Genomic DNA, 54,097 nt, shown 5'->3' with positions numbered 1-54,097 from the left:
TGGCAATTTTGGGTTTTGACATAGAGGGGCTCTCCTTACGGGAATACTGGTATCGTTTAGATACCTGAGCTATATGAGTAACTGGCCGCTCAATGTGCAAGGAGGCACTTTTTTGTTACCAAGGCACCCGCACCGCACCGAGGACTGCCGCGCCATCTCGGAAATCCTGCAGCGCGTCGGCGACAAATGGACGGTGCTCGTCGTCGGCAAGCTTGGCAACGGGCCGCTGCGTTTCAACGAGTTGCGCAGCGCGGTCGGCGGCATTTCGCAAAAGATGCTGACCACGACCTTGCGCGGGCTCGAGCGCGACGGCTTCGTTACACGCACCGTGTTCCCGACCATCCCGCCGCGGGTCGACTACGAATTGACCGATCTTGGCTACGAACTGCTGGTGCCGGTCGATGCGCTCGGCGAATGGGCACGCAAGAACACCGAGCGCGTCAAGGCGGCGCGCGAGAAGTTCGACGCCGTGCACAGCTGAACCCTTGTGCTGCAAAGGTTTGAACCTGCCCGGGAGCCTCCGGATGAGCGCTACTGCTGTAACTGCATCTTGGTCTTCGGCAGCTTCTCGATCCGGTTCCATTTCGGGTTGGGACTGACCACCCTGCCGCCAATCGTGCAGGTCGTGGTCGTCTCCTTGCGGCAATTGCTCACCGTCGTGCCGCTGGTGTCGCATTTCGTCGCCGAGCAGATCTCGCACTTGGCCGCTTGCCCGTTGATGGTGCGGTTTTCCGACGTGCAGGTGGCGCCTGGATCGCCTTTTTTGACCTCGGCAAAAGCGCTTGCGGACGACAGGCAGAGCAAGGCTGCAAAGGCACCCGCCAGGGCAGCGTTCAGCATGTGTTGACGCATTGTCTTTCCTCCCAATATCCCGTCGGTCGCGCTGCAGGCGCGCATGCGGGAACCCGTTAGCCAAAGACCACGCGGTATCGCTGTCCGCATCCCCCGCGCGGGAGAGACGGCTGTTTAAATCCGTCTTCTGGAATCAGGCCGGGTCAGCCTTCGGCCGGAACCGCCTTCGGCTTGCCTTCGCCGTCCAGCGCCACCATGACGAAGTCGGCATGGGTGACCTTCTCCATCAGGTCGGAGAGATAGCGCTGCGCCCAGGCCTCGACCTTGAGCGTCATCGAGGTGCGGCCGACGCGTTCGACATGCGTATAGATGCACAGCGTGTCGCCGATCTTCATCGGCTTGGCGAAGGACATTTCCTTAACCGCCGCCGTCACCACGCGGCCCTTGGCGCGCTCGGCGGCGCGGATGCCGCAGGCGAGATCCATCTGCGCCATCACCCAGCCGCCAAAAATGTCGCCTGCCGCATTGGCGTCGGAAGGCATGGCCAGCGTCCTGAGCGTCAGATCGCCGATCGGCCGCCCGTCCGCGTAATGCACCATTTGGCCAATCCTCTCGAAGCCGATTGTCCCGATCCCGTATCGTCATGGCACGGGCAGGTCAACGCGCCACTGAACAGTGTCGCGGCCTGAGGTTCGGCTATCGGTCGACAGTGTTGAAAAGATGCTGTGCGGAGCGGGACGTAGGCATAGGCGTTGCCCTCGCGAATAACATGACCGATTCCTGAAGGGCAGGTGCATGCCTGCGACGAGCAGGCCATCCGCCGACACCATGTCGAGCACCTTCTTGCGTGTGGCGATTGCGGCCTCCTGGTCCACGTCGAAGGCGATTGCCCATTCCGGATGCGCAAATTGCAGCGCGGAGGCGTGAATTACGTCAGTGAAGAGCAGCAGGTGGTTGGCCCTCCGAACGGCCTCGCTGAGCCCCGGCTGGCCGCCTACTGGACAGGTTGCCGGGGTTCGAGCGCTCGGCGCAACGTCGGCGCCTCTTGCTCGATATGATCCCACAGACGGTTCGAGATCGGCCCGTGCGGCCGGTCGCGGCGGCGCGCCACCACCAACTCCTCGGTGCGGCCTGGCAGATGACGGCCGGCAACGGATTGCAGGCGTCCGTCGCGCAGCTCATCCTCGATCAGGAAGCGGGGCATGTGGCCCCACGCGAGGCCCTGCAGGATGATTTCCTTCTTCATCCCCTGGTCGGCCACCATGCATTGCGGCGCACCCTCGATCATGAAGTAGTCTTGTTGGGGTGAATGGCGGGCCGTGTCGCGCATGACACATTGGGTGAACGCGTGCATCTGATCCGGCGTGATGGGGTGCTTGATCCGCTCCGGTAGAAAGCCCGACGCCACTACTGGGACGAAGGGCACCTTGCACAGATCGATCCATTCCACCCGCGGATCGGTCTTGTCGATCCAGTGCAGGATCAAATCGGCTTCGTCATCGAAGAGGCGCTCCCACGGGCCGCCCACCGCCTCGAAGTGCAGATGCAGGCGTGTGCCCGGACACTGGGCGAAGAACCGTCCGAGCATGCCCAATGCCTGCGGACGCGGGCAAAGGTCGCCGATCACCACATGGATCTCGCTTTCTTCGCCCATTGACAGCTGAGCAGCATGAAGCCGCAAGCCCTCGAGCTCGCGCAGCAGCGATTGTGCCCTGCGATGGAACGACAGCCCTGCCTCGGTGGGGCGCACGCGATAGCCGCTGCGATCCAAAAGAACGAGGTCGAGTTGCCGCTCCAGCTTTGCAACGGCTGCGAACACAGCCGGGTGCGAGCGATGCAGCATGGCCGCCGCAGGCTGAAAGCCGCCGCAGCGGACCACGGCATCGAAGCATTGCAGGTCGTGCAGGGTGAATTCGGCCATGTCAGCTTCTATTACAGAGATGGTCCCATCTTTGTAATATCATCAAAAGCGCGCCGCAGCTAGGCTTTGCCACATTCAACGCTCCAAGAAGGAAGGTGTATTCACCCATGAATGAGCTGGATTTCGTGACCGTCGGCGATGGCACACGCATCGCCTACCGCATCGACGGCGACGCCGGGAAACCCGTGCTGATGCTGTCGAATTCCATCGCCACCACGCTGCGGATGTGGGACATGCAGGTCGGCGAGCTGTCGAACCATTTCCGTGTTCTGCGCTATGATTTTCGCGGCCACGGAGGGTCGAGCGTTCCGGCCGGCGCTTATTCGCTCGACCGGCTTGGCCGCGACGTGATCGAGTTGCTCGACACCCTGGGCATTGAACGCGTACACTTCCTCGGTCTGTCGTTGGGCGGCTTCGTCGGGCAGTGGCTCGGCATCCACGCGCCCGAGCGGATCGAGCGCTTGATCCTGAGCAACACCTCATCCTACCTCGGACCGGCAAAGCAGTTTGACGAGCGGATTGCCGCCGTGCTGCAGGCGCCGGATATGTCGGAAACCGCCGAGATGTTCCTGGGCAACTGGTTTCCTGCGCGTATGCTGGCGGCCAACGAACCCGTCATCGAAGAATTTCGCACTATGCTGCTGGCCATCGACCGGCAAGGCTTGGCTGGTCTGTTTGCGGCGGTTCGCGATGCGGACCTTCGCCGAACCATTGCGCTGATTTCCAGGCCAACGCTGGTGATCGCCGGCCGGCACGACACTGTGACAGCCGCCAGCCATAGCGAGCTGATCGCGGCGACGGTGCCGGGCGCGAAACTGGTTGTCCTGCCCGCGGTCCACTTGTCGAATGTCGAGTACCCCACCGAGTTCATGGAGGCCGTGCTTGGTTTTCTGCGCTGAGATGGAGCTGGAGCACGACAGGGACGCTGAGTGAAACCCCGGTTTGAACATCCCCGCATGGACCGCAACCTATGATGCGCTAGCGCGCAGTGCAGGCTAGACTGAGCAACATCAACAGCGGATGACGGCTGACATGGCACTTGGCTTTCGCCCATTAACGCCCGATCTGTGGCCGGCGCTCGAGGACCTGTTCGGTGACAGCGCCGTCTGCAGTCGCTGTTGGTGTATGTACGGACGGATCGGCAGTTCTTATCGAAAGCGACCCGGCGAGGAAAACAAGGCAGCGTTCCGGCAGGCCGTCCAGCATGGTCCGCCTCCGGGTTTGCTCGCTTTCGACGGCGATACAGCTGTCGGCTGGTGCCAGGTGACACCGCGAGATGCCCTGCCCTGGCTCGATCGGCTGTGGCAGCTCAAGCGCGTGGATGACAAGCCGGTCTGGTCTTTGTCCTGCCTCTACGTGCGAAAAAGATACCGCAGGCGAGGCGTAACATCCCAGCTGATTGGAGAGGCTCTGGAAATCGCAAGGCGCGCAAATGTGCCTGCGCTCGAAGCCTATCCTTTCGAGGCCGACGTATCGCCGAGTGCTTCCGGCAGCGGATATGCCTCCACCTTCGCGCGCGCCGGGTTCAGGGTCGTCGCTCGCAGAACGCCGGCCCGCCCGATCATGCGCTATGATTTCAAGCAGATTGCCGATCATCGCCTGTGATCGCAGCTTGAAGTTTCGGCTATGGGTGGAAAGTTGCCATCCAGCCGCTATTGCGCCCGCTTCGCTGTCACCGGCGAACATTACTGAACGCAAACAGATTAATCAAAGCCGTAGCGAGGCTCACCGATATTGCAACAGCAAGACTAGACTTCCGCAGCGGATCGCAGCTTGGCAAGTCTCACGTCTCCGGCCGAACGAACTGGCTGGCGACCTTAGGTTGTAGGCGCGAAAGTCACCGTCGGGCGTGATTACCAACTCTGTGATGTTCGCCCGTTGTTTTCGATGTGATAGATCAGGTTGACAAGGTAGACCCTAGAACCCGTCAAAAGTGGGTAAATGGAGCTATTAGGGACAATGCGTTCGCAGGAAGAATGGTCAAGCAATGAAGACGCTCGTGCATACAGAGAGCTCCGAACCCTAGTCGATAAATGGAAACGCCTCGGGACGAAGACATATCCGGATGGAACAGAGTGGATCGGGCATACTCCTGATCGAGCGCCTGAAGCGTATTTGCATCAACTGTATGCGCCGCTTGACGCCATCGGAATTGGGCAGATGGAGTCTGAAATTTCGCGTCGACTCCCAGATAATTTCCGTTGCTTTCTCATGCTCCACAACGGGATAGGTCTGTTTGCGAATTATATAAACGTCTATGGGCTGCGACGCAGCTGGTCACGCACAAATTTAGTGGAGGCGGGTCAACAACCCTTCTCCATACTGGAACCGAATGTACAGAGACGGCCAGGCAATGCACCAGACGATGTTCTCTTTATTGGTTCACTCGGGGATAATAGGAATTTAATTGCCATGAATCCGGACGGGAGGGTCTTTCGCTGGGAGAGTGATGATCCTCTGTTGGGTTCGATCAACTCCTACTCAAGCGTGTTCACCTTCCTGCTGGAAGAAGCCAATGAGGCGGCGGCCTTGTTCGACCCGGATGGGCGCAGATGCGATTCTGATAGCTGAGCTTCCAAACCAGCTCCGGCAACACGCCGAAATCCAAACCGGGTATCGCCAGTCGCTTTTTTCACAAGCGATGCCGGAAGCTCCGGTGATGACGGCGGCTTGCGGCGTCTAGGCTGCAGCCTGAAATTCGGAGCCAGCCGCATCCATCATGCAGACCTATGATTTCATCATCGTCGGCTCCGGTTCGGCCGGCTCGGTCCTGGCCGAGAGACTGTCGGCTTCCGGCCGCTTCTCGGTGCTGGTGCTCGAGGCCGGCGGCAGCGACCGTCGCTTCTACGTGCAGATGCCGCTCGGCTACGGCAAGACCTTCTTCGACCCGGCGGTCAACTGGAACTACAAGGCCGAGCCGGATCCCGGCCTGGCCGGCAATGCCGACCACTGGCCGCGCGGCAAGCTGCTCGGCGGCTCGAGTTCGATCAACGCCATGGTCTGGATCAGGGGCGCGCGTGAGGATTTCGACGCTTGGGCAGCGGCCGGCAATCCCGGCTGGGGCTTCGACGACCTGCTGCCTGCGTTCAAGGCGCTGGAGGATAACCAGGCCGGCGCCGACCAATGGCGCGGCGTCGGCGGGCCGCTGCATGTCACCGACTGCTCGACCTCCGTCCATCCGCTCACCAAGCGCTATCTCGCCGCCGCCAACCAGGCCGGCCTGCCGCTCAACCCGGATTTCAACGGCGCCTCGCAGGAAGGCGTCGGCGCCTACCAGATCACCACCAGGAACGGCCGCCGCATGTCGGCGGCGCGCGCCTTCCTGCGCCCGGCGATGAAGCGCAAAAACGTCCGCGTCGAGATCAACGCCCTAGCGACAAAAATCCTGTTCGAGGGCAAACGCGCCGTCGGCATCGAATATCTCCAGAATGGCGCGACGAAAACCGCCCGCGCCGGCCGCGAGATCATCCTGTCGGGCGGTTCGGTCAATTCGCCTCAACTTCTCCAGCTTTCCGGTGTCGGCCCGTCGGCGCTTCTTGGCGCGCTCGGCATTCCCGTCGTTCACGCCAACGAGAATGTCGGGGCAAACCTGCAGGACCATGTCGGCATCAACTACACGTTCAAGGGCAGGCTGCCGACGCTCAACCAGATCCTGCGCCCGTGGTGGGGCAAGCTGCTGGTCGGCATGCAATACGTGTTTTTGCGCTCAGGCCCGCTGTCGCTGTCGATGAACAATGCCGGCGGCTTCTTTCGCACCGATCCGGCCACGGCACGGCCCAACATGCAGCTCTATTTCCAGGCGTTTTCAACCGTCATTCCGAAGAGCGGCGAACGCCCGATCCTGACGCCCGATCCATGGCCGGGCTTTTCCATCGGGCTGTCCAATTGCCGTCCGTCGAGCCGCGGCGAAATCATGATCCGTTCCGCCAATCCGCGCGATTATCCCAAAATCGTCGCCAATGCCTTTTCGACCGAGGCGGACGTCGCTGAAATGCTGGCGGCGGTGAAATTCGTCAGGAAGATCGCCTCGATGCCGGCGATGGCCGAGATCATCGAGGAAGAGGTTTTGCCCGGTCCCTCGATCACCTCCGACGCGGATCTCATTCAGGATTTCAGGAAGCGCTCGGGCACCGTCTATCACCCGGTCTCGACCTGCCGCATGGGGCCGGACGCGGCGCACGCCGTCGTCGATCCGCGCCTCAAGGTACACGGCATCCAGGCGTTGCGCGTCATCGACGCCTCGATCTTTCCGGACAACATAACCGGCAACACCAACGCCGCCGCGATCATGACCGGATGGAAGGGCGCCGAACTGGTTCTGGAGGATCAAAAATGAAAATCACCGACGTCAAGACCTGGGTGGTCGGCAATCCGCCGCCCGGCATCGGCGGCAAGTATTTCATCTTCGTCAAGCTCACCACCGATGGCGGCGTCGTCGGCTATGGCGAGGCCTACAACGCCACCTTCTCGGCCCATGTCACGGCGAAAATGGTCGAGGACATGGCCGAGCGTTATCTGATCGGCCGCGACCCGCACGATATCGAGACCTTCTTCCGCCGCGCCTATTCGTCCGGCTTCACCCAGAGGCCCGACGTGTCGGGCATGGGCTGTTTCTCGGCGCTGGAAATCGCCTGCTGGGACATTATCGGCAAGGAGGCCGGCAAGCCGGTCTACAAGCTGCTTGGCGGCCAGGTACACGAAACGCTGCGTTCCTATACCTACCTCTACCCGCACAGCGGCAGCGTCCATTCGGAGGACGCCCGCGGCAAGAACGTCTACAATGATCCTGACCTGGCCGCCGCCTGCGCGCTCGAATATGTCGAGCAGGGTTTTAACGCGGTCAAGCTCGACCCAGCCGGCCCCTACACCGCCTTCGACGGCCACCAGCCGCGCCTCGTCGACATCGACCTCTCCGCCCGTATGGTCAAGGCGATCCGCGAGGCGGTCGGCACCAGGGCCGACATCCTGTTCGGCACGCACGGCCAGTTCACCGCATCGGGTGCGCTGCGCCTCGCCCGCGCCATCGAGCCCTATGATCCGCTGTGGTTCGAGGAGCCAGTGCCGCCCGACATGCCCGAGGTGATGGCGCAGGTCGCCCGCGCGACCTCGATCCCGATTGCCACCGGCGAGCGGCTAACAACCAAATTTGAGTTCGCCCGCGTCATCGAGAACCGTGCGGCGACCATTCTTCAGCCCGACCTTGGCCGCTCCGGCGGCATTCTCGAAACCAAAAAGATCGCCGCCATGGCCGAAGCCTACCACATCCAGGTCGCGCCGCACTGCTACTGCGGACCGATCGTCGGCGCCGCCAACATCCAGCTTGCGGTGACGCTGCCCAATTTCCTCATTCTGGAATCGCTGAAGCAGTGGGACGGTTTTCACGCGAAGCTGCTCAAGAAGAAGATCGAATGGCGGGACGGCAACGTCATCCCGTCGAAGGAGCCAGGCCTCGGTGTCGAACTCGACGAAGCCGTCTGCGAGGCGCATCCCTGGACCGGCAAGGACCTGCATTTGCAGATGCTGCAGGCGCCGTTGATGCCGTGAGCGCGCGTCAGAGCTATGCCTTCGTCGGTCTTGGCCATCTCGGCGGCCAGCTCGCCGCCAACCTGATCCACAACGGCTTTGCCGTCACCGTATTCGACCGCGACCAGGCGGCCGTCGAGCGGCTGGTGATGCTTGGTGCCGATGCCGCCAACAGCCCGGCTGATGCCGCTGGCCGCGCCGGCAATGCCATCACCTGCCTGCCCTCGCCAAAAGTCAGCGAGGCGGTGCTGGCCGGCCCCGGCGGATTGCTCGAAGGCCTGCCCGCAGGCGGCAGTTGGATCGAGATGTCGACCAATGGCCAAGACGAGATCTTGCGCCTTGCATCCCTCGCCTCGGCAAGAGGCGTCGAGACGCTCGAATGCCCGGTCACCGGCGGCGTGCATCTGGCAGCCGTCGGACAGATCACCGCGCTGGTCGGCGGCGACGCAGCGCTTTATGCGCGCCACCGCCCTGCCGTCGAGGCGATGTGCGCGCGCTCGTTCCTGATGGGTCCGGTCGGCTCGGCGGCGGTGATCAAGGTCATCACCAACATGCTGGCCTTCATCCATCTGGTCGCCGCCGGCGAAGCGCTGATGCTGGCCAAAAAGGGCGGGCTCGACCTTGCCCAGTCCTATCACGCCATCGTCGCCTCCTCCGGCAACAGCTTCGTCCATGAGACCGAAAGCCAGCTGGTGCTGAACGGCTCCTACGACATCGGCTTCACCATGGACCTGGCGTTGAAGGATCTCGGCTTCGCCCTCGGCATGGGTGAAAAATTCGGCGTTCCGCTCGAGCTTGCCTCGCGCGTCGACGCAATCTTCAGGCAAGGCAAGCAGGCCTATGGCGGCAGCGCCTGGTCGACGATGATCGTGAAACTGCTCGAGGATGCCGTCGGCACCGACCTGCGCGCACCCGGTTTCCCGGCTAAACTCGCAAGTTGATATTGGCCGGATTATCAATCGATTTCAGTCGATTGGAGAGATCGCCGGAACCAGAGCCGCAGTCAACTGAATCAAAGTCTCAACACCTTGATTCAATATCTCAGCGTCAATGCGCCGGGCAGGATCTCGAAAGTCGCTGGTATGCGACCCGGCGATTCGCCGTCTACGTCGATCAGCGCGGCGTTCTTTTGCACACCGCCGAGCGGCTCGACAACCACTTTCTTGCCGCGCAGGATGGTGATCGCAGGATGGTTGCGGTGCCGCCCGCCATAGAGCAGGCGGATGTCCCAGATCAGCTTCAGCTTGCCGGCGGCGCGCAGGATGACGATGTCGAACTCGCCGTCGTTAAGCTCGGCGTCGGGCGCGATCATCATGCCGCCGCCGAAGAATTTGCCGTTGGCCACCGCCACCAATGCCATGCGCGCCTCAACCGGGGCACCGTCGTCGATGGTGATCGCAACCTCCTGGAACCGATAGCGGAGGAATTCCCAGACCGTGCGCCAGTAGAACAGTGCCTTGGCCGAAACCTTGCCCTTGCGCCTGTCGGCGTTGACGGCACGGTCGGTAGCGCCGGAAAGCCCGAGGCTGGCGATGTTGATGAAATGGCGGCTGGCCAGTGCGCCATGGTCGTCGACATAGCTGATGCAGCCGGCATCGACCTTGCGCGGCTTTGCCTCGGCAATCCGCTTCAGCGTCAGATCGACATTGTTCGACAGGCCGAGCCCGCGGGCAAAGTCGATGCCGGTGCCGCAAGGCAGCAGCCCGAGTTCGGCCGTCCGGCCGCTTTCCCGGAAAGCCTTCAGCAGCCCGTCGGCGACTTCGCTGGCGGTGCCGTCGCCGCCGGCCGCGATCACCAGCTCGAAGCCGATGGCGGCAAGGTCGAGCGCCAGCCGTTCGGCATCCCCCTCGGCCTGCGTTTCACGCAGCTCGAAATCACCGAAATGTCTTTTCAGCGAAGCCGCAACCTCGGGCCAATGCCGCTTGAGTCTGCCGCCGCCGGCGATCGGATTGAGAACCACCGCGACCTTCAAGCCTGCCTCCCCAAGGCCATCGAACACGCCTTCCAATCATTTGCCGGCATTGAAGCCCGCGCCGGCCTGCGGGGCAAGGGTCGATTACCCGACAATGCGGCTTCGGCATCGAGGCGGCAAATCCCGACCGGCGGCGGCAGAGATCGGAAAGTCGCTATTTTGGCAGGGTCAGTCCCCGATAATCCCGCTATCCACAGGCATGCGGCAGTTCCGCCAAACGCTTATCCGACGTACGTTAAAACCCATCTCAGGCGGCTACCGATCGCCACGCCGAAAGGCAAAGCGGAACGGCGGATTTCCTGAGGCCCGTACGGCCCTGAACGAGAACAGGCTCGCTTGTTGGAGGGATGGACGCCGAGACCTACGGGGCCGCGGAAAGCGTGCGAACGCCGACGGCGGACCGATGCTGCCATGAAGGACGGCAAAAACCTTCGGTGGCGCGCTGGGCAAAGCTCGCAAGAGTGGAGACCGGCGTGGTCCGGAACGGACGCTGCCTTCGGGCGGCGACTGGCAGGACCGTCAAAATCAAGGCCGGCATGGTGCGACATCTTTCGGGAGTTGCTGCCGCGACCGTGTCCTGATCTGACAGGGAGGCGCTGGGAGAAATCCCGGCGCCGACTGTCTTTGTGGCCCCGCCTGACGATTTTGCCGGCGACGCTTCACGCTGCGCCAAAATCAGCTACTATCCATTTGTCGTCGGGGGCCGTTTAAAGGGGCTGACGGCAGGGGGACATTTCATGACGCTCATCCAGAAGCTTGCTGTTGCCTATGCTTTCCTGTTCTTCGGCGTTGTTGCCATCGGCTATGTGCCGGCTTTCAACGACGCCGGCGGCAATCTGTTCGGCCTGTTCTCGCTGCAATGGTACGACGATTTGCTGCACGCCTTCTCCGGCGTCTGGGCGCTGGCCGCCGCCTTCATCTCGCACCGCCAGGCGGTGTTCTATTTCAAGCTGTTCGGCTCGGTCTATCTGTTCGACGGCGTGCTCGGCCTGGTCACCGGTTCCGGCTGCCTCGATGGCGGCATCTTCATCAACGGCTTCCGCTCCCTGAACGACATCGAATTCCCGGCCCGCTTCTTCGCCAACCTGCCGCACATCTTCATCGGCGGCTTCGCCGTCTACGTCGGGTTCTGGCTGTCGAAACGTGTGTACGACCATTTCGCCACGGCCTGACCGGCCATGTTCCTGTTCCGCTGGCTGAAGCGCATCATCAAGGCGATCCTCTGGCTCGTCGTCATTGTCGTGTTGATCCCGATCGCCGGGCTGGCCTACGGCTTTCTCACGACGCCGTCGCTGGACACAACGCCATTGCCGGGCGTCGCCGAGGGTGCCCCGCCAAAGGCGCTGGCCGACAAGATCCGTGCCGAGATCCCCGGCTACCAGCGGCCGGAGGAATCGACCTTTCTTACCTATCCGGAATGGGCCATCGTCTACGCCGCCCGCGAATATGCCGGCTTCGTCGACAAGAACCAGCCGAGCGGTTTTCCCTATCTCTCCTATATCGGCCGCTTCTGGCAGGACTATGCGATGGTCATCCGCGCCAGCTCCATCTACAAGTTCAACCTCGACAACCACCAGATGCTGGTGGTCATCGGCACCAGCCACACGATCGAGCACGCCATCCAGTGGGCCTATGAAAATACGATCGGCCGCGTCACCGAAGCGACAGCCGGCAAGCGCACCGCCGTCGACATCTACCAGGCCAAGGTGGCGGCCGATTATGCCGGTTTTCTCGACCAGGTGCCGTGGTACCAGTTTCCCTATGCCGAAAAGCGTGCCGGCCTGTTTGCCGTCCAGCCGGCAGCGGACGACAGCGCCGTCCGCACCAGCGAACGCAAGCTCGCTTTCGGCCTCGCCGACACGATCAAGCAGGGCTATGCCGATCTGATCAAGTCGGCGCTCGCCGCCACCACCGATCCCGCCTTGCTCGATATTCATGTCTGGGCCAAGGGTCCGGTCGGCGAGGTGACGCGCAACGAACCCGACACCTTGCTGGAGCGCGATCTCGGCGCCGACGGCGCGATCTTCGTCACCAGACGCTATCAGGTGTTCACCGACATGATCCCGCGCCTGATCGGCAAGGGCGTCTCCTTCGTCGAGATCGGCGGCAATGACGAGATCATGGTCACCATGCTTTCCAATGACGAGATCAATGTTCCCGAAGGTGCACGCACCTTGTTCAGCTACCCGCTTCCGGCGCAACCTTCGACGCGCCGCACCGGCCTGACCGTCGCCGTGCGCAAGCTGCACATCGTGCTGCCGGCGCTGATGACGGCGGGCGCCAGGCTCGAGCATGTCTACGATTACTGAGGCCTTTCGGTCACAGTCGGCCTCGGCAGGACGTTGCGTGATGCTCCGTCACGCTCATTCCACAATCGCGGCCAAATCCCGCCTTGTTCCGCAACGATTGATGATGCCGTAGACACGTTGTCTTGCGCACATGTGCCAGGCAACTCGGAGGGACACGACCGTGATCAAGACCGCCCTTGTCACCATGACCATCGTCGGCTGCGACTGCGACGCCAGGCTTTGCGAATATATCGGCGAGACGCCCGCCAAATGGTCGACCATCGCCGAATGCGAAGCGGCGATGAAAAGCCAGATGCTGCACGAGCGCAATTTCGACTATCCGCTGGTCTCCGGCATCTGCCGGATACAGAACTCGTCTTCGTCATCGCAGCTCGCTGCGACCGCTTCCGAGCCTGAATTGACGACGGCCAGTACGGCCGCGACAGACCCGCTGCCACCGGAACTGAGCCATCGGCCCAGTGCTGCGGTCGGAACGCAGGCCACGGCGACGGAAACGGAAGCCGTCCGGCCGGTCGCCTATGAAGCGGCGGTCGATGGCGGCCGCGCCGTGCTCTACCGCACGAAGGCCGGCTACGCCGTGGTCAAGACCGATCTCGGCCGCGCCGCATCGGCAACGATCGGCATCGCCAGGCGTTCGGCGAACTGGCTGGCGGCGAAGCTGCCTGACGGTTTGTAGCCGCCGCTTCAGGCCGTGCCGATCAGTGCCTTGACGGCGCGATAAAAAATCGACGAAAACAGCTCGCCCGGATCGTATTGCAGCTTCTTCGCCAGGAAGGACGGCAGTTCCGGATAGGAGGCAAGCAGCTCCTTGCCTGTGTAGTGGAGCTGGTAGGGCAGGAAAAAACGACCGCCATGCTTGATCGTCACGTCGATCAGCGCCCTTGTCAGCGCCCGCATCCTGGCATTGCCGTCAGCGTTTGTCGGCTGATTGATGTAGAGCACCAGCGAATAGGCCGGCCCCGGCGCATAATTCAGCGCCACATCCTCCTTGTGGACGATGCGTACCGACGCGTTGAGCACCGGCAGGGTCTGGTTGCGCAGGATCTCGCGCGCTTCCGCGATGAACGGGTTATAGGCCGCCCGCGGGATGAAATACTCTGCAGGATGTCGGTCTCATCGAGCAGATCGTTGAACAGATAGGGCACTGAATCGTGCATCGGATGGTTGCGCGTGACGAGGCAGGCCTCGCCCTCGCCCATTGCCGTCGTCCGCGCCACCGTGCAGCTCTCGAATTGCGGCTCCAGCGTCTTTTCGGTGAACCATTTCAGCTCCTGGAACAGGCTGCCCCATTTCGCCAGGTTAATGATCACCCGCTTGAGCCCGACCGAACCCGGTTCACCGATTGCCGGCTGGTCGGCCGGCGGCTGGTCGGCGACCTTGTCATAGCGGTAGACGATCATATCCTCGAGGAAATTGCCCGGCGCAGTCGACAGATGCCCATAAAACAGACCGATCGCCCTGTTTGGCTCCAGAACCTCGGCGAAGAACGTCGGGAAATCGTCCGATTTTATGATCTCGCGCGAGGTCCGGTAGACGGCGTTGTCGACGATGTCGAGTGTCGCCTCCAGCACCACGCCGAACAGGCCGTAGCCGCCGACGACGTGGCGGAACAGCTCGGTATTTTCGGCCGGTGAGCAGGTCGTCACCGAACCGTCCGCCAGCATCACCCGCATCGATCGGATCGAACCGGCGACCGAGCCGGCCTGGTGGTCCATGCCATGCGCGTTGACCGACAGCGAGCCGCCGACCGAAAAGATGTCGGTCGACTGCATCGCCTTCACCGCGAAGCGCGGGTGCAAAAGGTTCTGGATGTCGTGCCAGCGCGCGCCCGGCTGCAAGGTCATCGTCTTTGCAGCCGGGTCGATACTGACCTTGTTGAATTTACGCATGTCGAGGACCAGCGCGTTGTCGTCGAAGGCGTGGCCGCCCATCGAATGGCGCACCGCCGCGACCGAGACCTTCAGGCCATTGGCGCGGGCAAAGGCCAGCGCGCTCGCGATGTGGTCTTCCTTGCTGACTTCGATAACGCCGTAGACCGGTGTCATCGACAGGCCGCTGGCATCGTTGATGTTGCCGCCCTTGGTCAGCCATGGCAGCGCCGGATCGTAGGCTGGCGGGCCCTCCAGCGGCTTCTGCGCCAGGTCGATTCCGTCAATGTCGGCGATGCGCCCGGAATTCTTCTGCCCCGACGGACCGCGCGCCAGCCGCGCCACGGTCGTGCCGCCCCAGAGCATCGCGCCGCCGACCACGGTCGTACCCAGCAGCAGCCGCCGCGACAGGCGAAACCCCTTGCGTTCTTCGACCATAGCCCCACCCCACTGCCCCAGGAATAGCGCCTGATGGAGACAAAAACCAGTTGCCAATCAGACGTTCGGCGAACGATGATCCGGTTTGTCTGGCGAAAATGTCGAAAGCAGTCGCATCATGAAGCTTGCAGCCCGTATCGCGCTTGCCCTGTTGCTTGCGTTTGCTCCGGCATCAGCCGACGCGCAGACTCCTGGTCAAGGCGACGACAAGGTCGTCAGCGTAGCTGGCGACGATCCGGAGATGGCGGCCGCTATCGAGCAGGCGCGTGCCAGCCTCGACGACTTCCTGGTATTGGCCGACGCACCGCCATCCGGAACGGCCGACTTCCAATTGAAAGTCGTGGTCAGGGACGGGGACGCCACTGAACATTTCTGGGTCTTTCCCTTCCACCGGACGGCGGCCGGATTTGCAGGAACCTTGGACAACGAGCCGCAGACCGTGCACAACGTCGTGGCAGGCCAGGAGATCGAATTCAGCCGGGACGATATTTCCGACTGGGGCTACATGAAGAACGGCCGCCGGGTGGGAAGTTTCACTGTCTGCGTTCTCTTCAAAAAAATGTCGAAGGAAGACGCCGACTATTATCGCCAGAACTATGGCTTCGATTGCTGACGGCTGAATTCTAGTTCAACCGGCTTCTACATCCTTCACGCCGATCTTGCGGACCAGTGCCGCGGTCGCCAGGATCGTGGCCATGTCGGCGATCATCGGCGCAACATGCTTGGCATAGTCGAGCGGCACAGAGATGTCCGGCAGTTCGAAGAAGTTCTTCGTCTGCGGAAGCAGCAGAAAGCCGTCGCTGCCGTTGAGCGCGACGCGTGCCGGTTCCTTCGGCCATGTTTCGCCAAGCCATTCGAGCGCCTGCGCCAGCCGGCCGGTCACCAGCGGCCGCGCCGCTTCGATGTTGTCGGTGTGGAACTCGTAGGCGGCGTCGAGTTCGGGTACGCCGCATGACAGTTGTTCCGTCTTGCTGCCGAACATGCCTCGGAAGAAACCGACCACCATATTGGCACGGCGCGCCGCCACCAAGATTCCCGGGAACGGCGCAATGGTGTCGAACGCGATAATGACGCCCTTGAACGCCTGAGATGTGGTCTTGCCGTTCCTCTCCAGCAGCGTCACCTCATAGAGCTCGAAGGCAAAGCCTTCATACCGACCGGAGACGACGTCCTCGAAATACGAACGGTTGAACACGCCAATCGTCTCGCGCGGCAGCCGATCGAAGGAGTTCGGCGTTACGCCATGCTGATAGCGCACGTCCTGGATGAAGCCGAAGACGATCGGCAGCAAACTGTTGCGGAACGTCTGCTGCAATTTGCGCGCCGGCCTGATCGCCTGGAGATAGAGCAGGATCGCCGCCAGGAACCCGCCGATATAGAGGAACACATGCGGGGTCGAGAACCACTGCTCGTTGGGGTCGGCAACCGCGTTGAAGAGCCAGGCCACCAGCGCCACGAAGACAACCACCGATCCGATGAAAAGTGGCACCCGCCAGTGCGTCCGGCGATAGGCCGAAGCCCTTTGCGCCTCGTAGGCCTCGATGTCCTTCCTGAGGCCGGCGATCACCGCTTCGCTCGGCAAGAAATCCGCAGTTTCCATCACCCACCCGCCCCACAAGCCCGCCCGCGTTGGGCATGATAGCCGGTTTGGTGGACCGCGTCAGCGCAGCTGTCAGCGCCCGGCACCGAAGATTGCATCGAGGCGGGCCAGAACCCTTTGCCTGGATTTTCCCGCCAGCGTTTCAACCGGCATCAGCCGCTCGTGATCGCCGGCGCGCAGCCGCATGAAGGCATGCAGCCGGTAGGCGGCAATGGCCCCGCGCGTGCCGGGATCGTCGCCGATGTCGACGACGAGAATGGCGCCGATGCGGCCGGGCCATGGCTGGCGCGCGAAGGCGGTGCCGATGAAATCGCCGAGCCCATAGGCGACGAGCGTCTTGCCGATCCGCTCGATCGGCTGCACGACATGGGCATGATGCCCGGCGACCAGGCCGACGCCATGTTCGGCCAGAAGTCGCGCCATTGCCCGCGTCTTCGCACGTGGAAAATGCCGGAATTCCCAATCCCAATGCGGCACCGCGCAGAGGAGGTCGACACCCGAAGCGGCAGCGTGCGGCCATTGCGTCGGATCGGCTTGCATCGAGACTCGGCCCGCCAACTGAGCCTCGTCGGTATTGCGCCACAAGGTAAAGGCGGCAAGGCCTATGGTCAGCGAACCAACCGCAAACCGCTCGACCGGAGCCGCACTGCCGATCGTGCGGATGCCTAATTGCTCCAGCGCGGCGACGGTCTCGTCGAAGCCGGCAATACCCTGGTCGAGCACATGGTTGTTGGCCAGCGACAGCACCAGTTTTTCACGCGAAATGCCGGCGGCGGCCAGCGCCTCGGCAAGGAACCGCTCGCTCATCGCGTGGTGCGTGCCGAGCCTGGTGCCCCAAACAGCGCTCGGCCGCTCCACCACCGGGCTTTCGCAATTGCCGACCACCAGATCGGCCGAGGCAAGCAGTGCCGCAATCGCCGGATCGCAGTCTGGCGCGCGGCGATTGGCCACCGCCGAGATATCGCCGACGAAAGCCAGCCGCACCGTCCGCGCCGGCAGTGGTTCGAGCAGGGCTGCGGCCGCCGGAGCAAAGCCGCGCGCGTCGCCATTGAGCGAAGGCCGGAGAAAACGCGGCAGCCACGACAGTTTATAGGAAAGCGGATAGTTCGACACGCGACGCCCAATCGTTTGCCTTGTGTAGACCGTCCGCCGGATTGATTGAAGCGTCGACTGTTGTGGGTGAACCGCAGGCCACAGGCGCAGCGAACCAAATGCGTGTATGATCCACTGCGGAGCGACAAAAGGGGCGATCACGATGAAGCGTTTTTCCAGGCTGGTGGCGTGCGCCATCATTCTTCTCCTGCGGCTGGCGTTACCCAGCGCCGCGGCTCCCGAACCGGCGGCCCTGTTCGAGGCAAAAACCGTGACTGAGCGCGACAGCGCTCTTGCCGCTCTGGAAGCCGCCGCGCCGGGCGATCCGGCAGCCGCCTATGCCGCCGGCGCCGGCGAATTCTTCACCGCGCTGGAGATACTGGCCGGCGGCCTGCACCGCCACGGTTTCGACAGCCCGCAATCCTTCATGCTGCCGCTGATGCGGCTGCCGGTGCCGGACAATGCCAATCCCGAGCCGCTGACCTACGAACAATTCCGCGCCATTCTCGTCGCCTTCCGCGACCGGCTGGAGAAATCCGCAGCCACGCTGGGTTCGGTACCCGCCGACGCTGACATCGGCATGGTCATCGACCTCACCCGCCTCGGCATCGACCTCAACGAGGACGGCACGATCGCGCCGGACGAAAGCGCCGCGGCGATCATGGCGTCTCTGTCACGCGGCGGCGGTGCGCCAGACGCGGCCGCACCAGCCCTCACCTTCCGCTTCGACCGGGCCGACGGCTACTGGCTGCAGGGCTATGCCGAGTTCCTGATGGCGCAGGCCGACTTCTGGCTGGCGCATGATTTCAGAAACACGTTCGACGGCTCCTTCCACATGCTGTTCCCGCGCGCAAAACTGCCACTGCAGGACACGCTCGTTCCGCTGGACGGTGGCATGGGCGGCAGCATTCTGTCGTCCGAATGGCGTCTCGCCGATTTCATCTCCCTGGTGCATCTCATTAACTGGCAAGTGGTCGAGCCTGAGCGCCGGCAAGCGGCACGCCGCCATCTCATGGAAATGATCCGGCTGTCGCGCGAGGATTGGAAAGCCATCCGCGCCGAAACCGACAATGACCGCGAATGGCTGCCGGGGCCGCAGCAGAAAGGCACCAGCCCGCTGACCGGTCTCGAAGTTGGTGAGCAGCAGGTACAGGCCTGGCTCGCCGCCCTTGATATGGCCGAGGATCTTCTGGAAGGCCGCACCTTGCTGCCGCATTTCCGCAGCGCCGACAAAGGCATCAACATGAAGCGCTTCTTTGATGAGCCAAAAACCTTCGACCTGGTGCTGTCGATCACCGGCCCGGCCATCGCGCCCTATCTAGAACGCGGGAAGATTCTCACCAGCGAGGAGTTCGATCAGATCCAGCGCCAATTCGGCGGCGCCGGGTTTCTGACATTTGCGCTGTGGTTTAATTGAGCGGCGCACTTCGACGTTGCTCCTGACAGCCTGCTGTCAGCAGCCAAATTGCGCGCGGCACCCTTCACCACTCCGCTCTTTCCATTTTGGCCGATACCTCCCATATTCGGGGCCATGGCCAGACTCTCCGACAAGAAAACGCCGCCGCCGGCGAATGACGAGCGCGCTTCGCCGCACAAGCGGCGCAGTCCGCTGACCGATTTCCTCGATGCCTCGGAGCCGCTGCATGGCTTTGCCGAAGCGCCGCAGGCCGAATTCACCGGCGCGCCGCTGACCGGCTCGATTGCCGACTGGGCCGAGCAGATCGAGCAGGAAGCCGAGAAGGAAGGGCGTCAAATCTCCCCCCTCGAGGGGGAGATGTCGCCGAAGGCGACAGAGGGGGTCGGCAAAGGAAGCGCTCGGCATCAAGGGTCGCCGAGCACTGCCGCACCGACCCCACCCGGCGGCTCCGCCGCCACCCTCCCCTCGAGGGGGAGGGAAGGCGCCAAGTCTGCCAAGAAAATCCCCGAACGCTCCTCTTCCCCCGGCCGTACGGCACGCGGCACCTCGATGGGCGGCGCGGCTTCGGCGCGGGAGCGTACCGCGGCCGGTCTCAATCCCGTCGCCGGCCTCGATGTCTCCCTGGAAGAGGCCGAGACCATGGCCTCGGGCGGCGTCACCGCGACCGTCGCGGCGCTGTCGGCGCTGATCGAATCCGGCAATCCGCTGCACAAGGACGGCGTGCTGTGGACGCCGCACCGCCCTGCCCGGCCTGAGAAATCCGAAGGCGGCATCGCCATCAGGATGGTCTCGGATTTCGAGCCGGCCGGCGACCAGCCGACGGCGATCAAGGATCTCGTCGAGGGGGTCACCAGCAACGACCGTACCCAGGTGCTGCTCGGCGTCACCGGCTCGGGCAAGACCTTCACCATGGCCAAGGTGATCGAGGAGACGCAGCGCCCCGCTCTGATCCTGGCGCCCAACAAGACGTTGGCCGCGCAGCTCTACTCCGAGTTCAAGAAATTCTTCCCGGAAAACGCCGTCGAGTATTTCGTCAGCTACTACGACTACTACCAGCCTGAGGCCTATGTGCCCCGGACCGACACCTACATCGAGAAGGAATCCTCGATCAACGAGCAGATCGACCGCATGCGCCATTCGGCGACGCGCTCACTGCTCGAGCGCGACGACGTCATCATCGTCGCCTCGGTGTCCTGCATCTACGGTATCGGCTCGGTCGAGACCTATACGGCGATGACCTTCCAGATGCAGATCGGCGACCGGCTCGACCAGCGCGCGTTGCTCGCCGACCTCGTCGCCCAGCAATACAAGCGCCAGGACATCAACTTCGTCCGCGGCTCGTTCCGGGTGCGCGGCGACACGATCGAGATCTTCCCGGCCCACCTCGAGGACCGCGCCTGGCGCATCTCGCTGTTCGGCGACGAGATCGAGGCGATCACCGAGTTCGATCCGCTGACCGGCCAGAAGACCGGCGAGCTGAAGAGCGTCAAGATCTACGCCAATTCGCACTATGTCACACCGCGCCCGACCTTGAATCAAGCCATCAAGTCGATCAAGGAAGAACTGAAGTATCGCCTGCAAGAGCTTGAAAAGGCTGGCCGCCTGCTTGAGGCGCAGCGGCTTGAGCAGCGCACCCGCTTCGACCTGGAGATGCTTGAGGCGACCGGGTCCTGCGCCGGCATCGAGAATTACTCGCGCTATCTGACCGGCCGCAAGCCGGGCGATCCGCCGCCGACCTTGTTCGAATACATCCCCGACGATGCGCTGGTCTTCATCGACGAAAGCCATGTCACCATACCGCAGATCGGCGGCATGTATCGCGGCGACTTTCGTCGCAAGGCAACGCTGGCCGAGTATGGTTTCCGCCTGCCGTCCTGCATGGACAACCGGCCGCTGCGCTTCGAGGAATGGGACGCCATGCGCCCGCTCTCCGTCGCGGTTTCGGCGACGCCCGGCGCCTGGGAGATGGAACAGTCCGGCGGCGTCTTCGCCGAACAGGTTATCCGCCCGACCGGCCTCATCGACCCGCCGGTCGAAGTGCGCCCGGCCAAGACGCAGGTCGACGACGTCGTCGGCGAAATCCGCGAGACCACCAAGGCGGGCTACCGCACGCTGGTCACCGTGCTGACCAAACGCATGGCCGAGGACCTGACCGAGTACCTGCACGAGCAGGGCATTCGCGTGCGCTACATGCACTCCGACATCGACACGCTGGAGCGTATCGAGATCCTGCGCGACCTGCGCCTCGGCGCCTTCGACGTGCTGGTCGGCATCAACCTGCTGCGCGAAGGCCTCGACATTCCCGAATGCGGCTTCGTCGCCATTCTCGACGCCGACAAGGAAGGCTTCCTGCGCTCCGAGACATCGCTGATCCAGACGATCGGCCGCGCCGCCAGAAACGTCGACGGCAAGGTCATCCTCTATGCCGACCAGATCACCGGCTCGATGGAGCGGGCAATGGCCGAGACCAACCGCCGTCGCGAAAAGCAGATGGAGTGGAACGCGGCCAACGGCATCACCCCGGAATCGGTCAAGTCGCGCATTTCGGACATCCTGGACTCGGTCTACGAAAAAGATCATGTCCGCGCCGATATCTCGCAGTTCACCGACAGCGCCGGCGCCATGATGGGCAACAATCTGAAAGCGCATCTCGACGCCCTGGACAAGCAGATGCGCGATGCCGCCGCCAATCTCGATTTCGAGAAGGCAGCCCGTATCCGCGACGAGATCAAGCGGCTGCGCGAGATGGAGCTGTCCATCTCCGACGATCCGCTGGCCAAATATGCCGACATGGAAAGCCCGGTCTCGGGCCGCGAAAAGGGCAAGCACAACAAGGGCGTGGCCAAACACCGTACATCGGAGGAACAGGAGCGTTTCCGCAAGCTCGACGAGGCACGTTCGGCCGAAGAGGCGGCCCGGCCCAACCTCTTCCGCAAGCCGGCACTCGACGAGATGGGCGCCGACGGCGCCGTGCCGGTGAAGAAGCCGCTGTTTTCGAAGCCCTCGCTCGACGCCATGGGGCCGGGCACGGATATGCCGACCCCGGCCGGCGCAGTGTCGCGTTCGCTGTTCAAGAAGCAGTCGGCCGAAGAGGCGCACGGCTCCGACTTCGGCATCCCGGGCGAACCGACCAAGCCGCTATTCAAGAAGAACTCGCTCGACGAGATGACCGTGCGGCGGACGGAAAAGCCGGTCGAAGGAAAGGTGCCAGCGAAACCACAGCCGATCTCCCCCCGTGTGGGGGAGATGCGCGGCAGGGCAGAGGGGGGCGCAAAGGAACGCAACGATTCCGCCAAACCCATTGTCCGCCAGCGCAGTGGTATCGGCTCCTACGAAGACCCGGCCGACGCCCGCCGTGAAAAGCGCCGCCCCGGCAAGACGGGGCGCCCGGGACGCTAGCGAGCTTCCCTTCTCCCCTTGGGGGAGAAGGTGGATCGGCGCGCAGCGCCGAGACGGTTGAGGGGTGCTGGACGGATCGCCGTCGGTGCCAAGCTGGAGCACCCCTCATCCGACCGCTTCGCGGCCACCTTCTCCCACAAGTGGAGAAGGGGGAGCCTAGCCACTTGCCATCGGCCCTAGCCTTGGTGTAGCCAGTTTCTACAACTCGAACGTCTTGAAAGGAGGGCTGCGTGTTATTTTCTCACCACCGTCAGCGCGGCCCTGTCTTTGCCCTGCGAGCTAGCTTGCAGGGCTGACCAGGGACGGTCCGGGTTTTTCCCCGCTTCGATTTTTTGGTCTGCCCTTCGTGGTGCGCAATGCCGAGCCTAATGGCTGGCACGTGCACCGTCAAAGTGCATTGAGCCGGGCTCCGGCAAGACCAGAGAAATCAAAATGGCCCTGATCAGCCTCAAATCCCTCGGCGTCACCCTGAATGCGCCGCTGTTTTCCAACCTCGACCTCACCATCGGCACCGGCGACCGGCTCGGCATCGTCGCCGCCAATGGGCGCGGCAAATCCACTTTGCTGAAGTGCCTGACCGGCGAGATGGAGCCGACATCAGGCGACATCACCCGTACGCGCGGCCTGCGCGTCGGCTATGTCGAGCAAGTCGTCCCGGCAGCGCTGGCCGGGCGCAGCTTCCAGCAGGTGGTCGCTGATGCCTTGCCGGCCGGACAGGTCGAAAGCGAACAATGGCGCGTCGATGTGGTTCTTGACTCGCTTGACGTGCCAGAACCGATGCGCGGGCGGCCAATGCAGGCGCTGAGCGGCGGCTGGCAAAGGCTGGCGTTGATCGCCCGCGTCTGGGTCACCGATCCCGACGTCCTGCTTCTCGACGAGCCGACCAACCATCTCGACCTCGGCAAGATCAGCCAGCTCGAGACCTGGCTGAACGCGCTGCCGCGCGAGGTGCCGGTGGTGATCGCCAGCCATGACAGGGCGTTCCTCGATGCCACGACCAACCGCACGCTGTTCCTGCGTCCCGAACAATCACCGGTGTTTTCGCTGCCCTATTCGCGGGCGAGGCTTGCGCTGGACGAGGTCGACGCCTCGACCGAACGCAAGTTCCAGCGCGACATGAAAGTGGCGCAGCAGCTGCGCCGGCAAGCGGCCAAGCTCAACAATATCGGCATCAATTCCGGCAGCGACCTTTTGACGGTCAAGACCAAGCAGCTCAACCAGCGGGCAGAGCGCCTGGAAGAAGCGGCAGCGCCGGCACACCGCGAAAAGTCGGCGGGCGCGATCAAGCTTGCCAACCGCGGCAGCCATGCCAAGGTGCTGATCACGCTCGACGAGTTGGTGGTCGGAACACCTGACGGCACGGTTCTGTTCAGCACCGGCAAGCGCCACATCTGCCAAGGCGACCGCATCGTCCTGCTCGGCCGTAACGGCGTCGGCAAATCACGGCTGATCGGCCTGATCCGGAACGCCATCGTCGAGCCGGAAACGGCGGCGCAAAGCCTGAAGGTGACACCGTCGACCGTGCTCGGTCATAGCGACCAGGCGCTGTCCGGCATCGACGGCGATGACACGCCGCTGGCGATGCTCTCGCGCAAATTCGACGTCGGCGAGCAGCGCGCCCGCTCGCTGCTCGCGGGCGCCGGCGTCAGCATCGACATGCAGGAGCGAAGGATCGGCGTGCTGTCCGGTGGGCAAAAGGCGCGGCTGATGATGCTGGCGCTGAGGCTCGCCAATCCCAACTTCTATTTGCTCGACGAGCCGACCAACCACCTCGATATTGATGGCCAGGAGGCGCTGGAAGCGGAATTGCTGGAACATCAGGCGAGCTGCCTGCTTGCCTCGCACGACCGCTCCTTCATCCGCGCGGTTGGCAACCGCTTCTGGCTGATCGAGAAACGGCGGCTGACCGAGGTCGACGACCCGGAAGCTTTCTTCCGGGAGGTAGCCGAAGCCGGCGGTTAAAAAATTGCGGAAAAAATCCGGCGCTCTGTCGGATGATGATCGCATGCCACGTCCTTAGGTTGCCGACACGGTGATGCCGGCGCCAATCGAGGAGAAAGCATCATGTCCATTCTGTCATCCATAGGTCACGCCGTAACGCGTTACTCGGCGGCTCGCGCCCGTTATCGCAGCGAACGCGCCATCCTGTCATTGCCGATCGAGCTGCGCAAAGATATTGGCTGGCCGGAAATCGTCGTCGACGCGCAAAACAGCCCGCGGATTCGCATCGAAGGTTGAAGGTGGCAGTTGGCCGTCGCGGCAGGCGCCATTTCAAATCCAAAAAACCATCGGCCGTGTAGGATCGTCGCCGTTCCGTTCGTCCTGTGGTTCGCAAAGGCAAACCAGACGCAAAGAGGAGCATGACATGAATGACCAGCCGCAGACCCAGCCCGCCGCCAAAGTGCTTGGCGGATTGACGCCCTACCTTCAGTTGGATGGCGCTTTCAAAGCCGCCGAATTTTACCGAAAGGCCTTCGGTGCCGAGCAGGTCTTTGCCTATCCGCCGGACGAACAGGGCCGTACCATGCATATCCATCTCCACATCAACGGTTCGACCCTGATGCTTTCCGACTTCTATCCCGAGCATGGAATGGCCGCTGTGAAGCCGCAGGGCTACACCATGCAGCTCCATCTCGGCAGCGACGACATCGACGCCTGGTGGCAGCGGGCCATCGAGGCGGGCTGCGAGGAAGTCGTGCCGTTGCAAGTGATGTTCTGGGGTGATCGCTGGGGCAATATGCGTGATCCGTTCGGCGTCGAATGGGCAATGAACGCACCGGTGAAAGCAGCTTAGCATTCCACACAGGCTGTGTCTGAAATCACCTCTCCCGCTCCAGAGGGAGAGGAAAACGATCGCATGGAGGAAATCAGATGTCCTATGTCGACGGTTTCGTACTTGCCGTACCGAAGGCAAAGCTCGATGCTTACAAGAAGCTGGCGGAAACCGGCGGCGCCGTCTGGAAGGAGCACGGTGCTCTTGCCTACGTCGAATGCGTCGGCGACGACATCCCTTATGGCGAGCTCACCTCGTTCCCGCGCGCCGTACAGGCCAAGGACGACGAGGTCGTCATCTTCTCGTGGGTGGTCTACGAATCGCGCCAGAGCCGCGACGCGGTGATGGCCAAGGTGATGGCCGACCCGCGCCTCAAGTCGGACTGGGAGACCATGCCATTCGACGGCAAGCGCATGATCTTTGGCGGTTTTCAGCCCTTCATCGAGCTGTAGGCGCCCCTCGATCAAGTTTGTCGTGCAGCGGCTTCAGCCGGTCGCCATAGCGCTTCCACAGGTCGACCGAGCCCTGATACATCGGCTGGCGCACTTGCGCAGCCGACGCCGTTCGCACCGGCCGGTCGGTCTCGTGGAACGACAGCACGGCGTCGTCCCACGGCAGGCCGAGATGGGCGATCAGCGCCCGCGACCGGCCTTCCTGGTCGGCGACGAAATCCTCGTAGCGAACGTCGTGCACGACATCAGGCAGCACGGCATGCCAGTGCGCCATGATGTCGGTGTACAGATTGTGGAAATCGGCGAGCTCGTCGAGATCGTAGCCGTAGCGATGGCTGTCGCCGCGGAAGTGCACCTTGTAGATCGACAGGCAGGTCGCCGCCGCATCGCGCGCGCAATGGATGATCTTGGCCCGCGGCAGCATCATGTGGATGAAACCGACCAACAGGAAATTGCCGGGCATCTTGTCGGTGACGTGTCGAGAACCCGGATAGCGGGCGTGCAGCATGTCGAGATAGGCCTGGCCGGCCTCGGCATAGGCCTTGTCGGGCATGTCGGCGATGCCCCAGGGAAAGCCGCCCTTCATGCTGAGCGGAAACTGCTTGCCGACCGCCGTCTTCAATATGCTGAGCTCGCCGGCGCCATAGACCTGCGGATGGCTGGCGATGATCTGCTCGACCAGCGTGGTGCCGGAACGCGGCATGCCGACGACGAAGATCGGAGTGTCCTCGGCTATCTCGCTCGGCTTGTGCCTTTCAAAAAAGGCCTTGTCGAACACCGCCTTCATCGCCTCGAACTCGCCGCGCGTCTTGCCGGCGTCGTAGTCGATGCCCTGGCGGCGGATCGCGTTGCCTTCGGCGAAATAGTCGAAGGCGCGGCCATACTCCCTGAGGTCGTCATTGGCCTTGCCGAGACCGAAGGAAAGCTGCATGCGCGCCAGGCTGCCTCGCGGCGCCTTGGCGTGCTCCGCCTCCATGCGGGCAAGCTCGGCGTCGCGCTCCTTTTGGCGCTTGACCTGGGTAAGCATCAGCCAGGCCCTCGCCATGCCGGGGTCCACAGCCAGCGCCTGCCTGAAAAGATCCGCAGCCTCGTCGAGATTGCCCTTTTCCATCAGCCCGACACCCAGGCCGTGCAAAAGATCGGCATCCTTCGGCCGGATCGTCAGCGCCTCGCGAAAAACAGCCAGTGCCTCATCCAGCCGGCCCGCTTCCTGCAGCGTTTCGGCAAGCCCGACGCGGGCGCGGACATGGAACGGGTTACGGCCCATCGTGCCGCGATAAATATCCTCGGCGCCTTCGAATTGGCCGAGCTGCCTCAGCGACGAGCCGAGATTGTCACGCGCCGCCAACTGGTCCGGCCGAATCGCCACCACCTTGCGGAAGAGATCGGCGGCGGCCGCGACCCGGCCGAGGTCGCGCAGCACGGTGCCGAGATTGTTGAGGAAATCCGGATTGTTCGGTTGCAGACGCACCGATTGTTCGATCAGCGCCAGCCCCTCAGCGCTGCGCCCGGTCTGGTGCAGCAGAAGCCCGAGGAAATGCGCAGCAGCCGGGTGGTTGGCCTTTTGCGCCAGCACCTGTCGGTAAAGCGCCTCGGCTTCCTGCCGGCGCCCCGCCTGGTGCAACTGCAGCGCTTGCTGCACGTACTGGTCGAGCCCCAGTGGTGGCTGCCCGCCTGAGCCGTAACGTGCGCCTGCCGGTTGTCTCGGATCTCTGTTGATGGGAAACCTGCCGTGTTGTCCGCCTGCCGCGATCTAGGCCATCGCTGCGGCGCGTGCAAGAGCAGAGGCGGTCGCAAGGGAGCGAACCTCGGAACCCACCGAGCTAGCGGAAGTCGGCCGGCGTCAGCACATACATGTTCCTGCGGCCGTGCGAGTAGGCTTGGCGCGCAATCTCGTGGATCGACGAACGCTTGGCGTCGAAGGCGCTGAGAAATTCGGCCTCGGCTCCGCTTACAGCCGGGTTTGCCGCCGAAAGTGCCGCGACCTCGACAAAGAACGGGACTTCGAGCATGCCGTCATGGCCGACGAAACGAATGCGCTTGGCCGCCGCGTCATAGGAGCGGCTGGGATTGGGAAAATTGAGCGTCATGGCTTGCGCGTCAAATCAGGCGGTTGCTTTCGGCAAGCTGGCGCGCCCGCCGCGCCGTGCCGTCGGTGTCGGCAATCCTTCGCCTTGCCGCCTCGTCGCTTCTTATCGTGAGACGCGGCGACAAGACCTTTATCGGCTTTGCGACAGGACTGACTGCAACTGTCGGGACATCCGGTGTTCTTGCGGAGTTCATGACTCTCTTCCTTCCATTGCTAGATAAATACAAATGCCGGAGGAATTTTTTCGGAAGTTCTTCAAATAATTTTCGAGGTGCTCCGGGACCGTATCATCGTTCTGCGGATAACTATAGAAAAGTAATTTGACGTTGGTAGGGGTAAGAGGCCGAAAACTTCTTGAATAAGTCGTATTTTCAGACTAGAGGTATGAAACCGTTTGGGTCATGCTTGGCCCCGCGGTGTCAGGGATTCTCGGCCCGCCAAACTTATCCAAATCGCCGACACCTGGTACCGCAATGCAGGCTCCGCTTCCGGGGCAGGCCGGAAAGAAACTTCAAGGCACGAGAACTTCAAGGCACAAGCGAGAACTTCGAGGCGCACAAGAATGTCTGCTCGCACCACCCATTCCATAGCGCATTTCGCGGCACCGTTCGTGCTTGGCGGGCTGGATGGCATGCAGCCGGCCGGCGACTATGACATCGACCACGACGAAGAACTGATCGACGGCATGTCCTGGCCTGCCTGGCGCCGCGTCGCCACTTTCATCCATCTGCCGGCAAGGACAGTGAAAAGCGCGACCAGCCAGCTTGTCGCCATTGACCATGCCGAGCTCGACGCAGCGCTTCGGCACGACCAGGAGAATGTCACATGATCCGCTTCCAGCAGAATGCGCGGCGCACGGACACGTCGGCGCATATCTTCACCGTCGGCCAGACCGTCCGCATGAAGAGCCGCACCGGCCTTGCCCAAAAGACCGCGGAGCTGTTCCAGATCAAGAGCCGGCTGCCGGTCAAGGACGGCTCGCCGCAATATCGCATCCGCAGCGATCAGGAGACCTATGAGCGGGTCACCACGGAAGACAATCTCGAACCGGTCGACAACCCCGCCAACTGAGCCGACGCGCCGCAACGCTGCTTCACATGCTGATGATGCCGCAGATCCGCGTCGCCTGCGCATCTCCAACGGGAACGGCGCTGAGCTCTACGCCGGGGCCCAGATGGTGCTTATCCGGCCAGGCTGAGGTCGGTGCGCTAGCAGGGCCCGTCATCGACGACGCGATAGTCCGCCGCGCGGGCTTCGCATTCGTTGGGGAATGTGCGCAGTTCGCCATGGCGACGGGCACAGACCGGGCGGTATTCGCGGGTGCAGAATGTCTGCTCGCCGCCGCCACCACCGCCGCGGCACTCGCCCTCGCGAATGATGCGGTATCCGGCCCGTTCGGCAAGGCAGGCATTGGCGAAGGTCTGGCGGTCGCCGCCGCGCCGGGCACAGACCGGGTCATATTGCCTAGTGCAGAATTGCGGCCCCGGCCGTGGCGGGCGCGGCCCCGGCCCCTCATCATCCACCACGACGGTGCAAGCTGCGAGAATTGCCGACAGGAACAGGATGGAAAAAACCTGCCGCGGAAAGATTGCCGCAAGAAACCGCATGAATGTTCCCTCCCTCGAAACTCCTGCCCGCACAAATGGTGCCTGGGTCAGGCCGATCCTCGTCATTCCGCTGCCAGATGCAACCCCTGTTTGCAACTGGCGAGCCAGGGCGGTATGCCGGCGCAAGCCAAGACAGCACCTGCCCCGCTTGCTGGACCATGCCTGGGTGAAGTCTGGCCGATGACCGCGCAGAGAACCGGGACTATCGGTGCGATGCGTCGGGATGCGCCTGTTGGGGCCGCCCGCGGCTGTGTCTTGCAAGCATCACGTTTCCGTGCGATAAATTTTGTGTTCGGGCATTTGCGACCCGGAGAGCGGAACGTTTTGGACGACCTTTCCCCGATACTGTGAATCTCTGACAGCCCCGTTTTTCGGCGGGGGGTTTTACCCATGCGCCAATGCATGACTGCCGAAGCAACCACCGGGACTTGCCCACGGCGCCAGGCGGCGGGCGGAACCACCAAGACTGACACGGGTGAAGGAGTTTCCCCAATGGCCCAGACCGGCACCGTTAAATTCTTCAACGCTACCAAAGGCTTCGGCTTCATCACGCCCGATGGCGGCGCCAAGGATGTGTTCGTCCACATCTCGGCGATCGAGGCTTCCGGGCTGCGCACGCTCGTCGACGGTCAGAAGGTCACCTTCGATGTCGAGCCCGACCGTATGGGCAAGGGTCCGAAAGCGGTCAATCTCCGCGCTGCCTGAAACCACAGCGTGCCGCGCGTCCTTTCGGGGTGTGAGGATGCTGCAAGGCTTTTGGAGTGAACTTGAATTCTGTAAAGGCGCGGCGGTTTTCGTCGCGCCTTTCGTGTTCCGGGATGCTTGCCCGCACCCGCAAAACTTTCTCTTGCCGATGGCACTAAAATAAAGGACAAATTTCCGTCCGGGCATTTGCCGGCCCGAGACTGGACTTGTGGGATCAAAGGAGCTTCCCATGCCGCAGACCGGCACCGTCAAATTCTTCAATCACGCCAAGGGCTTCGGCTTCATCACGCCGGACGACGGGGCAAAGGATGTCTTCGTCCATATTTCGGCCGTGCAGGCGTCGGGTCTTCCCGGTCTTGAGGATGGGCAGAAAGTGACATTCGACACCGAGCCGGACAAGCGCGGCAAGGGTCCGAAAGCCGTCAACCTGTCGATCGGCTGAACCACCCCCGGACAGAATGGACGTGGGCCGGTCTGGCCTGCGGTGTTTGCCGCACGCTTGAACCGCCCAGTTAGATGAACCGCCTGGTCAAATTTCGTTCAGCCCCCGTTCAGCCACGGTCGCATATTAATCTTCGTTAAAGCCGGACCGCATCCCCGAAAACGACCCGGGCCGGCACGAAGGAGACCGACATGAACCGAATTTTCAAGACTGCCATCCTGTCCGCCGCGGTCGTTGCGACCACGCTTGCGACCTTGCCCGCGGCCAATGCCGACGAATGGCGCCATCACCGCCGCCACCACGGCCACGGCGACGCCGTTGCGGCCGGCGTGCTCGGCCTTGCGGCCGGTGCCCTGATCGGCGGTGCGCTCGCCAGCCCGCAGCCCCGCTATTACGACCCGGCCTATGATGATGAATACTACAGGCCTGCCCCGGTGCGCCGTTATTACGTGCAGCCGCGCGTGGCCTATGCCGAAAGCTATGCGGAGCCGTGGACCCGCGGCTGGTACGAATACTGCTCGGACCGCTACCGGAGCTTCAACGCCCGTACCGGCACGTTCACCGGCTATGACGGCGAACAGCATTTCTGCACCGCCAATTAGCGGAGGCAGTTTCCCGTCGGAAAAAAGCGCGGTCGCACAGGCCGCGCTTTTTGTTTCCGGCAAGCGGTTTCAGACCAGAAAAGGATTGCTCCGCCGCTCCTCACCAAAACGGCCGCCGGGACCATGGCCGCAGATAAAGCCGATGTCGTCGCCCAACGGCAAAAGCTTCTCCTTGATCGAGGCGATCAGCGCGGCGTGGTTGCCGCCTGGCAGATCGGTGCGGCCGACCGAACCGCGGAACAGCACGTCGCCGACATGGGCGAACTTCGCCGCCCGGTTATAGTAGACGACGTGGCCGGGTGCGTGGCCCGGACAATGGAGCACCTCAAACACGTGCGAGCCGAACGAAACGGTCTCGCCTTCGGCAAGGAACCGGTCGGGGACACAGTTGCGCACGGGATCGGTGATGCCGTAGCGCTTCGCCTGGTTCTCGAGATTGGCGAGCAGCGGCCGGTCGGCGGCATGCGGGCCGATGATCTCGATACCGAGCGCCTCCTTCAACTCCATGGCCCCGCCGGCATGATCGATATGGCCATGCGTGATCCAGATCGCGCCGGCAGTGATCGCATTGTCCTCGAGCGCCGCCAGCACCTTGTCGATGTCGCCGCCCGGATCGACGACAACGCCTTGCCTGTCGTCCATGTCGAAGAGGATGGTGCAGTTCTGCTGGAACGGCGTGACCGGCACGATGCCGGCGTTGAGCTGACCCATATTCGTCCTTTCACGCTGTCGGAGCGCTGCGCGTCCCCTCGAACGCGTCAGGAGTGCTCCAACCTTGAACCAGGCCCTGATGTAGAGACACACGCGAACGGCGTCCACCGCTCCCACAAACGGCAAACGAAATGGGCGGCCGAAGCCGCCCATTTGAAAACCTGAAACGTCAAAGCTTATTTCTTCATCGCGTTTATGACCGCACCGATGATGCCGGTCAGGATGGCGCCGCCGCCGGCACCGCCAACGATATTTGAAATGTTCAACGCGCTGCCGGCCCCTGCCGCCGTGGCGGCGGCTGCCGGATCGACCGAGCCACCCAGCAGACTGTTGAGGATGGCCGCACCGCCGACGCCGCCGACAGCGCCGCCCAGGATTTTGGTAAGCTGCCCCATCGCCGCAGTCTTGATAGCCGCGCCAACCGCCTGACCACCGATGATACCCGTAATCACCTGAATAATGATCGGAAGAAGCGTGTTCATATCCATATTTCCAGTCCCTCCATAGCTGCCAGCCTCCCGGGCCGACCCCATCATGAGACGCCGAATTGTGTGAAAGTCAAATGCAGAAGCGCTTAAATAAAAGGGGCGGCCCGAAAACCGCCCTTACTAGTTAAAAAAGCTGTGACTTTCGTTATTCTGCAGCGATTGCGTGCTTGGGCTGAACGGCCGCAGAATAGTCATTCATCAGCGTCTTGGCGATTTCGCCGACCTCGAATCGGTATGGACCGATCTCCGAAACCGGCGTCACCTCGGCTGCCGTCCCGGTGAGGAAGCACTGCTGGAAGCCTTCAAGCTCATCCGGCATGATGGCGCGCTCGATCACCTCCAAACCGCGGTCCTTGGCAAGGCCGATAACCGTGCGGCGGGTGATGCCGTCGAGGAAGCAATCAGGCTTGGGCGTATGGATCTTGCCGTCCTTGACGAAGAAGATGTTGGCGCCTGTCGCTTCCGCCACCTGGCCACGCCAGTCGAGCATCATGGCGTCGGCATAGCCCTTTGCCTCGGCGGCATGCTTGGACATGGTGCAGATCATGTAGAGGCCGGCCGCCTTCGATTTCGACGGTGCGGTGCGCGGGTCGGGGCGGCGCCATTCGGCCATGTCGAGGCGGATCCCCTTGAGCTTCTGCGCCGGGTCGAAATAGCTTGGCCACTGCCAGATGGCGATGGCGCAGTTGATCCGACTGTTCTGTGCGGAAACGCCCATCTGTTCGCTGCCGCGCCACGCGATCGGCCGGACATAGGCGTCCTGGAAACCTTGCTTCTTCAACAGCGTGCGGCAGGCGTCGTCGATCTCGGCGACCGAGTAGGGTATCTTGAAGCCAAGCAGGCGCGCCGATTCATGCAGGCGTTCGGTGTGGTCGGTCAGCTTGAAAATTTCGCCCCCATAAGCGCGCTCGCCCTCGAATACCGCGCTGGCGTAGTGCAGCCCGTGGGTCAAGACGTGGATCTTGGCGTCGGCCCATTTGACGAATTCGCCGTTCATCCAGATAAAGCCGTCCAGTTGGTCGAAGGGAACGGATGCCATGGTAACCTCCCGCGGGCGGCAGCCCGCACATCATTGTGTCGTTGCGTGTTTCGCCTCGGCCGCTGCGGGCGGCCATTGTCTCAAAGCGTAGGCGGATATTTAAGGTCTGGCAAACTCAGGAAGTTCCGGAAAAAACGGCTTCGCTTGCCTTTTCGTTCGCAATCCGCCGAAAAGCTTGCCAAAAATTACCATCGCGCGGAAAATACGTCAATAGTGCTGACATAATTTCCTGCTTCACACGGAGAAAAGATGACGAGCCACGCAGCCGCAGAGCCGATCAGGACAGCGATCACCGACGAGGACGGCATCGATTTCGCCATCATCGAGTTGTTCTTCTTCGCCTATCGCGACTTTACCTCCGATCCGGACCAGATCCTGGCCGATTACGGTTTTGGCCGCGCCCATCATCGGGTGTTGCATTTTGTCAATCGCCGGCCCGGCCTGACGGTCGCCGAGCTCCTCGATGTGCTCAAGATCACCAAGCAGAGCCTGGCGCGCGTGCTCAAGCAACTGATCGACACCGACCATATCGTGCAATTGCAGGGCCCCCGCGACCGCCGCCAGCGCGAGCTTTATCCGACGGCCAAGGGCCGTGCTCTGGCGCTGGCACTGGCGCGGCCACAGTCGCGCCGCATCCATGCTGCATTGGAAGATTCCGGAGCCACCGAACGCGCCGTTATCGAACGGTTCCTTGAAGCGATGGTAAATCCGGAACTAAGGGCGCAGATCGACATTGTGCCCGCAAAGATGTCAGGGAAAAACCATGGAGACCATTGAGAGGGTTGATCATCCGACAGCACCGGAAGACGACGCGCCGCATCTGCTGGTGGTCGACGACGACACCCGTATCCGCAATCTTCTGAAACAGTATCTGACCGAAAACGGTTTTCGCGTCACCGTCGCCGGAAATTCCGGCGAGGCGAGGCGCAAGCTCGCCGGCCTCGACTTCGATCTGATCGTGCTCGACGTCATGATGCCGGGTGAAAGCGGCGTCGATCTCACCAAGGCGCTGCGGGCCGAGAAAAACGTGCCGATCCTGATGCTCACCGCACTGTCCGAAACCGACAGCCGGATCACCGGGCTCGAGGCCGGTGCCGACGACTATCTGCCTAAACCGTTCGACCCGCGCGAGCTGATCCTGCGCATCAACAATATCCTGCGCCGCGGCGGCCCCGCGACGACGCCCAAGGTCGAACAGCTGGTCTTTGGCCCCTATACGTTCCAGATCGCCAGGCGTGAGCTGAAGCGCGGCGGCGAGGCGCTCAAGCTGACCGACCGCGAGCAGGAAATCCTGGCGATCTTCGCTGCGCGTGCCGGCGAAACGATACCGCGGCATGAGCTTGTCGGCGATGAATCCGAGGTCGGCGAGCGCACGATCGACGTCCAGATCAACCGGCTGCGCCGCAAGATCGAACGCGATCCGTCCAATCCGGTCTGGCTGCAGACCGTGCGCGGTATTGGGTATCGGCTCAGTATAGAATAGCCGTTTCTCAACCAAGCGCTTTCAATGACTTACGGGTAAAACTGTCAAACCGAATTGTTTGGTTTGACAGTTTTTGTTCCTGCTCCGTGCTCGACAATAGCGTTCATCGCCTGGTGCGCCAAGCGCATCTGATCGACCGCCTCGGTGTAGCGAACGATCTCATCGAGCTTTTTGTGGCCGGTGATCGCCTTGATCTGATGAGGTGAGCAGCCGGCTTGGGCGAGGCGTCGGCTGCATGCCTTACGCAGACCGTGCGGAGAAAGCCCCATGGCGCCGCTTGCCAGATCCTCGCGCAGACCCGCTTCGCGGACGCAGACCCTGAACCAGTTCGTGAACGATTCCGGCTGGAACGGTTTTTCGTATTGCGTCAGGAGATAGGTGAGGTTGTCATAAGGTCGGGCATCGAGGATGCCTTTGAGATATGGATGAAGCGGTATCGAGACAGCCGTGCCTGTCTTTTTGCTGCCGAATTGACAGGACGTCGTTCCGGACGTGCTGCCGACCCATGCCGATCACATCCGAGCGTCGCTGACCCGTGAACAGCAAAACGTCGAGGGCTAGTCGGGCACGAGTGCCTTCTTGATGCGCCTCATAGAACGCAGTGATGTCCTCCTCCTCCCAGGTGATGAATCCACCTGACTTGATTTTCACGCGCCGTATCCGCAGCGTCGGATCCTCCTTGCGCATCCCCATATCGATGGCGCGCCCCATCAGGAGCTTCATCATCTTCAGCAGCTCGTTGGCGGCGCCCGGGTGCTCACCCTTCTTGTCCATCATCTTGAGGACGTGCTTGCGCTCGAGCTTGACGACCGAGCCAGTGCCATAGTCAACACGGAGGCGCTCTAGTGCGTTGCGATATGTCTTCTGGCTCGCCTTTGCTAGATTTCTGAAATCTGCGCTGCCGTAGTAGGAGAGGATCAATGCCGCAATTGTGCCCGGCTGTATCCGATTGGCACCGATCATGGTCGTTGGCGCCGCCCTTCCCGCTTCCCACGCCTTCAATGCCGCGCTGTAAGCGTCCATAAACTCTGTCGAGTATGGAAGACCTGGCAACATGGTGTTCGTATGTCTGAAGTAGTGCCGCGGCCGGCCGGTTCGATCAATGAAGGCTTTGACGTGCTTCGGCAGCTTACGCTTCATTGGACCAGCCGATCCCACTCGTTGTCGGAAACTTCAGACTCGGAAATCCCGCTTAAGCCGTCAAGCGCTTTGTCGAGCGCGCGGACATCCCAACGCTTGACGCCAGGAAGCGGCAACGGCTGCGGCATGATGCCGGCACGGACCAGCTTGTCGAAATAGCCGACGCTGGCACCCACGTAGCTGGCGGCTTCGAGACGACCAAAAACGCGGCGGTCCGATGGCGGCAGGGCGTGTATAAGCTCGCAAGTAATGATCGTCATGACAGATTGCTCCTTCTGCTGACGTTATAGCGCTTTCGTCTCCGGTAACTGAGGTTTGAGAAAAAAAGCTCGACCCGCAGAAGACGGCGCCCTGCCACGTGGGAGGCCTCAGGCAGGATCTTGCATAGAATCGCAGATCAGGGCTCTCGCGAGATGGTTCGTAATACAGTGCCCTCGTAACCAGCATTTCAAGGGCTATACGGCGCTGTGAGAGAGGATTGAACTCTGACTGACTATAATAAAATCAACAACTTACAAGACGTTTTGTAACATTGTGACGGACCGTAAAGTGACCAGCCAAGCACCTTGCCGGGCATTGCGCCATAGACCTATTTGGCCTTTTCCTTATGAAGCGTTCGATTCTGTTTATTCGCTCCCAAGGCGTTCCCGATCAAGCCTCCAATAGCCACGACGCCTCCAGCCACCCAGCCCCAAATTGCGACCGCAGTGCCAGCTACTGCCAAACCCATGGCCGGGATGAAAAACACAGCCACGAACCCGACGAGCAACCCACCTGTGGTCCAGCGCCGTGTCGTGGTGCTCAGTGCCTGTTTCTTTGCGATGGAACTGAGCCGATGCAGGATCGCCGAGTTACGCTCTTTCATTTTGATACCCCACCAGGACTGACTCGGCACGTAGACGACAGTTAGCAGGGTATCGAGACCTAGCTAAGTGCCCTAAGCGATCTACTTCTTGCCAGAGTTTCACTGGGAGCATCGCGTGCCATGTGGTCTCACCGACCCATTGCGGACGCTTTCCGACTTGTATACCTTCCCTTCGCAATCATCCTAATCACAAAAGTAACTTGCACCGGTGGAGTTCGGATGACGCGAGGTTTGATTCTTCTTTCATGGATTGTCGTCGGAGCGTGGACTAGTTCGGCATTAGCTCAAGATGCCACCGAGAAAACCTTTCCCCACGACATCACGCTTAGCGATGTAGCTCCCTTGAAGCTTGCAATCCGGAAGCACCTTGCCATCTCGACGGAACCAACAGTGTGGATCGCGATGGCTCGCATAGGAGAAAGTGGGAGTGTCTACCTTTGTGGGCTTACGGATGGTGGCAGCGTGTCGACCTCCATTCTCTTCTTTGCGCATAAGACAGATGGGGCTGTCGAAGTCGAAGAAATTGATAATGACTCCAAAGTCGATGGCAGGGCCAAAAAGCTTTGCGACACTCACGGCTTCCGCACCCCTATCCCCGGCTGAACCTCCGCAACCTTTAAGGACAGCTTCCCATTTCACCCATCTTGGTCATTCCGCATTTATGAGTTTACGACCTAGCCTCCTTTGGAGCGCGGCCTCGAGCGCCAGCAAGCCCACACCTCGCGATCAGCTCAATTCAATATTTACCCACCATTTTCTTCGGCGATGCCTTGCGCAGAACTAGAATTTGTTTGGTCAAATTGGCGAGAGACCAATAACCCGCAATTGTGATCGGAAACCTGCTGATATGATGCTTGAAAGGCGGCCAATCGAACGTTCAGTTCAAGCGGGACAACGGGTGCTCGTCGGTCTTGTTGTGCTGCTTGCGCTCGCCGCCCCGACCTTGGCTGAGGATACTGACGATTGCGGAGGCGCCGCTGCAGGCTCACAGCGGATCGCCGCCTGCACGCGGATCATCGAGGACGGGGCGCGAAGCCCGGAGAGTCGCGCCAACGCTTACCACAGCCGGGCGATCGCCTGGGCTGAGAGCGGCGACAATGACCTGGCCATGGCGGACTACGACAACGCCATCGCCCTCGATCCGAACGACACCGATGCCTACAACGAGCGCGGACTGCTTTGGCTCGATAAGGGCGAGAACGACAGCGCCATCAGCGACTTCGACCGGGCGATCGAGCTCGATCCGGAAAAAGCCATGGCCATCTATAATCGCGGTCTCGCTTGGGCTCACAAGGGCTACGACACTCGCGCCATCGCCGACTACAGCCACGCCATCGAGCTCGATCCGAAATATCTGGAGGCCTACAACAACCGCGGCTTCGTTTTCAACAGGATGGGCGAATTCGACCGCGCCATCGCCGATTTCGACGAGACGATCAGCCTCAATCCCCAACACCCCTACGCTTACAATAACCGGGCCATTTCATGGGGCGCAAAGGGTGATGCAGAGCGCGCCGTCGCCGATTATAGCCATGCGATCACACTCGATCCGACCTATGTCAACCCTTATGGAAGCAGGGGAATCTACTACTTCTACGATCGCAAACCGGCCAAGGCGCAAGCGGATCTTGCCACAGCGGCAGCACTTGCACCTGGCAATGCCTATTATGCCATCTGGGCGGATCTGGCCGAGCGGCGTGGCGGGGGTGCCAGCCATTTGCGCCAGATGGCCAGCAAGTTGGACATGACCAGATGGCCTGCCCCGCTGGTTCGTATGTTCCTTGGCGAGGAGACGCCCGAAGAAGCACTGGCCGCGGCCGACGATCCCGTCCCGAGCAGGAAACGCGGAAATCTATGTGAGGCCAATTTCTACGCCGCGGAGTTCCACCAGTTCAAGGGCCATACCGACAGGGCCTTGCGACTTTACCGGCTAACCGTGCGCGACTGCCCCCGCGATTTCATCGAATACGTCGCGGCAAGCAAGGCACTGCGCGCCCTGGGCGTAACCCCATAGGGCGTCCTGCTTTGCGCGCCGATCCCAATAAGTGTCGGCTAACAAACATGCACGCAAGCTAATGTAAGCGCAATATCATCTAAGAATTAGTTTGGGAACGGGCCGTCGGCGCTTGCTTGCATTGTTGCACTAGTCTAGGCGATGTTGCCGCTGGGCAAGCAATAAATGGGGAATGGAAACGTGAAGCGATTTGTTTTGTTGGCGTCAATGTTCGCTGGCGTGGCAGGGTGTGCCACGCCCCCTGACAAGATCGCAGGTGTTCCGAATGCCGGCCCTTGCACACAGGCGGACCGAGAGCGTTTGGCCATCGTATCAAATCAGCAAAACAAGGCTGTGAGCGGCGACGCCTTGGGCGTATTTCTAATAGGCGTGCCCGTCTCCTCTATGTCAGGAGGCGACCACGAAACCGAGATCGCTATTCTCAAAGGGCGCTGTGGCGCGCCTAAAACCTAGTCCGGCCCATCACCGCCTTGCGCACGACAAATGCCATGCCGGTGCCGACGTAATTTTCTCGCTGCCAATCCCAGTGGATATCATTAGGTGACCGAAGGGGCAGGATGCGAGCAGATGCGAGCGGTGTTATCGCGGGCGTTGCAAAGTGTCTTCGCAGCGGCAAGAGCTACTAAGCGAAGCCGCCCATGGCGAAGAGCACCACCCGCACCGTTCTTGCCCTGGCCCCAAGCGTGATCGCCATACTCATATGAAAAAAGCGTTCGCTTCGAGCAATGCCCGGCAACCATACCATCGCGACACCGACGAGAAAGCCAACGGAACGCATTGAACGACTCCAAATTCGTTGGTTCACATTCCTGAGCGCAGTAACATCAGCACACCGACTCACACGGGATCCCGTCGCTGTCCCGATCGAGCTTGCCGCCCCAAGGGCAATTCTCAAGATACCACCGTGCCTCATCGCAAGAGCTGATTTGCGAACACGTGAACCGCGGCTGGCAAGACCAACTCTGCGCGAGCACCGTCGGCCAGGTCGTCATTCGCGAGAATTGAGTCCCCGTGCTCGGAACAACGTTCCGCGGTTCGTTCGTGTGTTCCCCGCGTAACGGCGAGCTACTCACGGACAACACTGACAGCGCCGTCACCAGGGTAATCACTGATTGCTTCATAGTTCCCCACGCCTCACGCCCTTCGCATATCGCTCAAACGACCATGGACTTACGCAAACCGGCCTCCCCTGCCTCAGATTGCCATCGCTTCGATCGTCGCCACCCCGCCGAACGGGCATCTGCTTCTGAGCAAAACCACCGTTCGCCTTTTGATTCCGAAATCCGGGTCGCGTCGTAGAATTTCTGCCCTGGCCGGCGATAGATGCGCTCGCCTTCGGCTGGATGTTGTCTTTAATCTTGCACCCGCTGTTCCCCGTGGCGAAGAGCAGAGGCCAACGCGCCGCCCACAGCTGCAGCTCTGCTTGCGCCGTTATATAAGATAAGCCTAATGTAGTTAATGATCCGGCTATTGAGAAGGGACGGCAGCGCCCTCGGGTTGGGCACTATCTTAGCCGCCGCCTGCACTTTCGGGATGCCGCCGGCATCGGCCCATGACATCTGGTATGAAAAGCAGTGCTGCCAAGATGAGCATTGTGAGCCGATCCCAGATGGAGCGGTGCGCGAAACAAGGAAGGGCTTCAAAATGCCCTCCGGTGAGTTGCTGCCTTACGCGGACAACAGGGTGCGTCGATCACACGACATGCGTTTCCATTGGTGCCATACCCAAAAAGCAACGGCAAACCGGCATCGTGAAGTGCAACCTGGCCCCGACAGCACAATCTGCCTATACGTGCCGCCTAGGTCATTCTAACTCTCTGTCCATCATACCACTCTGGCTTCGTCACCGAAGATTTCTCCGGATGCGTTCAACTTAGAAAGTCCATTTCGACCGAGGTCGAAGGCCTGACCAGCCCGTTCTTCACCACCGGGCCAGACCGCCGGGCTTGTAGACACACCGGCCTTTCTTGATTTGACCTTTCAGGACGGTAGGCACATGCTTCCGGTAAAGGGCTTCGACTATTGAAAAGTTAGGCGGATCGCATGGTCCTCTCCAGCCCTCTCCAGAGCCGCGTTAGATCTTCCCGTTCGCATCGACCGCCCGGGCCGAAAGGCTTGCCTTTCCTCGGAAGTCTGGTCGCTTTCGGCAGAGACGAACTCGGTTTCATCACTGAAACCGCACGTCGATATGGCGATCTCGTTTGGCTCAATCTTGCCGGATGGCCCGCTCTTCTGGTCAGCGATGTGGAAGCTATCGAGACAATCCTCGTCAAAGATCATGACAATTATATCAAACATCGGCTCGCGTTGCGCCATATAAAGGCGCTGTTTGGGAATGGCCTGCTGACCAACGAAGGTGAATCATGGCGACGCCAGCGCCGGTTGGCGGCCCCGGCTTTTGCCGGCCAACAGCTCCTTGCCTATGACACGGCGATAGTGTCGCTGACTCACCAGATGCTCGATCGCTGGACCAATGATCAGGTCCTGAACATCCATCCCGAGATGATGGAGTTAACGTTGCGGATCGCCGCGAAAACGCTGTTCGATTCCGAAGCTGAGTGGGACATTGCCGACATTGATCATGCGGCAAACGATCTCGTTATCGAGATGGAATCGCGCTTCAAACGGCCGATCCTTATTCCTGACGCAGTGCCGTTGCCCGGCCATCTCAGGTATAGGCGAGCGATCCGAACGCTCGAAAGGTTCGTTTCATCAATCATAGCCGAGCGTCGTTTGAGCGGTTTGGAAGGGCGATATGACGTTCTGTCCCGTCTTATGGAAGCGCGTGACGAGATGGGGAAACCGATGTCAGATGCCCTGCTTCGAGACGAGGCGATTACGCTCCTTCTTGCAGGGCACGACACCACGGCGCTCGCACTTTCATGGACCTGGTTTCTGCTCGGCCAGCGGCCGGAGATTCAAGCTCGAATGGGGGCTGAAATCGCTGACGTGCTCGGCGACCGGCTGCCGACGACCCACGATATCCCACGCCTGAAATACACGGAAAGCGTCGCGTTGGAATCGATGCGTATCTACCCGCCTGCTTGGATCATAGGCCGCGAATCGATCGGGACCTTCAAACTTGGTGGCTACGCCTTCCCCGCCGGAGTAACCATCTTCATCAGCCCGTGGGTATTGCATCGCGACCCCCGCTATTTCGCGCAGCCAGAAACGTTCCGGCCAGAGCGTTGGATGGGCAATCTCGCACACGAGTTGCCGCGCTTCGCCTATATGCCTTTCGGCGGCGGACCGCGTATCTGCATTGGGCAGCGTTTCGCTATGATGGAAGCAGTTCTGATCTTGGCGACGATGGCGCAACGCTTCTCGGCTGAGTGGCAGTCGGGTCATAAGGTGACGCCGTTCCCGTCGATTAATTTACGCCCCAGGGGCGGTGTCTGGCTCAAAATCAAAGATCGCGAGACCCGGCACTGAGTTCACGGATTCATCTCGCCGTTACCTGTGCGTTGACGCGCGATTGCGGAGGCGGCACATTCGTGGGGTGGGTGGATAAGCCCAAGCAGAAATCAGGAAATTGGCTGGATGAGAGCCCCGGATTGAGGGCTATAACAGCGCGATCGTTCTAAGACCGTGTCTCTCCGGAGATGGAACTTACTTCTCGAATTAGCTTGTTTATTATGGCCCATTGAAATCAGCCGAGCTGTCGGCTGGAATGATAAACGAGCCTGCTCCCCCGATAACGTGCCGCTCATAATATTCCGCGGTTGTCTCGCCATTTTCCACTTCCGCGCCTATCGGGAGACCGTTGATTACGATGGCCTTCTGAAGCGCTCTCAGGCGGCTTTCTTCAAGTGAAGATCCGTCATTGTTTGTTCCGTCGCCTGAGATATCGATGACCCTGCGCAACGTCGGGACAGGAAGTTTGTCAAAGGCATCAACAGACACATCAATGGCGTATGAGATCGATGTTTTCGCACCGTGGGGGTCACGGTGTTGGCCTTCCGACCTTTTCCGAATTGCTTCCGCGAAAACCGACGCATCATTCGCCTCAGAGAGAACGGTCCAATCCACCCGCGTTTTTAAGGAGCCGCGGCTCGACCATTCGACAAAAGTGACAGCGATCTTGCCGTGCATACCCTCTTTGATCACTTCAACACGGTCGGTGATTCCAAAGCAGCCGCATAGCTCTCGCGTTGTAGCGTGGCCTCTATCTGGTTGATGGAGCCCGACATATCGGCCGCAAGGACGATCGCGACGTCGACTTCGGCCGTTGGGTCCTCGAGAAGAAGCTTCTCACGAATTTCACAAGGGCAAAGATCGTTCGGGATAAGAATTGCCGTAAACAGGCTGGTCAGGGAGCGGCCGGCGCGTCATTGATCCGCAAGACGCCGCCGTCCAATGAAAGTTGCGGCCTCCCGCGCGAGAACATTCTACAACTGCTGCCCGACGCCTTGGTGCCGTCGAAAGAGGCTCTGATGAGCTATTGGACGAAGGTGGCGAAAAAGGCGCTTGTCCACCTCGGCCGGCGCCCGCTCAAGCTGGTTCGCCACTCGCACGGGGTCACCTTTTATCACAAGGGCAGATTGCCCGACATTCCGGATACCGTGCAACAACTGCGTGTTCAGAAGCGCGAGGGTGGAGAAGGCGTGAGGCTGTGGGTCGATGATCTTGATGGCCTGCTTGGCTTGGTGGAATAGGCGCTGTCGAGTTGCATCCCTGGAACACCACCGTCGATGATATCGAGCATGCCGACCGGGTTGTCATCGACCTGGATCCTGGCGAGGGGGTCAAATGGGAGATGATCGTCGAGACGGCTCTGAAGGTCCGGGACATGCTGCGTTCGGAAGGACTCGATAGCTGGCCGAAGGTGACCGGCGGCAAGGGCCTGCATGTGATGGCGCCGCTGAAAGCTGTGATCACCCACGACGCCGCTCGGCAGTATGCCCGCAGGCTGACGCAGCAACTGGTCAGCAAGCACCCCGATCGCTACCTCATCTCGGCCGCGCCTTCCGCCCGCTCTGGGCGCATCTTCCTCGATTATCTCCGCAATGGGCGCGGGAACACGGCAGTCGGTGCCTATTCGCCACGGGCTCGTCCAGGCTTTCCGATAGCTGCTCCGGTCACCTGGAAACAGATCGAAGAGGGAATTCTGCCGGACGCATTCACGTTGCAAAGCCCATTTCGACCGCTAAAGGTTGACGAACCAGTCCACTCGCAGCCCTAAACCTTAGCGCCTCCGAGGAAAGCTCGCTTCTTTCGGGTCGGGCGCTCTTCCTCCACTTATGAAGGAGCCACCATTCCCCGGCAGCTGGGCAGCGCTGGGCAGAACGGGTCTGGGCCGGCGAACTAAGGGTATTTGCTGCCTGCAAGCTGCCTGGCACGGCCTTCGGCAGTGGTTGCTTTAAGAGTTAGCGGGCCACACAATATACTTTCCGCACCTGTATACCGATTGTAATAGAGCATGCATGATTTATTTGGAGTGTCAGGGATGCAAACTTCTCTTTTGTAACCTGTCCATCCATTAGCAACCATTCTACAGGTCTTTTTACTCGTATCATACGGAACGTTCGACTGATTGACGCATGCCGCTGCGCTGATGGCAATCGCAATGACAATGGCAATGCGGATCATGTGTGCTCCCCCAAGGCCACGCCAACGAATCATGATTTGTCGCAGCTGCCAAGGCGGGTCGGTGAAATGCATAATCGCCCTTCCTTCCCCGGAACAAATCGTGATCAGTCTCATTGTGCTAGTCATCAAGGGAGATGCACTGTGAGTGACCGCAACAAGCCAAAAACCGAGGCATGGGCAAACGTCGAAAAAGACCCGGAAGATTGGGTCAGCGGAGATGATCCAACGACCCCCGCCCAAGCTTCGTATTTGAAAACTCTGGCCGAACAGGCCGATGACCCTGATGCCTACGCTGACGGCCTCAGCAAGGCGGAAGCTTCTAAACGCATTGATGCACTCCGGGAGAAGTTGGGCCTGTAATGCCCGTTGGCGGCTTTTCACCTCCAGGAGCTCGCTTCGGCTTCGGGCAGTCTTCCCGCTGGCTGCAGCCGGCGGAGCTTTCGCTTTAGCGCTCTAGCAGCGCATCGGAAATGAGCGAAACCAACCTGTCGCGCGCTCGCTTGTGGAGCGCACCTCTCGGTCGCCATGCAAGGAAGTCATCAACGCTCGACCAATCGAGTGGATCTGAATCGGCCTCGGGCGGACTGAATTCCACATACAAATGCAGATCTTCAGGCACGCAGACGACCCTCCAAGATCCCTTGACGCCGGCGGCAAGGCTATAGGCAAGGACTGTCATCGCGATTACTCCTGGCCAAGAGCTTGCCCATCTTGCGGTGAAATTCCATCCCAAGAACTTGGTATTGACGGTCGCGCATTTTCCGAGACTCGATCACAGCGGCCGCTCGGCGTCTGCCCAATGTCGCCGTTGTGCCACAGGTGTGGCGGGCTTTTGCGTCCGCCACGCACTCGGGTTATAAAATGGCATGCGCCCACCTCTCCGTGATCCGGATATCGCCGACGAGGCCCCGACTTCTTCGGTCCTGACGGGATACGACGAAGAGCGTCTGGTTACTTACATCCGCCTGCTCGACGCGGCGGCTGAAGATGCAGACTGGCGCGAAGTTGCTAGGATCGTCCTGCACATCGATCCTGAGAAGGAACCGCAGCGCGCATTCCGGGCTTGGGAGACGCATCTGACGCGTGCCCGCTGGATCGCGACGAATGGCTATCGGCACCTCCTTGCCGGTGGCGCGCCGCACTGAGTCTTTGAGAAGCGCGACCGTCTAATCGCGTTGATTGGCTCTCAGCACGACGAGCGGCCGGCCTGGAACACTCGTTGAAGTTCATCCGCTTAAGCTTCCCTACGGCTCGCGCGCACCTAGCCAAGCCCGCCCACCCGAGTCCCCCGCTAGCTGCAACAGCGCTTGACCGGCCCGCCGCATCACATGTGCGGCGGGCTTTTTATATGCGCAGCGGAACAGCGGCGCACAGGGAAGGTTCGGCGCACGCAGCAAGTCCATCGGGGCTCCGATCCGGCCGCGTCTGCCGTTCCGTCGGAAGACGCGGGCTCGCCGTCCTCCCTACCGGCTGAGTAGCCACAGAACAAACGAGAGAACAATGCTGAGCAGAATCCCGCTGCCGATCGGAGCATAAAACGTGAAGTTCTCACGTTCGATCACGAAATCACCAGGCAGTCTGCCGAGACCGGTCCGCGACAACCAAGGCCACAGTAAGCCCACGGCAATTATGATGAGACCAACGACAATCAGGGCTCGCGACATGGGGACATGCTGCCGGGAATAGAGTGGCTCTCAGTGAAGACTTGCCTCAATCTCATTCCCGTTTCGCTCCCGTTGCGCCTCAATTTCCTCCGGTTCTTTCTTGTCGATTTTCGCCGTCTCGTTGTCAGCATCGCCGACTGCGCGAAGCAGTTCGTCCGTCTTGGCGTGCAGAGCCTGAGTATCGCGATGCTCGGCCGCGCTGGATGAACAGCGTCATGGCCCAAGTCCCCAGAGTGGCAACGCCATGTCATTCTAAACTCGAGCGGTCGAAGATCATCCAAAGCGCCGCATAGGCCAGCAACACGAGAAAAGCCGCCGGCCGGGATGTCAGGGTCCCGATAGAAGTCAGGATCGTTGCCACGCGGTGCTTTGGCATTCTCCAGAACTGACGAGTTTGGCGCAGGTTCCAGACGGCCGACAGGACGCGCGAGCCAGCAAAGCGGCCGGCAACGCTGTGGGTCAAGGCGCGGGAATCAACGTCCCACTGAAGCATCTTCTCAGGGGCGGGGAAGACGTCCGCCATGCCTCTCTGCAGGATTTCTGAGATGACGAGCAACCCGCCGCTTCGATCTGACGAGTTCAAGCAGCTCAGGCTCATCCGCGTCAGCCTCCTGCAAGGCTACCAAAATTTCCAGGGCTAGGTGCTCGGCGTCCAAGGATGAGCGGGCGATATGCTCGTCGCTGCATATCTGGTCGAATATCCGTTGGCAAAGATCGAGATCGGAAGGGTATAGACCGGCTCGTTTGAACGGCATTTTGAAAACCCCCAAGCTTTTGAAAGCCGCTATTGTGGCAGTCAATGGATCAATATTAACGGCCGTTAGGCTGGGTGAGTCAACGGCATGTAAAAAGCGAACATTCGCGATTATCGTCACGCCTCAACCGGCTACGGAAACTCGTCCCAACTGGCGGTAGGTGGGCGCAAACTGGCACTGCGCGTATCGTTTCTCACGATCCGCGGCACCGGGCACAGTCCGACCATAGCCCACGCCCCCGTGCTTGGTGCAACGCTCGATCGACCCGTCGCGCTTCGGAGCGCGGCGGGTTTTGTCTTGAGCACTTGTTTTCAGTCGCGAGACTTTTGCTGCCGGAGTGTCCACCCTGGACCTTGCAATAGCGCCCAACTATTTCGATTGTGCTCGACGGAGCCTGCAGCGAAGGGGTGTCATGCCGATTCGTCGAAAAGCTGAGCAATCCGGTGCCTTCAATTCCCTCGGATCTGGCGCTGCTGGGCCGCGTCTTCGATCAGTTGAAAGTTGACGGCCAATCTGCGCATCAGCGTGAAGTGCTCGCGTCCCGTATCATTGCAAATTACATGGCCGGAGTGGTGGACGAAGCAGAACTTGTTTCGACTTCCAAACAGCCGCTGGGACGATAGACGGCCGGCACCGCACCCTCGATCTCCCTCCGCGCCGGCTCTCATGAATCGAACTCCAGTCGAGTGTGACCAGGTTGCTCGTGCCAAATGACCTGTCGAAGATCGCGCCGATCGACTGCCTGGCCGCAGGTCGGGCAGGAATAGAAATGTCCCCCTCATGATTCACGGGCTCACCGTGTCGCGTGCCGGCGATCGGCGGCCCCAGGTCTGAGAGTTTTGTCATCATTGTGCCGGCAATGCCTCCGCCGCCTCGGTCAGGGTTGCCCGATCGTTGCCGTGCCTGTGGACAGCTCGCGCACCTGCTCCGGCGTGATGTTGTTATGCAGAGCGAAAAAGTTCACCTCATAATCATCGTCCGCCGATCCTTGTTGCGGTCGCGGAAGTCGCGTTTGCTTTTGTCGTCTGCCATATCGCATGTCCTTTAGAGCTCGTTACGTTCACTATGGCTAATATGCACCTGTGACCTAGACTAGGTTCCATGCGTAGGCGGGCAGGTGCTGGCACAGACCGGCTGGAGTTCATTGATCCGTTGCTGCCGACCTTGGTGGAGAAGCCGCCCGAGGGGGACAACTTTTCACGAGGTCAAGTTCGATGGGTATCGCTCGCAGATTGTCATCGATGCCGGCGGCGTGCGCATCTTTACCCGCAACGGGCTCGACTGGACGAAGAAATACCGTGACCTGGTTGAGGCCGCCAATGCCTTGAATATCGAAAGCGCGATCATCGACGGCGAGATCATTGTCCTTAACGAGGCTGGCCTGTCGGATTTTTCAGAACTGCGGAAGGCGATCACCCGCCGACAGCACGACCTCTATTTCGTCGCCTTCGATCTCCTCCATTTGAACGGCCATGATCTTCGTGACATGGCGCTAGAGGACCGGCGTGAGATCCTGGCCAGTCTGATCGAACCCGGTAGCCGTATTCAATTCAGCGAAGCGCTGCCGGGAACGGCGAAGGCAGTTTTCCACCTCATTGAGCAAGCGGGGCTCGAGGGCATGGTGTCTAAGCGCCGCGACAGCAAATATCGTAGCGGCCGATCGACGAACTGGCTCAAGGTTAAGGCTCTGACGGAAAGCGAGTTCGAACTGCTTGGCTCGAGCGCGAGAGAGGCAAGCCCGCATTTGCGCTCATGGGCGAGCCGGGCACCCGGAAGTATGTCGGCAGTGCCTTCGTCAGCGTCAATCGCGAGATGCGGGAGCGGCTTTGGAAGCGAGTGCAGGAACACGCCGGGCCGGCGCCCAAGGGCATGAAGAGGCCGGCAAAGCAGTGGGTGAAACAGGGGATCAAAGTCCGCGTGAAGCATCTAAAGGGCGAGGAAGATCTTCGGCACGCCACGCTGCAGGATTTCTGGGACAAAGACTAGAACGCCGTTTGTATCTTAGGCTGCTGACGGCGGCTTTCGCGGGCGCCCCGGCCCGGGTTGACGACCTAATCGTGCTTAGCGAGAACGCGGCCGACCGTGGAGGGATGGACCTCGAACAGGCGGGTTTGTCTTCGTATTGCGCTCAGCTGAGTTCTTGGGCGAGTCCGATGAGAAGCCCTTCAGGCCCACGAATGTAGCAGAGCCGACACGCGTCTTTATACTGGACTACTTCGCCTACGAGCTGCGCGCCGCGCGTGCGGAGCCTTTCAAGCGTCTCGTCGATGTCGTCCACGGCGAACATGACGCGGAGGTAGCCTAGGGCGTTGACCGGGGCGTTCCGGTGATCTGCGACGACAGGCGGCGTGAGGAAGCGGGAGAGCTCGAGCCGGCTGTGGCCGTCCGGTGTGCGCATCATGGCAATCTCGACACGCTGATCGCCCAGTCCAGTGACACGTCCGGCCCATTCTCCTTCGATCGTGGCCCGCCCTTCGAGCTCTAGGCCGAGTTCGCGAAAGAAATCAATCGTCCCTCCGAGGTCTTCGACGACGATTCCTACGTTGTCCATCCGCTTGAGCGCCATGTTTCCAATCTCCAAGGCGTCGTTCCAATCTACAAGGTGTCGCCTAGTCTAACAACGGACGCTTGAGGTGTCCCCAACACCGATAGATGATGACATGTGGACGTGCGGTCGTGTCGAGATGTCTATAATTCTGCGAGCCGTGATAGCCACCGGCCGGACAGCATCGTGACCTTGGGCGGTAGGGTTTCTGATTGAGGCATGTCTACATGTGGGTATGACCGCGTTACTACTCTTCTTCTCGATGGCGGCCACCCGGGCCCGAGTCGCTGCTGTCCACATCAGAAGCTTGAAGCATGGACCGCCTCAAACCGCCACCCCGTTTTCAAACGGTCTCTCAGAGGTGCGACAACCAAGGTCACCGGCCAGCCAAGCGTGGACTATTTGACAAGCGCGCAAATGGCATATGCTGTCAGCGTCCAAGTTGTTGGCCGCGTAGCGGCTACATGCGCTTGTGCTACCCACCCTTGAGATGGGGAAGTAACCGGCAAGCTCCTAGAAATTAGAGCATTTGAATTTGACGCGCTGGCACCGCCACCTATGACGACTTTTGGCTTGGGACACCAAGCCTGTGCCGACTTATCTGGGCTTGTATCACTCGCACTTGCATATTGGGTGATTTCCCAACCGCTTATGCCGTCCTTCCCCGCTGGACCCGCAGCCCCCATTGCACCTTTTGGTCCCTGCTTACCGGGCAGACCTTGTGGACCGACCGGCCCTTGGGGGCCTGGGGGGCCTGCCGTTGCGCAACCTGTAAGCAAGGCGACACATGCTAGAGTGATAATAATTCTCATGACCACCTCCCCGGTTTCCCGGTGAGTTTGACGACAAAAACTTTCGCCAAATCAAGCGACTATACTACCACGCGATTGTCGTGGATAGGAACGCGATCGGCGGCTAACGAACGTCGCATATGCGCCGTGACGACGGGCAGCCGGCAATCGTGGTGTAGAGTGTTGACGCGGCTTCCTTGCGCTAGAGAGGCCGGCCCGCCCTCATCATTGCCCTTGCAATCGCCAGATCGGTGTCGACCTTGGCGTTTTCCTTCTGGGTCATGTTGTCGGCAGCGATCAGCCACCTCAGCGAGCGCATAATCTCGCCGCGCGTCCAATCGGCTCGATCATGCGCTCGACGATCGCCTGAAAGTCCATTTGCCAACTGGCACTCGATATCGCCACCGGGTGGGCCAAACAGAAAAATAACCGAACTCCTACGTTAAAAGACCAACCCAAACAGCAATAGTGAAATAAAAGCGGTTACTATGTGATGGACTATCGGATTGTCGCGGCCGAATTCCATCCTTCGCGGTAAAAGAAAAGGATAAATCTCACAACACACCGGTAGCATAGAATAATCAGCACCGTAAACCAAACGAGAATGTAAAACTATCTAAGCAAAGTAAATTCCCATCAGGTTTACTTTACGACTTTTATGATTATGGTGACGTAGGCGAACCCGCCGCCGATCAATGAAGAGCGTATCTTTACCCTGTCCACCCCAACAAACCCCGGGTTAGGAAGGTAGTGTCCAAGAACGTGCGGTATCTTTAGATTATAACATTTGCTGTCTTTTGAAACATTTGGCAACGCAGGTGCTTTAGTGAACGTAAAAGTCCCTTGTTTGGGTGGGATGGACAGCAAGACTTTTGGGTATCCGAAGAATTTGCAAGCCGCATTCATGTGCGTTGTCTGATAAGTATCGAGGACGTTCCCTGTGTGGACGGTGCTGGTCCAGCTAACGCTATCGCCGTTCTTCGGACGCTCGATACCCGGCGTTATGCCATCGGGTGACTTCATTTTGGCATTCGAAGGAGAGGCCGGCAGCAGAGCAGCTACAGAACAAGCTATTGCAGTTGTCATTCTCCAATCGCGGGTCATGCGTCCTCAAAAAAGCATTTGTGGGTTCATATTTCCAGGCAGGTTGCGCGACGCCGTTCCAGCCCCAGGACGTTCACTTTGCATGTTCGGAGCCGCTGGGTCGAGCCGCCCAGGGGGGTCCGGCCAGGCGCGTTCACTTGGACAGCCCATTCTGACCCACGCACGACGACCTCTCCTAAAGAGCGGCAGCAATCGCGAGGTGTTTGTCCCAGACGCGAAGATTACATAGCCGCATCGGGCGATCACTCCGGTCGTGTCACTGGCAGCTTGATGTCGGTCCGGTAGAACCAGCGGACTTTTATCTCGACAGCCTCGGAGAAATAAACGCTGGAGCAGTCCATCTTCTCGTTCCTGTATTCCGGGATTCGGAGCCAGATATTGCAACGATACCATCGCGGATCAAAATCGGGGTTGTGCTTCCAATAGGAGATGACCACGGTGTTGACACCATCCAGCACCTCTTCGCGCAACCGGTGACAACCCGAATGCCGTGGGTTGACAAGATCATCCGGCTTGCCGTGCCAAGACGCGTAAGGCGCCGTCCGCTGGTATAGGGTGCCGTCTGAGTAGATAGAGTCTATATGCATGACCACGCGTTTATCACTCTTGCTCACGAGGTCCCACGTCGTCTGAAAAATGGGTATCTTGGCGAGCGCTTCATTAGCCGTAGTGATGGGCTGACATGTCGGCTCTTCAATCCTCACACTATTGAGCAGCTCCGCGTAAGCCGCCGAAGGCAGACACGCCGCGCCGGCGGCAAGGAGGATGAATCGCGTAAAAAGGGTCATGACCGTTGTAAAGCACGTCCCATCGACCATCGCGAGAGGGAAAAATACCCGGACGCGTGACGGGTTGTATGGCGCTGGGAACGCGAATGACCTGTTGTCGGTTATCGGCAAGCCGTTAGAGCAGCCACCCTTGTGCCGGCCCCTGCTGCGGGATTTTGATCTGGGTGGCGGGTTTTTCGACGATGGCGAGAGCGTCGTCGGCCGCCGGCCGCTGCAGCCGTTCCGACCATGGCGCTGTCAGCCAAGTCTCGGCTTCCTCTCGCGAGGTCAGGATCACCGGCATTGCCTTCTCGTGGATCGGCTCGATTAACGCGTTTGGCTTCGTGGTCATGAAGGCATAAAGCTCATGATCGCCGGGGCCTTCCTTGACCTTGCGGACCCCTTGCCAGCGCGTCCACAGCGGCCGGTCCTCGTTGAGGGCGAACCAGAAGTTCCGCTGAATGCCCGTCTCGGGATCCTTGTCGCCAGCCGTGGGGCTGGGCTCGGCAAAGCTCGTCACCGGCACCACGCAGCGGTGCTCGATGCCGACATACTGCTGCCAGTGGCCATATTGCGGGTTGCGAATGTTCGTCGTGCCGGAATCGGCGTTGCCTCTTATGCGCTCCGGCGGCGTCGGCATTCCCCAGCGCAGCTTGGCAAGCTCGCGCGTCCCGTCCTGCGCATTGCGAACGACCGGGCCGAACTGGTTGGGATAGATGTCGATAGACGGCGCAAGATTGCCCAGGATGTCCCTCAACGCCCCGGTCCATTGGCGGATCGCCTCTTGGCTGGTGGTGACGTTATAAAGATTGCACATGTCGTTGCCTTAATTGCGCAGGGCCTTGGGAACGCTCAGCGGGCCGAGATCGAGAATTCTCTTTTATTCGCCCGTCCGGCGCCAGACGCCGCGTGCGTTGCCGTTTTCCCGATCGCGCTTGGGATCGAAGATCATGCCTCCGAAGTGGTCAAGGACAGCTGTGCGGACGCCTGATCGGCGAAGCAGTAGAGCCGCCAGTTCTCGTATTTATGATCCGGCCATATCGCCTGCACCTGCCTTGTCATCAGGACCAGCGCGCGCGCTTCGCAAAATTCGTGGACCAGCGTGAGGCTGTATCCCGTGCACAGGTCATCGGGCAGCGCGATAAGGCCACCCCCGGTCGATCCTAGCCGGCGAGGGCCCTCGGCTGCGCATGCATCAGTGCGGTGCTGCGGGCTTCTTTTTGCTTTCCCGCAGATAGATATCGGTCTGTTCGCGCATCGCGTCTGAAAGCGATAATGCCAGCTCCAAGCTGTCCGGGGTAGATCGCTAGAATCCAAGTGGCCGTAAGTTCAGCGATCGCCTGTTTCTGACTGACATCAGATAGGCCGCGCATTTGCTTTGCCATCTTGATGACGGAGCGATGTATGGCAGGCCGTTCACGCCTCATCATTGCGTAGATTTCGGGCTGCTCGGCCGCAGTGACAGTGATCGATTTCATTGCATGTCTCCATTTTGCCCTTGGTGAACAAAAAGAGAACGACAGAGTCAATGGCCTCTTGACCCGAGAGGAATATGTTCCTCATCTCTAGGGATGCCAGAACAACCCGAAAAATGGCCGAGAGGCGCGCCATGGACGTTGATGCATGCCCACAACGCGGGGCAGGTTGCGCGCCTTAGCTGTGGCCTCTGCAACATCAAGCGTTTCTATAAGCCGCTGGAATTGCGGGAGGTGATTGGCAACGTCACAATCGACCAAGTGCGGGCAAAGGTCCGTTGCGAAAGATGCGGCCGCAAGGAATCGATGCGAGCGGAGCTGTTCCACCCCGTCGGGCAGGAACTGGAGACCATCCGTTTCCGACGCCTGGTCGAGATCAGATGGGAGCGGCGTGTGGTTTGGAGGGACGAATAGGCCAAGCGCCCCAGGCAGCGATCCCTTCGCAACCTCTGACGTCAGTGATGCGCTGGCGAAGGCGGTTTTGAATGGAGGACCGTGCGCGGTGTTGACCACGAGCTAGCGCCCACCTGCCGCTCCTTCTTTTCAGGTGACCCTAAGTCCAAGACCGTAAGCGCGAATTTCCCCGCACCTTTTGCTGTTGAGTGCTCTGATGCATGAGGTGTCCACCAAAATAGGTGGACACCTTGTGATGGAAGAAGATGAGCAG

General features: G+C 60.8%; 62 protein-coding genes and 3 pseudogenes (1 of these 65 cut by a window edge). 32 read left to right on the top strand and 33 right to left on the bottom strand.

The genetic code is table 11. The features are described 5' to 3' along the window. A protein-coding gene (locus NKI08_RS28705; RefSeq protein ID WP_352469781.1) for an NADPH-dependent FMN reductase crosses the window boundary here: on the bottom strand, positions 1-22 show its 5' portion. 584 nt of this gene lie to the left of the window's left edge; 22 of the gene's 606 nt are visible here — the first part of the coding sequence; the start codon lies at positions 20-22; the stop codon falls past the left edge of the window. Between the two features lie 90 nt (positions 23-112). Here NKI08_RS28705 and NKI08_RS28700 point away from each other — a divergent pair, with 90 nt between their 5' ends. Further along, positions 113-481: a winged helix-turn-helix transcriptional regulator gene (locus NKI08_RS28700; protein ID WP_352774308.1), complete on the top strand. Its 369-nt coding sequence runs from the start codon at positions 113-115 to the stop codon at positions 479-481. Between the two features lie 50 nt (positions 482-531). On the opposite strand, the gene NKI08_RS28695 is transcribed toward NKI08_RS28700, so the two are convergent. The 3 genes from NKI08_RS28695 to NKI08_RS28685 form a co-directional block, all read right to left on the bottom strand. Further along, the gene (locus tag NKI08_RS28695) at positions 532-852 is read right to left on the bottom strand and encodes a hypothetical protein (RefSeq protein ID WP_352541039.1); all 321 of its coding nucleotides are present in this window, start codon (positions 850-852) and stop codon (positions 532-534) included. A gap of 143 nt (positions 853-995) precedes the next feature. Further along, on the bottom strand, positions 996-1,391 hold the full coding sequence (locus NKI08_RS28690; RefSeq protein WP_023678380.1) for an acyl-CoA thioesterase: 396 nt from the start codon (positions 1,389-1,391) through the stop codon (positions 996-998). A gap of 395 nt (positions 1,392-1,786) precedes the next feature. Continuing rightward, positions 1,787-2,713 (bottom strand): LysR family transcriptional regulator, encoded by a 927-nt coding sequence (locus NKI08_RS28685; RefSeq protein WP_352774306.1) that lies wholly within the window; start codon positions 2,711-2,713, stop codon positions 1,787-1,789. 107 nt (positions 2,714-2,820) lie between these two features. Here NKI08_RS28685 and NKI08_RS28680 point away from each other — a divergent pair, with 107 nt between their 5' ends. From NKI08_RS28680 to NKI08_RS28655, 6 genes are all read left to right on the top strand, one after another. Further along, positions 2,821-3,612: an alpha/beta fold hydrolase gene (locus NKI08_RS28680; protein ID WP_352774304.1), complete on the top strand. Its 792-nt coding sequence runs from the start codon at positions 2,821-2,823 to the stop codon at positions 3,610-3,612. Positions 3,613-3,733: 121 nt separating this feature from the next. Next, positions 3,734-4,318, top strand: coding sequence for a GNAT family N-acetyltransferase (locus NKI08_RS28675; RefSeq protein WP_352774302.1), 585 nt, complete (start codon positions 3,734-3,736; stop codon positions 4,316-4,318). Positions 4,319-4,672: 354 nt separating this feature from the next. Next, positions 4,673-5,284 (top strand): SMI1/KNR4 family protein, encoded by a 612-nt coding sequence (locus NKI08_RS28670; protein ID WP_352774301.1) that lies wholly within the window; start codon positions 4,673-4,675, stop codon positions 5,282-5,284. Positions 5,285-5,432: 148 nt separating this feature from the next. After that, complete coding sequence (locus NKI08_RS28665; protein ID WP_352774299.1) at positions 5,433-7,049, top strand: GMC family oxidoreductase; 1,617 nt, start codon at positions 5,433-5,435, stop codon at positions 7,047-7,049. Further along, on the top strand, positions 7,046-8,257 hold the full coding sequence (locus NKI08_RS28660; protein WP_352774297.1) for a mandelate racemase/muconate lactonizing enzyme family protein: 1,212 nt from the start codon (positions 7,046-7,048) through the stop codon (positions 8,255-8,257). The genes NKI08_RS28665 and NKI08_RS28660 overlap by 4 nt, the downstream gene beginning before the upstream one ends. Then, a complete protein-coding gene (locus tag NKI08_RS28655; protein ID WP_352774295.1) occupies positions 8,254-9,177 on the top strand; it encodes an NAD(P)-dependent oxidoreductase in 924 nt (307 codons plus the stop codon). Before NKI08_RS28660 ends, NKI08_RS28655 begins: the two co-directional genes overlap by 4 nt. Before the next feature lie 92 nt (positions 9,178-9,269). Here the strand turns inward: NKI08_RS28655 and NKI08_RS28650 are convergent, their stop codons facing one another. Next, the gene (locus NKI08_RS28650; protein ID WP_352774293.1) at positions 9,270-10,208 is read right to left on the bottom strand and encodes a diacylglycerol/lipid kinase family protein; all 939 of its coding nucleotides are present in this window, start codon (positions 10,206-10,208) and stop codon (positions 9,270-9,272) included. 737 nt (positions 10,209-10,945) lie between these two features. Here NKI08_RS28650 and NKI08_RS28645 point away from each other — a divergent pair. The 3 genes from NKI08_RS28645 (at position 10,946) to NKI08_RS28635 (ending at position 13,193) form a co-directional block, all read left to right on the top strand. Then, positions 10,946-11,380 carry a hypothetical protein gene (locus NKI08_RS28645; protein WP_352690658.1) on the top strand — a complete coding sequence of 145 codons (435 nt, stop codon included), beginning with the start codon at positions 10,946-10,948 and terminating at the stop codon, positions 11,378-11,380. Between the two features lie 6 nt (positions 11,381-11,386). Continuing rightward, complete coding sequence (locus NKI08_RS28640; RefSeq protein ID WP_352774291.1) at positions 11,387-12,517, top strand: hypothetical protein; 1,131 nt, start codon at positions 11,387-11,389, stop codon at positions 12,515-12,517. A gap of 160 nt (positions 12,518-12,677) precedes the next feature. Next, on the top strand, positions 12,678-13,193 hold the full coding sequence (locus tag NKI08_RS28635) for a hypothetical protein (protein ID WP_352774289.1): 516 nt from the start codon (positions 12,678-12,680) through the stop codon (positions 13,191-13,193). A gap of 8 nt (positions 13,194-13,201) precedes the next feature. Here the strand turns inward: NKI08_RS28635 and NKI08_RS28630 are convergent, their stop codons facing one another. Continuing rightward, positions 13,202-13,498, bottom strand: coding sequence for a hypothetical protein (locus tag NKI08_RS28630; RefSeq protein WP_352774287.1), 297 nt, complete (start codon positions 13,496-13,498; stop codon positions 13,202-13,204). After that, positions 13,489-14,823 carry an FAD-binding oxidoreductase gene (locus NKI08_RS28625; protein WP_352774285.1) on the bottom strand — a complete coding sequence of 445 codons (1,335 nt, stop codon included), beginning with the start codon at positions 14,821-14,823 and terminating at the stop codon, positions 13,489-13,491. Before NKI08_RS28625 ends, NKI08_RS28630 begins: the two co-directional genes overlap by 10 nt. Before the next feature lie 118 nt (positions 14,824-14,941). On the opposite strand from NKI08_RS28625, the gene NKI08_RS28620 reads away from it, so the two are divergent. Next, positions 14,942-15,436 (top strand): YegJ family protein, encoded by a 495-nt coding sequence (locus NKI08_RS28620; RefSeq protein WP_352469768.1) that lies wholly within the window; start codon positions 14,942-14,944, stop codon positions 15,434-15,436. Between the two features lie 15 nt (positions 15,437-15,451). Here the strand turns inward: NKI08_RS28620 and NKI08_RS28615 are convergent, their stop codons facing one another. Further along, positions 15,452-16,423, bottom strand: a complete 972-nt coding sequence (locus tag NKI08_RS28615; protein ID WP_352774283.1) for a DUF3137 domain-containing protein — start codon at positions 16,421-16,423, stop codon at positions 15,452-15,454. 72 nt (positions 16,424-16,495) lie between these two features. Continuing rightward, positions 16,496-17,536 (bottom strand): CapA family protein, encoded by a 1,041-nt coding sequence (locus NKI08_RS28610; RefSeq protein WP_352774313.1) that lies wholly within the window; start codon positions 17,534-17,536, stop codon positions 16,496-16,498. Between the two features lie 142 nt (positions 17,537-17,678). On the opposite strand from NKI08_RS28610, the gene NKI08_RS28605 reads away from it, so the two are divergent. The 6 genes from NKI08_RS28605 to NKI08_RS28580 all read left to right on the top strand — a co-directional run bounded on the left by NKI08_RS28605 (position 17,679) and on the right by NKI08_RS28580 (position 25,556). Further along, positions 17,679-18,932 carry a hypothetical protein gene (locus tag NKI08_RS28605; protein ID WP_352774281.1) on the top strand — a complete coding sequence of 418 codons (1,254 nt, stop codon included), beginning with the start codon at positions 17,679-17,681 and terminating at the stop codon, positions 18,930-18,932. Positions 18,933-19,046: 114 nt separating this feature from the next. After that, entirely contained in the window at positions 19,047-22,331 is a 3,285-nt protein-coding gene (gene uvrB / locus NKI08_RS28600) for an excinuclease ABC subunit UvrB (RefSeq protein ID WP_352774279.1), read from the top strand. 432 nt (positions 22,332-22,763) lie between these two features. Then, entirely contained in the window at positions 22,764-24,293 is a 1,530-nt protein-coding gene (locus NKI08_RS28595; protein WP_352469763.1) for an ABC-F family ATP-binding cassette domain-containing protein, read from the top strand. A gap of 102 nt (positions 24,294-24,395) precedes the next feature. After that, positions 24,396-24,569: a hypothetical protein gene (locus NKI08_RS28590; protein ID WP_023719167.1), complete on the top strand. Its 174-nt coding sequence runs from the start codon at positions 24,396-24,398 to the stop codon at positions 24,567-24,569. A 127-nt stretch (positions 24,570-24,696) separates the two neighbouring features. Further along, positions 24,697-25,125 (top strand): VOC family protein, encoded by a 429-nt coding sequence (locus NKI08_RS28585; protein ID WP_352541022.1) that lies wholly within the window; start codon positions 24,697-24,699, stop codon positions 25,123-25,125. A gap of 77 nt (positions 25,126-25,202) precedes the next feature. Continuing rightward, a complete protein-coding gene (locus NKI08_RS28580) occupies positions 25,203-25,556 on the top strand; it encodes a DUF1428 domain-containing protein (RefSeq protein WP_352774276.1) in 354 nt (117 codons plus the stop codon). Here the strand turns inward: NKI08_RS28580 and NKI08_RS28575 are convergent. From NKI08_RS28575 to NKI08_RS28565, 3 genes are all read right to left on the bottom strand, one after another. Continuing rightward, positions 25,543-27,198, bottom strand: coding sequence for a tetratricopeptide repeat-containing sulfotransferase family protein (locus NKI08_RS28575; RefSeq protein ID WP_352541021.1), 1,656 nt, complete (start codon positions 27,196-27,198; stop codon positions 25,543-25,545). The two genes, NKI08_RS28580 and NKI08_RS28575, sit on opposite strands and share 14 nt — an antisense overlap. Before the next feature lie 181 nt (positions 27,199-27,379). Continuing rightward, positions 27,380-27,646, bottom strand: coding sequence for a DUF1488 family protein (locus tag NKI08_RS28570; RefSeq protein WP_352774275.1), 267 nt, complete (start codon positions 27,644-27,646; stop codon positions 27,380-27,382). Between the two features lie 10 nt (positions 27,647-27,656). After that, the gene (locus NKI08_RS28565; RefSeq protein WP_023678406.1) at positions 27,657-27,839 is read right to left on the bottom strand and encodes a hypothetical protein; all 183 of its coding nucleotides are present in this window, start codon (positions 27,837-27,839) and stop codon (positions 27,657-27,659) included. 368 nt (positions 27,840-28,207) lie between these two features. Between NKI08_RS28565 and NKI08_RS28560 the strand changes: the two genes are divergently transcribed. Then, complete coding sequence (locus tag NKI08_RS28560; protein ID WP_352469759.1) at positions 28,208-28,474, top strand: hypothetical protein; 267 nt, start codon at positions 28,208-28,210, stop codon at positions 28,472-28,474. Further along, positions 28,471-28,716, top strand: a complete 246-nt coding sequence (locus tag NKI08_RS28555; RefSeq protein ID WP_352774272.1) for a hypothetical protein — start codon at positions 28,471-28,473, stop codon at positions 28,714-28,716. The genes NKI08_RS28560 and NKI08_RS28555 overlap by 4 nt, the downstream gene beginning before the upstream one ends. Positions 28,717-28,853: 137 nt before the next feature. Here the strand turns inward: NKI08_RS28555 and NKI08_RS28550 are convergent, their stop codons facing one another. Beyond that, the gene (locus NKI08_RS28550; protein WP_352774270.1) at positions 28,854-29,252 is read right to left on the bottom strand and encodes a Kazal-type serine protease inhibitor family protein; all 399 of its coding nucleotides are present in this window, start codon (positions 29,250-29,252) and stop codon (positions 28,854-28,856) included. Positions 29,253-29,744: 492 nt separating this feature from the next. Here NKI08_RS28550 and NKI08_RS28545 point away from each other — a divergent pair, with 492 nt between their 5' ends. From NKI08_RS28545 to NKI08_RS28535, 3 genes are all read left to right on the top strand, one after another. Next, complete coding sequence (locus NKI08_RS28545) at positions 29,745-29,957, top strand: cold-shock protein (protein WP_006202520.1); 213 nt, start codon at positions 29,745-29,747, stop codon at positions 29,955-29,957. 229 nt (positions 29,958-30,186) lie between these two features. Then, positions 30,187-30,399, top strand: a complete 213-nt coding sequence (locus tag NKI08_RS28540; RefSeq protein ID WP_006202521.1) for a cold-shock protein — start codon at positions 30,187-30,189, stop codon at positions 30,397-30,399. Between the two features lie 191 nt (positions 30,400-30,590). Next, complete coding sequence (locus tag NKI08_RS28535; RefSeq protein WP_023678410.1) at positions 30,591-31,001, top strand: BA14K family protein; 411 nt, start codon at positions 30,591-30,593, stop codon at positions 30,999-31,001. A gap of 69 nt (positions 31,002-31,070) precedes the next feature. Here NKI08_RS28535 and NKI08_RS28530 read toward each other — a convergent pair whose 3' ends face one another. From NKI08_RS28530 to NKI08_RS28520, 3 genes are all read right to left on the bottom strand, one after another. After that, a complete protein-coding gene (locus tag NKI08_RS28530) occupies positions 31,071-31,712 on the bottom strand; it encodes an MBL fold metallo-hydrolase (protein WP_352774269.1) in 642 nt (213 codons plus the stop codon). Between the two features lie 176 nt (positions 31,713-31,888). Then, positions 31,889-32,200 (bottom strand): hypothetical protein, encoded by a 312-nt coding sequence (locus tag NKI08_RS28525; RefSeq protein ID WP_352774312.1) that lies wholly within the window; start codon positions 32,198-32,200, stop codon positions 31,889-31,891. Between the two features lie 145 nt (positions 32,201-32,345). Continuing rightward, complete coding sequence (locus NKI08_RS28520) at positions 32,346-33,239, bottom strand: branched-chain amino acid aminotransferase (RefSeq protein WP_352450493.1); 894 nt, start codon at positions 33,237-33,239, stop codon at positions 32,346-32,348. A 249-nt stretch (positions 33,240-33,488) separates the two neighbouring features. Between NKI08_RS28520 and NKI08_RS28515 the strand changes: the two genes are divergently transcribed. Beyond that, a complete protein-coding gene (locus tag NKI08_RS28515) occupies positions 33,489-34,016 on the top strand; it encodes a MarR family winged helix-turn-helix transcriptional regulator (RefSeq protein WP_352456926.1) in 528 nt (175 codons plus the stop codon). Continuing rightward, positions 34,003-34,722 (top strand): response regulator, encoded by a 720-nt coding sequence (locus NKI08_RS28510; RefSeq protein WP_352565812.1) that lies wholly within the window; start codon positions 34,003-34,005, stop codon positions 34,720-34,722. Before NKI08_RS28515 ends, NKI08_RS28510 begins: the two co-directional genes overlap by 14 nt. 44 nt (positions 34,723-34,766) lie before the next feature. Here NKI08_RS28510 and NKI08_RS28505 read toward each other — a convergent pair whose 3' ends face one another. The 4 genes from NKI08_RS28505 to NKI08_RS28490 form a co-directional block, all read right to left on the bottom strand. Continuing rightward, complete coding sequence (locus tag NKI08_RS28505) at positions 34,767-35,132, bottom strand: tyrosine-type recombinase/integrase (protein ID WP_502899679.1); 366 nt, start codon at positions 35,130-35,132, stop codon at positions 34,767-34,769. Next, entirely contained in the window at positions 35,110-35,862 is a 753-nt protein-coding gene (locus NKI08_RS28500) for a site-specific integrase (protein ID WP_352774266.1), read from the bottom strand. Before NKI08_RS28500 ends, NKI08_RS28505 begins: the two co-directional genes overlap by 23 nt. Next, positions 35,859-36,122 carry an XRE family transcriptional regulator gene (locus NKI08_RS28495; protein WP_352774264.1) on the bottom strand — a complete coding sequence of 88 codons (264 nt, stop codon included), beginning with the start codon at positions 36,120-36,122 and terminating at the stop codon, positions 35,859-35,861. The genes NKI08_RS28500 and NKI08_RS28495 overlap by 4 nt, the downstream gene beginning before the upstream one ends. Positions 36,123-36,451: 329 nt before the next feature. After that, complete coding sequence (locus NKI08_RS28490; protein ID WP_352774262.1) at positions 36,452-36,727, bottom strand: hypothetical protein; 276 nt, start codon at positions 36,725-36,727, stop codon at positions 36,452-36,454. 219 nt (positions 36,728-36,946) lie between these two features. Between NKI08_RS28490 and NKI08_RS28485 the strand changes: the two genes are divergently transcribed. Both NKI08_RS28485 and NKI08_RS28480 read left to right on the top strand, forming a co-directional pair. Then, positions 36,947-37,330: a hypothetical protein gene (locus NKI08_RS28485; protein WP_352774260.1), complete on the top strand. Its 384-nt coding sequence runs from the start codon at positions 36,947-36,949 to the stop codon at positions 37,328-37,330. A 295-nt stretch (positions 37,331-37,625) separates the two neighbouring features. Further along, positions 37,626-38,741, top strand: a complete 1,116-nt coding sequence (locus NKI08_RS28480; RefSeq protein WP_352774258.1) for a tetratricopeptide repeat protein — start codon at positions 37,626-37,628, stop codon at positions 38,739-38,741. A gap of 622 nt (positions 38,742-39,363) precedes the next feature. Here NKI08_RS28480 and NKI08_RS28475 read toward each other — a convergent pair. From NKI08_RS28475 to NKI08_RS34765, 3 genes are all read right to left on the bottom strand, one after another. Continuing rightward, positions 39,364-39,519 (bottom strand): hypothetical protein, encoded by a 156-nt coding sequence (locus tag NKI08_RS28475; RefSeq protein WP_352774256.1) that lies wholly within the window; start codon positions 39,517-39,519, stop codon positions 39,364-39,366. A 46-nt stretch (positions 39,520-39,565) separates the two neighbouring features. Continuing rightward, positions 39,566-39,733 (bottom strand): excalibur calcium-binding domain-containing protein, encoded by a 168-nt coding sequence (locus NKI08_RS28470; protein ID WP_352774254.1) that lies wholly within the window; start codon positions 39,731-39,733, stop codon positions 39,566-39,568. A gap of 162 nt (positions 39,734-39,895) precedes the next feature. Beyond that, positions 39,896-40,024, bottom strand: a complete 129-nt coding sequence (locus NKI08_RS34765) for a hypothetical protein (protein ID WP_502899678.1) — start codon at positions 40,022-40,024, stop codon at positions 39,896-39,898. Positions 40,025-40,783: 759 nt separating this feature from the next. Between NKI08_RS34765 and NKI08_RS28465 the strand changes: the two genes are divergently transcribed. Next, complete coding sequence (locus tag NKI08_RS28465; protein ID WP_352774252.1) at positions 40,784-42,172, top strand: cytochrome P450; 1,389 nt, start codon at positions 40,784-40,786, stop codon at positions 42,170-42,172. Between the two features lie 201 nt (positions 42,173-42,373). Here the strand turns inward: NKI08_RS28465 and NKI08_RS28460 are convergent. After that, a pseudogene (locus NKI08_RS28460) lies at positions 42,374-42,930 on the bottom strand (DUF1194 domain-containing protein). A gap of 177 nt (positions 42,931-43,107) precedes the next feature. Here NKI08_RS28460 and ligD point away from each other — a divergent pair. Continuing rightward, a pseudogene (gene ligD, locus NKI08_RS28455) lies at positions 43,108-43,922 on the top strand (non-homologous end-joining DNA ligase); the annotation flags it as partial. A gap of 122 nt (positions 43,923-44,044) precedes the next feature. Here ligD and NKI08_RS28450 read toward each other — a convergent pair. Further along, positions 44,045-44,401, bottom strand: a complete 357-nt coding sequence (locus NKI08_RS28450; protein WP_352774250.1) for a hypothetical protein — start codon at positions 44,399-44,401, stop codon at positions 44,045-44,047. Positions 44,402-44,470: 69 nt separating this feature from the next. Here NKI08_RS28450 and NKI08_RS28445 point away from each other — a divergent pair, with 69 nt between their 5' ends. Beyond that, on the top strand, positions 44,471-44,689 hold the full coding sequence (locus NKI08_RS28445; protein WP_352774248.1) for a DUF3072 domain-containing protein: 219 nt from the start codon (positions 44,471-44,473) through the stop codon (positions 44,687-44,689). 85 nt (positions 44,690-44,774) lie between these two features. Here the strand turns inward: NKI08_RS28445 and NKI08_RS28440 are convergent, their stop codons facing one another. Continuing rightward, a complete protein-coding gene (locus tag NKI08_RS28440; protein ID WP_352774247.1) occupies positions 44,775-45,008 on the bottom strand; it encodes a hypothetical protein in 234 nt (77 codons plus the stop codon). Between the two features lie 187 nt (positions 45,009-45,195). Between NKI08_RS28440 and NKI08_RS28435 the strand changes: the two genes are divergently transcribed. Beyond that, complete coding sequence (locus NKI08_RS28435) at positions 45,196-45,474, top strand: DNA -binding domain-containing protein (RefSeq protein WP_352774246.1); 279 nt, start codon at positions 45,196-45,198, stop codon at positions 45,472-45,474. Positions 45,475-45,792: 318 nt separating this feature from the next. Here the strand turns inward: NKI08_RS28435 and NKI08_RS28430 are convergent, their stop codons facing one another. Continuing rightward, positions 45,793-45,993 (bottom strand): DUF2905 domain-containing protein, encoded by a 201-nt coding sequence (locus NKI08_RS28430; RefSeq protein ID WP_352774245.1) that lies wholly within the window; start codon positions 45,991-45,993, stop codon positions 45,793-45,795. A 247-nt stretch (positions 45,994-46,240) separates the two neighbouring features. Then, entirely contained in the window at positions 46,241-46,516 is a 276-nt protein-coding gene (locus NKI08_RS28425; RefSeq protein WP_352774243.1) for a hypothetical protein, read from the bottom strand. Between the two features lie 675 nt (positions 46,517-47,191). On the opposite strand from NKI08_RS28425, the gene NKI08_RS28420 reads away from it, so the two are divergent. Both NKI08_RS28420 and NKI08_RS28415 read left to right on the top strand, forming a co-directional pair. Further along, positions 47,192-47,371 carry a hypothetical protein gene (locus NKI08_RS28420; protein ID WP_352774242.1) on the top strand — a complete coding sequence of 60 codons (180 nt, stop codon included), beginning with the start codon at positions 47,192-47,194 and terminating at the stop codon, positions 47,369-47,371. 478 nt (positions 47,372-47,849) lie between these two features. After that, a pseudogene (locus tag NKI08_RS28415) lies at positions 47,850-48,734 on the top strand (ATP-dependent DNA ligase). A 142-nt stretch (positions 48,735-48,876) separates the two neighbouring features. Here the strand turns inward: NKI08_RS28415 and NKI08_RS28410 are convergent. The 5 genes from NKI08_RS28410 to NKI08_RS28390 form a co-directional block, all read right to left on the bottom strand. Further along, complete coding sequence (locus NKI08_RS28410; protein WP_352774240.1) at positions 48,877-49,314, bottom strand: VOC family protein; 438 nt, start codon at positions 49,312-49,314, stop codon at positions 48,877-48,879. Positions 49,315-50,726: 1,412 nt separating this feature from the next. Continuing rightward, complete coding sequence (locus NKI08_RS28405; protein WP_352774238.1) at positions 50,727-51,188, bottom strand: hypothetical protein; 462 nt, start codon at positions 51,186-51,188, stop codon at positions 50,727-50,729. 242 nt (positions 51,189-51,430) lie between these two features. Then, positions 51,431-51,976 (bottom strand): hypothetical protein, encoded by a 546-nt coding sequence (locus NKI08_RS28400; protein ID WP_352774236.1) that lies wholly within the window; start codon positions 51,974-51,976, stop codon positions 51,431-51,433. Between the two features lie 115 nt (positions 51,977-52,091). Next, complete coding sequence (locus tag NKI08_RS28395; RefSeq protein WP_352774235.1) at positions 52,092-52,772, bottom strand: SOS response-associated peptidase; 681 nt, start codon at positions 52,770-52,772, stop codon at positions 52,092-52,094. A gap of 346 nt (positions 52,773-53,118) precedes the next feature. Then, positions 53,119-53,433 (bottom strand): hypothetical protein, encoded by a 315-nt coding sequence (locus tag NKI08_RS28390; protein ID WP_352774233.1) that lies wholly within the window; start codon positions 53,431-53,433, stop codon positions 53,119-53,121. Positions 53,434-54,097: the final 664 nt, after the last annotated feature.

The sequence above is a fragment of the Mesorhizobium sp. M0768 genome, assembly GCF_040320195.1.
Taxonomy (GTDB): Bacteria; Pseudomonadota; Alphaproteobacteria; order Rhizobiales; family Rhizobiaceae; genus Mesorhizobium.
The sequence above is the reverse complement of the archived record's forward strand: the minus strand, read 5'-3'. Positions and strand labels throughout refer to the sequence as shown.

What these genes read in the sequence shown, in the direction of transcription:
- NKI08_RS28620 (WP_352469768.1), top strand. Translation starts at nt 14,942, where the DNA reads ATGAAGCTTGCAGCCCGTATCGCGCTTGCCCTGTTGCTTGCGTTTGCT.
- NKI08_RS28435 (WP_352774246.1), top strand. Translation starts at nt 45,196, where the DNA reads ATGCGCCCACCTCTCCGTGATCCGGATATCGCCGACGAGGCCCCGACT.
- NKI08_RS28390 (WP_352774233.1), bottom strand. Translation starts at nt 53,433, where the DNA reads ATGAAATCGATCACTGTCACTGCGGCCGAGCAGCCCGAAATCTACGCA.
- NKI08_RS28565 (WP_023678406.1), bottom strand. Translation starts at nt 27,839, where the DNA reads ATGAACTCCGCAAGAACACCGGATGTCCCGACAGTTGCAGTCAGTCCT.
- NKI08_RS28550 (WP_352774270.1), bottom strand. Translation starts at nt 29,252, where the DNA reads ATGCGGTTTCTTGCGGCAATCTTTCCGCGGCAGGTTTTTTCCATCCTG.
- NKI08_RS28450 (WP_352774250.1), bottom strand. Translation starts at nt 44,401, where the DNA reads ATGCATTTCACCGACCCGCCTTGGCAGCTGCGACAAATCATGATTCGT.
- NKI08_RS28520 (WP_352450493.1), bottom strand. Translation starts at nt 33,239, where the DNA reads ATGGCATCCGTTCCCTTCGACCAACTGGACGGCTTTATCTGGATGAAC.
- NKI08_RS28465 (WP_352774252.1), top strand. Translation starts at nt 40,784, where the DNA reads ATGGTCCTCTCCAGCCCTCTCCAGAGCCGCGTTAGATCTTCCCGTTCG.
- NKI08_RS28395 (WP_352774235.1), bottom strand. Translation starts at nt 52,772, where the DNA reads ATGTGCAATCTTTATAACGTCACCACCAGCCAAGAGGCGATCCGCCAA.
- NKI08_RS28490 (WP_352774262.1), bottom strand. Translation starts at nt 36,727, where the DNA reads ATGAAAGAGCGTAACTCGGCGATCCTGCATCGGCTCAGTTCCATCGCA.
- NKI08_RS28540 (WP_006202521.1), top strand. Translation starts at nt 30,187, where the DNA reads ATGCCGCAGACCGGCACCGTCAAATTCTTCAATCACGCCAAGGGCTTC.
- NKI08_RS28405 (WP_352774238.1), bottom strand. Translation starts at nt 51,188, where the DNA reads ATGACCCGCGATTGGAGAATGACAACTGCAATAGCTTGTTCTGTAGCT.
- NKI08_RS28595 (WP_352469763.1), top strand. Translation starts at nt 22,764, where the DNA reads ATGGCCCTGATCAGCCTCAAATCCCTCGGCGTCACCCTGAATGCGCCG.
- NKI08_RS28685 (WP_352774306.1), bottom strand. Translation starts at nt 2,713, where the DNA reads ATGGCCGAATTCACCCTGCACGACCTGCAATGCTTCGATGCCGTGGTC.
- NKI08_RS28440 (WP_352774247.1), bottom strand. Translation starts at nt 45,008, where the DNA reads ATGACAGTCCTTGCCTATAGCCTTGCCGCCGGCGTCAAGGGATCTTGG.
- NKI08_RS28590 (WP_023719167.1), top strand. Translation starts at nt 24,396, where the DNA reads ATGTCCATTCTGTCATCCATAGGTCACGCCGTAACGCGTTACTCGGCG.
- NKI08_RS28525 (WP_352774312.1), bottom strand. Translation starts at nt 32,200, where the DNA reads ATGGATATGAACACGCTTCTTCCGATCATTATTCAGGTGATTACGGGT.
- NKI08_RS28690 (WP_023678380.1), bottom strand. Translation starts at nt 1,391, where the DNA reads ATGGTGCATTACGCGGACGGGCGGCCGATCGGCGATCTGACGCTCAGG.
- NKI08_RS28430 (WP_352774245.1), bottom strand. Translation starts at nt 45,993, where the DNA reads ATGTCGCGAGCCCTGATTGTCGTTGGTCTCATCATAATTGCCGTGGGC.
- NKI08_RS28475 (WP_352774256.1), bottom strand. Translation starts at nt 39,519, where the DNA reads ATGCGTTCCGTTGGCTTTCTCGTCGGTGTCGCGATGGTATGGTTGCCG.
- NKI08_RS28485 (WP_352774260.1), top strand. Translation starts at nt 36,947, where the DNA reads ATGACGCGAGGTTTGATTCTTCTTTCATGGATTGTCGTCGGAGCGTGG.
- NKI08_RS28605 (WP_352774281.1), top strand. Translation starts at nt 17,679, where the DNA reads ATGAAGCGTTTTTCCAGGCTGGTGGCGTGCGCCATCATTCTTCTCCTG.
- NKI08_RS28495 (WP_352774264.1), bottom strand. Translation starts at nt 36,122, where the DNA reads ATGACGATCATTACTTGCGAGCTTATACACGCCCTGCCGCCATCGGAC.
- NKI08_RS28670 (WP_352774301.1), top strand. Translation starts at nt 4,673, where the DNA reads ATGCGTTCGCAGGAAGAATGGTCAAGCAATGAAGACGCTCGTGCATAC.
- NKI08_RS28660 (WP_352774297.1), top strand. Translation starts at nt 7,046, where the DNA reads ATGAAAATCACCGACGTCAAGACCTGGGTGGTCGGCAATCCGCCGCCC.
- NKI08_RS28585 (WP_352541022.1), top strand. Translation starts at nt 24,697, where the DNA reads ATGAATGACCAGCCGCAGACCCAGCCCGCCGCCAAAGTGCTTGGCGGA.
- NKI08_RS28400 (WP_352774236.1), bottom strand. Translation starts at nt 51,976, where the DNA reads ATGACCCTTTTTACGCGATTCATCCTCCTTGCCGCCGGCGCGGCGTGT.
- NKI08_RS28580 (WP_352774276.1), top strand. Translation starts at nt 25,203, where the DNA reads ATGTCCTATGTCGACGGTTTCGTACTTGCCGTACCGAAGGCAAAGCTC.
- uvrB (WP_352774279.1), top strand. Translation starts at nt 19,047, where the DNA reads ATGGCCAGACTCTCCGACAAGAAAACGCCGCCGCCGGCGAATGACGAG.
- NKI08_RS28570 (WP_352774275.1), bottom strand. Translation starts at nt 27,646, where the DNA reads ATGACGCTCAATTTTCCCAATCCCAGCCGCTCCTATGACGCGGCGGCC.
- NKI08_RS28665 (WP_352774299.1), top strand. Translation starts at nt 5,433, where the DNA reads ATGCAGACCTATGATTTCATCATCGTCGGCTCCGGTTCGGCCGGCTCG.
- NKI08_RS28545 (WP_006202520.1), top strand. Translation starts at nt 29,745, where the DNA reads ATGGCCCAGACCGGCACCGTTAAATTCTTCAACGCTACCAAAGGCTTC.
- NKI08_RS28510 (WP_352565812.1), top strand. Translation starts at nt 34,003, where the DNA reads ATGGAGACCATTGAGAGGGTTGATCATCCGACAGCACCGGAAGACGAC.
- NKI08_RS28675 (WP_352774302.1), top strand. Translation starts at nt 3,734, where the DNA reads ATGACGGCTGACATGGCACTTGGCTTTCGCCCATTAACGCCCGATCTG.
- NKI08_RS28500 (WP_352774266.1), bottom strand. Translation starts at nt 35,862, where the DNA reads ATGAAGCGTAAGCTGCCGAAGCACGTCAAAGCCTTCATTGATCGAACC.
- NKI08_RS28695 (WP_352541039.1), bottom strand. Translation starts at nt 852, where the DNA reads ATGCGTCAACACATGCTGAACGCTGCCCTGGCGGGTGCCTTTGCAGCC.
- NKI08_RS28680 (WP_352774304.1), top strand. Translation starts at nt 2,821, where the DNA reads ATGAATGAGCTGGATTTCGTGACCGTCGGCGATGGCACACGCATCGCC.
- NKI08_RS28515 (WP_352456926.1), top strand. Translation starts at nt 33,489, where the DNA reads ATGACGAGCCACGCAGCCGCAGAGCCGATCAGGACAGCGATCACCGAC.
- NKI08_RS28425 (WP_352774243.1), bottom strand. Translation starts at nt 46,516, where the DNA reads ATGGCGGACGTCTTCCCCGCCCCTGAGAAGATGCTTCAGTGGGACGTT.
- NKI08_RS28530 (WP_352774269.1), bottom strand. Translation starts at nt 31,712, where the DNA reads ATGGGTCAGCTCAACGCCGGCATCGTGCCGGTCACGCCGTTCCAGCAG.
- NKI08_RS28535 (WP_023678410.1), top strand. Translation starts at nt 30,591, where the DNA reads ATGAACCGAATTTTCAAGACTGCCATCCTGTCCGCCGCGGTCGTTGCG.
- NKI08_RS28560 (WP_352469759.1), top strand. Translation starts at nt 28,208, where the DNA reads ATGTCTGCTCGCACCACCCATTCCATAGCGCATTTCGCGGCACCGTTC.
- NKI08_RS28625 (WP_352774285.1), bottom strand. Translation starts at nt 14,823, where the DNA reads ATGGTCGAAGAACGCAAGGGGTTTCGCCTGTCGCGGCGGCTGCTGCTG.
- NKI08_RS28615 (WP_352774283.1), bottom strand. Translation starts at nt 16,423, where the DNA reads ATGGAAACTGCGGATTTCTTGCCGAGCGAAGCGGTGATCGCCGGCCTC.
- NKI08_RS28645 (WP_352690658.1), top strand. Translation starts at nt 10,946, where the DNA reads ATGACGCTCATCCAGAAGCTTGCTGTTGCCTATGCTTTCCTGTTCTTC.
- NKI08_RS28555 (WP_352774272.1), top strand. Translation starts at nt 28,471, where the DNA reads ATGATCCGCTTCCAGCAGAATGCGCGGCGCACGGACACGTCGGCGCAT.
- NKI08_RS28470 (WP_352774254.1), bottom strand. Translation starts at nt 39,733, where the DNA reads ATGACGACCTGGCCGACGGTGCTCGCGCAGAGTTGGTCTTGCCAGCCG.
- NKI08_RS28640 (WP_352774291.1), top strand. Translation starts at nt 11,387, where the DNA reads ATGTTCCTGTTCCGCTGGCTGAAGCGCATCATCAAGGCGATCCTCTGG.
- NKI08_RS28410 (WP_352774240.1), bottom strand. Translation starts at nt 49,314, where the DNA reads ATGGCGCTCAAGCGGATGGACAACGTAGGAATCGTCGTCGAAGACCTC.